This window comes from Hymenobacter cellulosivorans (genome assembly GCF_022919135.1).
In the GTDB taxonomy this organism is placed as follows: Bacteria; Bacteroidota; Bacteroidia; order Cytophagales; family Hymenobacteraceae; genus Hymenobacter; species Hymenobacter cellulosivorans.
Genome location: NZ_CP095049.1, coordinates 114,053 through 171,723, shown reverse-complemented (window position 1 = coordinate 171,723; position 57,671 = coordinate 114,053). Strand labels below are relative to the sequence as shown.

General features: G+C 59.2%; 45 protein-coding genes (2 of these 45 running past the window's edge). 34 read left to right on the top strand and 11 right to left on the bottom strand.

Annotated elements, in window-relative coordinates:
* Positions 1-1,726, bottom strand: partial view of an alpha-amylase family glycosyl hydrolase gene (locus MUN80_RS00765; protein ID WP_244718375.1) — the 5' portion only. 653 nt of this gene lie to the left of the window's left edge; the window shows 1,726 of its 2,379 coding nt (coding positions 1-1,726); the start codon lies at positions 1,724-1,726; its stop codon lies beyond the left edge, outside the window.
* A gap of 485 nt (positions 1,727-2,211) precedes the next feature.
* Between MUN80_RS00765 and MUN80_RS00760 the strand changes: the two genes are divergently transcribed.
* The 4 genes from MUN80_RS00760 to MUN80_RS00745 all read left to right on the top strand — a co-directional run bounded on the left by MUN80_RS00760 (position 2,212) and on the right by MUN80_RS00745 (position 6,087).
* Positions 2,212-2,754, top strand: coding sequence for a YbhB/YbcL family Raf kinase inhibitor-like protein (locus MUN80_RS00760; protein ID WP_244718372.1), 543 nt, complete (start codon positions 2,212-2,214; stop codon positions 2,752-2,754).
* Positions 2,755-3,102: 348 nt separating this feature from the next.
* Complete coding sequence (locus MUN80_RS00755) at positions 3,103-3,975, top strand: SMP-30/gluconolactonase/LRE family protein (RefSeq protein ID WP_244718370.1); 873 nt, start codon at positions 3,103-3,105, stop codon at positions 3,973-3,975.
* A 143-nt stretch (positions 3,976-4,118) separates the two neighbouring features.
* Entirely contained in the window at positions 4,119-4,958 is an 840-nt protein-coding gene (locus MUN80_RS00750; protein WP_244718368.1) for a helix-turn-helix domain-containing protein, read from the top strand.
* 310 nt (positions 4,959-5,268) lie between these two features.
* Entirely contained in the window at positions 5,269-6,087 is an 819-nt protein-coding gene (locus MUN80_RS00745; protein WP_244718366.1) for a murein L,D-transpeptidase catalytic domain family protein, read from the top strand.
* A gap of 77 nt (positions 6,088-6,164) precedes the next feature.
* Here the strand turns inward: MUN80_RS00745 and MUN80_RS00740 are convergent, their stop codons facing one another.
* From MUN80_RS00740 to MUN80_RS00730, 3 genes are all read right to left on the bottom strand, one after another.
* Complete coding sequence (locus MUN80_RS00740; protein ID WP_244718364.1) at positions 6,165-7,232, bottom strand: Ldh family oxidoreductase; 1,068 nt, start codon at positions 7,230-7,232, stop codon at positions 6,165-6,167.
* An 87-nt stretch (positions 7,233-7,319) separates the two neighbouring features.
* Complete coding sequence (locus MUN80_RS00735) at positions 7,320-8,264, bottom strand: Ppx/GppA phosphatase family protein (RefSeq protein WP_244718362.1); 945 nt, start codon at positions 8,262-8,264, stop codon at positions 7,320-7,322.
* 115 nt (positions 8,265-8,379) lie between these two features.
* Positions 8,380-9,261 (bottom strand): class I SAM-dependent methyltransferase, encoded by an 882-nt coding sequence (locus MUN80_RS00730; RefSeq protein ID WP_244718360.1) that lies wholly within the window; start codon positions 9,259-9,261, stop codon positions 8,380-8,382.
* Between the two features lie 135 nt (positions 9,262-9,396).
* Here MUN80_RS00730 and MUN80_RS00725 point away from each other — a divergent pair, with 135 nt between their 5' ends.
* The 14 genes from MUN80_RS00725 (at position 9,397) to MUN80_RS00660 (ending at position 26,420) form a co-directional block, all read left to right on the top strand.
* Positions 9,397-9,888 (top strand): DinB family protein, encoded by a 492-nt coding sequence (locus tag MUN80_RS00725; protein WP_244718358.1) that lies wholly within the window; start codon positions 9,397-9,399, stop codon positions 9,886-9,888.
* Positions 9,889-9,948: 60 nt separating this feature from the next.
* On the top strand, positions 9,949-10,752 hold the full coding sequence (dapF, locus tag MUN80_RS00720) for a diaminopimelate epimerase (RefSeq protein ID WP_244718356.1): 804 nt from the start codon (positions 9,949-9,951) through the stop codon (positions 10,750-10,752).
* A 75-nt stretch (positions 10,753-10,827) separates the two neighbouring features.
* Positions 10,828-11,364 carry a GNAT family N-acetyltransferase gene (locus MUN80_RS00715; protein ID WP_244718353.1) on the top strand — a complete coding sequence of 179 codons (537 nt, stop codon included), beginning with the start codon at positions 10,828-10,830 and terminating at the stop codon, positions 11,362-11,364.
* Between the two features lie 184 nt (positions 11,365-11,548).
* Positions 11,549-12,778: a glycosyltransferase family 1 protein gene (locus MUN80_RS00710; protein ID WP_244718350.1), complete on the top strand. Its 1,230-nt coding sequence runs from the start codon at positions 11,549-11,551 to the stop codon at positions 12,776-12,778.
* 91 nt (positions 12,779-12,869) lie between these two features.
* A complete protein-coding gene (gene glf, locus MUN80_RS00705; RefSeq protein WP_244718347.1) occupies positions 12,870-14,042 on the top strand; it encodes a UDP-galactopyranose mutase in 1,173 nt (390 codons plus the stop codon).
* Between the two features lie 200 nt (positions 14,043-14,242).
* Positions 14,243-15,553 (top strand): family 1 glycosylhydrolase, encoded by a 1,311-nt coding sequence (locus tag MUN80_RS00700; protein WP_244718345.1) that lies wholly within the window; start codon positions 14,243-14,245, stop codon positions 15,551-15,553.
* A gap of 3 nt (positions 15,554-15,556) precedes the next feature.
* A complete protein-coding gene (locus tag MUN80_RS00695; RefSeq protein ID WP_244718343.1) occupies positions 15,557-16,489 on the top strand; it encodes an SDR family oxidoreductase in 933 nt (310 codons plus the stop codon).
* A 205-nt stretch (positions 16,490-16,694) separates the two neighbouring features.
* Positions 16,695-20,096, top strand: coding sequence for a preprotein translocase subunit SecA (gene secA, locus MUN80_RS00690; protein WP_244718341.1), 3,402 nt, complete (start codon positions 16,695-16,697; stop codon positions 20,094-20,096).
* A 445-nt stretch (positions 20,097-20,541) separates the two neighbouring features.
* The gene (deoC, locus tag MUN80_RS00685) at positions 20,542-21,222 is read left to right on the top strand and encodes a deoxyribose-phosphate aldolase (RefSeq protein ID WP_244718339.1); all 681 of its coding nucleotides are present in this window, start codon (positions 20,542-20,544) and stop codon (positions 21,220-21,222) included.
* The gene (locus MUN80_RS00680) at positions 21,203-21,754 is read left to right on the top strand and encodes a sporulation protein (protein ID WP_244718337.1); all 552 of its coding nucleotides are present in this window, start codon (positions 21,203-21,205) and stop codon (positions 21,752-21,754) included. The genes deoC and MUN80_RS00680 overlap by 20 nt, the downstream gene beginning before the upstream one ends.
* 192 nt (positions 21,755-21,946) lie before the next feature.
* Complete coding sequence (locus tag MUN80_RS00675) at positions 21,947-23,146, top strand: M20 metallopeptidase family protein (RefSeq protein WP_244718335.1); 1,200 nt, start codon at positions 21,947-21,949, stop codon at positions 23,144-23,146.
* A 46-nt stretch (positions 23,147-23,192) separates the two neighbouring features.
* Positions 23,193-24,017, top strand: coding sequence for a hypothetical protein (locus MUN80_RS00670; RefSeq protein ID WP_244718333.1), 825 nt, complete (start codon positions 23,193-23,195; stop codon positions 24,015-24,017).
* A 256-nt stretch (positions 24,018-24,273) separates the two neighbouring features.
* A complete protein-coding gene (locus MUN80_RS00665) occupies positions 24,274-24,717 on the top strand; it encodes an Hsp20/alpha crystallin family protein (protein WP_244718331.1) in 444 nt (147 codons plus the stop codon).
* A 200-nt stretch (positions 24,718-24,917) separates the two neighbouring features.
* Positions 24,918-26,420 carry a Do family serine endopeptidase gene (locus tag MUN80_RS00660; RefSeq protein WP_244718328.1) on the top strand — a complete coding sequence of 501 codons (1,503 nt, stop codon included), beginning with the start codon at positions 24,918-24,920 and terminating at the stop codon, positions 26,418-26,420.
* Between the two features lie 65 nt (positions 26,421-26,485).
* Here MUN80_RS00660 and MUN80_RS00655 read toward each other — a convergent pair whose 3' ends face one another.
* Positions 26,486-26,926 (bottom strand): hypothetical protein, encoded by a 441-nt coding sequence (locus tag MUN80_RS00655; RefSeq protein ID WP_244718326.1) that lies wholly within the window; start codon positions 26,924-26,926, stop codon positions 26,486-26,488.
* A gap of 203 nt (positions 26,927-27,129) precedes the next feature.
* Between MUN80_RS00655 and MUN80_RS00650 the strand changes: the two genes are divergently transcribed.
* Positions 27,130-27,825, top strand: coding sequence for a hypothetical protein (locus MUN80_RS00650; protein WP_244718324.1), 696 nt, complete (start codon positions 27,130-27,132; stop codon positions 27,823-27,825).
* A 251-nt stretch (positions 27,826-28,076) separates the two neighbouring features.
* Here MUN80_RS00650 and MUN80_RS00645 read toward each other — a convergent pair whose 3' ends face one another.
* The gene (locus tag MUN80_RS00645; RefSeq protein WP_244718321.1) at positions 28,077-29,549 is read right to left on the bottom strand and encodes a T9SS type A sorting domain-containing protein; all 1,473 of its coding nucleotides are present in this window, start codon (positions 29,547-29,549) and stop codon (positions 28,077-28,079) included.
* Between the two features lie 208 nt (positions 29,550-29,757).
* Between MUN80_RS00645 and amaB the strand changes: the two genes are divergently transcribed.
* Positions 29,758-31,353 (top strand): L-piperidine-6-carboxylate dehydrogenase, encoded by a 1,596-nt coding sequence (gene amaB, locus MUN80_RS00640; protein WP_244718318.1) that lies wholly within the window; start codon positions 29,758-29,760, stop codon positions 31,351-31,353.
* A gap of 94 nt (positions 31,354-31,447) precedes the next feature.
* On the opposite strand, the gene MUN80_RS00635 is transcribed toward amaB, so the two are convergent.
* Positions 31,448-32,302, bottom strand: a complete 855-nt coding sequence (locus MUN80_RS00635) for a ThuA domain-containing protein (RefSeq protein ID WP_244718315.1) — start codon at positions 32,300-32,302, stop codon at positions 31,448-31,450.
* A 28-nt stretch (positions 32,303-32,330) separates the two neighbouring features.
* Positions 32,331-33,428 carry a glycoside hydrolase family 16 protein gene (locus MUN80_RS00630; RefSeq protein ID WP_244718312.1) on the bottom strand — a complete coding sequence of 366 codons (1,098 nt, stop codon included), beginning with the start codon at positions 33,426-33,428 and terminating at the stop codon, positions 32,331-32,333.
* Positions 33,429-33,718: 290 nt separating this feature from the next.
* Between MUN80_RS00630 and MUN80_RS00625 the strand changes: the two genes are divergently transcribed.
* The 8 genes from MUN80_RS00625 to MUN80_RS00590 all read left to right on the top strand — a co-directional run bounded on the left by MUN80_RS00625 (position 33,719) and on the right by MUN80_RS00590 (position 45,204).
* Positions 33,719-34,282 (top strand): RNA polymerase sigma factor, encoded by a 564-nt coding sequence (locus MUN80_RS00625; protein ID WP_244718309.1) that lies wholly within the window; start codon positions 33,719-33,721, stop codon positions 34,280-34,282.
* Between the two features lie 101 nt (positions 34,283-34,383).
* Positions 34,384-35,136, top strand: a complete 753-nt coding sequence (locus MUN80_RS00620) for a hypothetical protein (RefSeq protein ID WP_244718306.1) — start codon at positions 34,384-34,386, stop codon at positions 35,134-35,136.
* Positions 35,133-36,392, top strand: a complete 1,260-nt coding sequence (locus MUN80_RS00615) for a hypothetical protein (RefSeq protein ID WP_244718304.1) — start codon at positions 35,133-35,135, stop codon at positions 36,390-36,392. The genes MUN80_RS00620 and MUN80_RS00615 overlap by 4 nt, the downstream gene beginning before the upstream one ends.
* Before the next feature lie 130 nt (positions 36,393-36,522).
* Positions 36,523-37,080: a PPC domain-containing DNA-binding protein gene (locus tag MUN80_RS00610; RefSeq protein ID WP_244718301.1), complete on the top strand. Its 558-nt coding sequence runs from the start codon at positions 36,523-36,525 to the stop codon at positions 37,078-37,080.
* 140 nt (positions 37,081-37,220) lie between these two features.
* The gene (locus MUN80_RS00605) at positions 37,221-40,529 is read left to right on the top strand and encodes a tetratricopeptide repeat protein (protein WP_244718298.1); all 3,309 of its coding nucleotides are present in this window, start codon (positions 37,221-37,223) and stop codon (positions 40,527-40,529) included.
* A complete protein-coding gene (locus tag MUN80_RS00600) occupies positions 40,516-42,471 on the top strand; it encodes a DUF3857 domain-containing protein (RefSeq protein WP_244718295.1) in 1,956 nt (651 codons plus the stop codon). The genes MUN80_RS00605 and MUN80_RS00600 overlap by 14 nt, the downstream gene beginning before the upstream one ends.
* An 81-nt stretch (positions 42,472-42,552) precedes the next feature.
* Positions 42,553-44,541 (top strand): DUF3857 domain-containing protein, encoded by a 1,989-nt coding sequence (locus tag MUN80_RS00595; RefSeq protein WP_244718292.1) that lies wholly within the window; start codon positions 42,553-42,555, stop codon positions 44,539-44,541.
* Positions 44,542-44,685: 144 nt separating this feature from the next.
* Positions 44,686-45,204, top strand: a complete 519-nt coding sequence (locus MUN80_RS00590; RefSeq protein WP_244718290.1) for a DUF4442 domain-containing protein — start codon at positions 44,686-44,688, stop codon at positions 45,202-45,204.
* A 222-nt stretch (positions 45,205-45,426) separates the two neighbouring features.
* On the opposite strand, the gene MUN80_RS00585 is transcribed toward MUN80_RS00590, so the two are convergent.
* Positions 45,427-46,980 carry a DNA integrity scanning protein DisA nucleotide-binding domain protein gene (locus MUN80_RS00585; RefSeq protein ID WP_244718287.1) on the bottom strand — a complete coding sequence of 518 codons (1,554 nt, stop codon included), beginning with the start codon at positions 46,978-46,980 and terminating at the stop codon, positions 45,427-45,429.
* Positions 46,981-47,095: 115 nt separating this feature from the next.
* Positions 47,096-47,902, bottom strand: a complete 807-nt coding sequence (locus tag MUN80_RS00580) for an energy transducer TonB (protein WP_244718285.1) — start codon at positions 47,900-47,902, stop codon at positions 47,096-47,098.
* A gap of 107 nt (positions 47,903-48,009) precedes the next feature.
* On the opposite strand from MUN80_RS00580, the gene MUN80_RS00575 reads away from it, so the two are divergent.
* From MUN80_RS00575 to MUN80_RS00550, 6 genes are all read left to right on the top strand, one after another.
* Entirely contained in the window at positions 48,010-48,450 is a 441-nt protein-coding gene (locus MUN80_RS00575; RefSeq protein ID WP_244718283.1) for a RidA family protein, read from the top strand.
* Between the two features lie 49 nt (positions 48,451-48,499).
* Positions 48,500-50,707, top strand: coding sequence for a TonB-dependent receptor (locus MUN80_RS00570; protein WP_244718280.1), 2,208 nt, complete (start codon positions 48,500-48,502; stop codon positions 50,705-50,707).
* A gap of 69 nt (positions 50,708-50,776) precedes the next feature.
* Positions 50,777-52,675, top strand: a complete 1,899-nt coding sequence (locus MUN80_RS00565) for a MutS-related protein (protein ID WP_244718278.1) — start codon at positions 50,777-50,779, stop codon at positions 52,673-52,675.
* 225 nt (positions 52,676-52,900) lie between these two features.
* Positions 52,901-53,812 (top strand): bestrophin family protein, encoded by a 912-nt coding sequence (locus MUN80_RS00560; RefSeq protein WP_244718275.1) that lies wholly within the window; start codon positions 52,901-52,903, stop codon positions 53,810-53,812.
* 413 nt (positions 53,813-54,225) lie between these two features.
* On the top strand, positions 54,226-54,609 hold the full coding sequence (locus MUN80_RS00555; RefSeq protein WP_244718273.1) for an STAS domain-containing protein: 384 nt from the start codon (positions 54,226-54,228) through the stop codon (positions 54,607-54,609).
* A 201-nt stretch (positions 54,610-54,810) separates the two neighbouring features.
* Complete coding sequence (locus MUN80_RS00550; protein WP_244718270.1) at positions 54,811-56,949, top strand: FUSC family membrane protein; 2,139 nt, start codon at positions 54,811-54,813, stop codon at positions 56,947-56,949.
* Between the two features lie 503 nt (positions 56,950-57,452).
* On the opposite strand, the gene MUN80_RS00545 is transcribed toward MUN80_RS00550, so the two are convergent.
* Positions 57,453-57,671, bottom strand: the final stretch of a protein-coding gene (locus tag MUN80_RS00545) for a response regulator (RefSeq protein ID WP_244718267.1). The gene runs 432 nt beyond the window's last position; 219 of the gene's 651 nt are visible here — the last part of the coding sequence; its start codon lies off the right edge, out of view; its stop codon occupies positions 57,453-57,455.

Below are 57,671 nucleotides of genomic sequence, written 5' to 3'. Positions count from 1 at the left end.
CGTCGGCCAGTTCCCACTCCTGGGTGGTCGCCATGGCCGCGCGTACGTAGTTGGTTCCAATATTTACCGGGGCCCACACCGAGTAGCCGCGGCGGCCCCCAGCTGCCGTGCCGTTGCAGGGCGGCGTGTTGATGGCTACCGTCTGCGAGCCGCTCACCGTTACCGTCGCCGTACCGTTGGCCCCGGAGTAATCCTTGAGCACGGTGCCAGGCGCGAAATCACACGACACAGTGCTGTTCTGCCAGGCCGAGAAGTTGTCGTTGATGCCGATAATGGCCTTGGTGCTGCGCTCAATCACGAGGTGGTCGGCAGCCTGCCAGCGCACTTTGTAAGCTCCATCCTTGAAACGCAGGTTCTGGTGGCACCAAATCAGGTTTTCCAGGTCGGCTCGCACGGGCAGGTCTACGGCGCTTTTCGGGCTGTGCGAGTAGCGCTTACCGGTATTGCCCACGTTAAACAGGTCCTCGAAGAAAATCTGGGGCGAGCCATCCACGGCCATAGCGGCGGCGTAGGCGGCCGACAAGCGCGGGTCAAACGGGTCAATGTGGGGGGCCAGCTCCGAGCCAGTGTTCCAGCCGGTGTAGTTGCCGCCGGCATCGGTTTGGGGCCGAAAGGTGTCGTGGTTGTTCACAAACGGCACGGTGCGGTGCACGTACTGCCCGTTGATGAGCACCACCCGGGTGCCTTGCTGGTAGCCCGGCAGCGTGCCCATGTCGAAGTTGCCGCCCCCGCTGACGATGTTGTAAATACCGTTGCGCAGCGAAAAGTCGAAGGTGCCGGCCCGGTTCTGCACGTTGCTTACCCAGCTGTCCATCTGGGTGCTGGAGCCTACCCATTCGCCCACGGCGTACATGGTGGCGCCGCCGTTGGCCCAGCCGGCGCTGCTCTGTAGATTATACAGAAAATCCTCCATGGCAAAGTCGGGAAAGTGCTTCACCGCGTCGAGGCGTACCCCGTCGAAGCCTACCTGCTTTTTGTACCACACCAGCCAGTTGCGGGTGTTGTTGCGCATGTAGTCGGCACCCTGGGCGGGGTTGAAGGTGGCGTTGGAGCTCGTGCCATAGGAGCCGTTGTAGTAGCTCACATCAGGCCCGAAGTACACCGCGTTCCAGTCGCCGGAGGTGGAGTTGTTGCCGGGGTTGGGGTTAAAGTTCTGCCAGTTTTTGGAGAATCGGCCGTTGCGGGCCAGGTAGTTGGCGGCCGTTTCGTCGGTGGCGGGCTTGGTATAGCTCACGTACCGGAAGTTCTTGTACTTACCCGTCGTGTAGTCGTCCCAGGCTGCCGGGTCCTGTCCGCCCTGCCCGGAGGCCGAGCCGGCATTATCGACGTGGTTGAGCACAATGTCCTGCACGACCTCAATGCCGTTGGCGTGCAGAATAGCTACGCCGCGCAGCAGCTCGTCCTTGGTGCCGAGGCGGGTCGGCAAAAAGCCTTTCTGGTATTTATCCCCGAGGTCGTAATTGTCGAAAGGGGAGTAGCCGTTGCCCTGGTTGCCATTCTTGATAGAAGGCGGCATCCAGACGGCGTCGATGCCCATGGCCTTAAGGCGCGGGGCCAGATCGGCAATGTAGTTGGCCCAGCCATTGGGGTAGTTAGAGTTCCAGTAATCCCACCAGAAGCCTTGCAGGACGACTTTCTGAGCGCGCACCGGGCTGCCGGTCAGAAACAGAAATAGGGATAGGGCGACCAGCAGCCAACGGCTGGGTCGGAGGGTAGAGTTGAGCATTGGTACTGTGGGAATTGGTTGGAAAAAGGAGCGGGTGAAAAGAATTACTTGCGTAATATTTTTCGATAGTAAGGTAAGAGGTTGTAGAATTAAAACAATATGCAGCCTTGCTTAAAAGATTATGGCCTTCATAGGATTGTATAAAAAGCCATAGAGAATAACGCAACTAACTGCCTAGGATAAGTAGCAACTGTGAAGCAAAACCAGTGTGGATACTGGATGGCACGACTGATCCAGAAATGTGGTGTATCGGTAAGCATACAAGGAGGTTCATGTGCCTGAACAGGAACCTTGGGATCTACGCAAACACGATCTGAGATTAGCAGATTTCTCAGATAACTATTTCCTCCAGAACATGCAGTAGACCGGCAGGAAACAATGGACTTCCTGCGATAGTATTTGGCTTTTTTGCGACAATTTAGCTTGCCAGTGCCCGGTAATTTTGTGCTGTTCTTACTTCTGTTCAACCGCACAAAAACCTACGTATGAAAAATGTTGCAGCCACTTTGGCTACTTCAGCCCTGCTGAGCACTAGTGCTTTTGCCCAAACATTCACCTTGAAAAGCCCCGAACTAGGTGGGCAACTAACCAACAAGCAGTTTTTAAACGGGATGGGCTTTACGGGCGAAAATCAGTCGCCGGCCCTGACCTGGGAGCATGCTCCGGCGGGTACGCAGAGCTTTGCCGTCACCATCTTCGACCTGGATGCGCCTACGGGCAGTGGATTCTGGCACTGGGTTATCTTCAACATCCCCGCTACGGTGACGGAACTGAAGTCGGGAGCCGGCGACCCGAGCAAAAACCTGACCCCGGCGGGTGCTATCCAGAGCAACACCGACTTCGGCCAGCCCGGCTACGTGGGGGCCGCTCCTACGCCCGGCCCGGCTCATCGCTACCTGATTACGGTGCTCGCGTTAAGCAAAAAGTTGGAGTTAGATAAGAATGCTACCCCGGCCTACGTCGCCTTCAACTGTAACAGCATCACCCTGGGCAAGGCCTCGTTGCTGCTGTACGGGCAGCGGAAATAACCACCAGCTAAGGCCACCCAAGAAAGTGTTTGCTTCCTATAGGAAAGCTACATCTACGCGTGGCGAAATAGCCAGGTAGCGTACCCACGGCTGCTTTCTCCTTCTAAAAAAGCAGCCGTGGTTTTTACTTCCTGGGGCGCAAAAGGCTCAGCCAATTTTCTAGCGCCCCAACTTCTAACTTCTTTCTTTTTGAGATTTCTCATGCGCTTCAATCTTCTTCCTGCTCACTTTACGTCTCGGCTGGTTCGCCGTTCCTTCGCCGGTATTCTGCTCGGAGCTTATGGAATCTGTCTGGCTTCCTGTTCCAAGGAGGAGAAGAAGGGTGATCCGGCCCCTTTGCTGCCAGCCATGCTCACCTTTACAGCTCCTGGCCTCTTTCCGGAAGGGGTGCAGTACGATGCAACCAACCAGGCCTTTCTGGTAAGCTCCCTTACTACAGGCAACGTCGGCCGGGTAAAGGACGATAACACCTATAGCCTTCTGGCTGCCGGCCAGGCTACCGGTATTGCCTCTGCCGTCGGCCTGCATCTGGATGAGGCCCGCACCCGGGTCTTGGTAGCCTCTGCCAATGCCGTAACGGGTAACGTAGCCAAGCTCGTGAGCCTTGACCGCGACAAGGGCACCGTTACCTTTACGGCGGATCTGGGAGCCTTACGCCCTAGTGCTTCCGGGCACTTTGCCAACGACATTGCGGTAGATGAGCAAGGCAACGCCTATGTGACCGACAGTTTCGCGCCCGTTATTTATAAGGTAACTGCGCAGGGCGTCGCCTCGGTTTTCCTGGACGACGCTCGTTTGGCAGCTGGTCCAGGAGCCTTTGGGTTGAATGGCCTAGTATTTCGCGCCGATGCGACAGGCGGCTATTTGCTCGTTGCCAAAACCGATGAAGGAGTCCTCTTCAAGGTACCTCTAAGCAACCCAGCGAATTTTACGCTCATTACGGTCCCGGGCGTCGATCTGCGCGGTGCCGATGGCCTATTGCTGCAGAACGATAACACACTGCAAGTCGTGGCTGGCACCCAGAACAAGGTGTATCGGTTGACTACCAGCACCAACTGGGTATCGGCGACGCTATCGGGCACCTTCGCGACGTCGGGTGATGGCCCAACCACGCTGGCCCGGCGCAACGGTGCGGATAGCTACGTATTGTACGCCAACCTCTCGGCTATAATGACTACCCCTCCACCGACGACATATTCGGTGGGTAAAGTATCCTTTTAAGCTTGAGCTTACCCAGCTAAGATCTTTTTAGGAGTATGCCGGCGTAAGTAGGAGCAATAAAAGATAAGCGGCATAAATTGCTCTCTCGCCTGCTGGATTCTAATTCTTCCCCTATGCAACAGGTTTTGCTACCCGATGATATTATGCCCCGTTCTACCGGGGCCCTCCCAGCAACGTATCTGGTTCCCTACACCACGGCGTTGAGCAGCGTGCGAACGAAAGTTACGATGCGCTATCACCTGTTCAGCTTTCTACTGGAAGGAGAGAAGGTAGTAACCTATCCGACGGCTACGAAACGCATAACGCCCGGACAGTTTCTGCTCTTGCCGGCTGGCAATTGCCTGACCAGTGAAAAGCTTAGCGGCCCAGATGATACCTATAGAAGTGTGCTGCTGTTTTTCTCCGACGAGGCCCTCACTGACTTTTTTCATAAGTATCCGGACTTGAGGCCAGGGGAAGGAACCCCGCCGGTAACCCACCCGTTTCAGGTGTTCGAGCCAGACGACTTTTTGACCAACTTTGTCCAGTCGTTAACCCTGTTGCTTAGCGCTGGCCCGGAACTGAGCCTTGGCTTTCAGCACCTCAAGCTCGAAGAGTTACTGCTGTATGTGAGCCGACAGCAGCCCGCCGCCTTGCACCTGCTCCGGGCCAGCATGCGCGAAATAGCCGAAACCCAACGGATACGCGCCGTGGTAGAAGCCGACCTGCCTGTGCCTATCACGGTGGAGGAACTTGCTTTTTTATGCCACATGAGCCTATCGACCTTCAAGCGGCATTTCGCGCGGCTCTACGGTACTCCACCCAATAAGTGGTTAACCCAGCAACGACTGGCCGTGGCGGCGCAGCTGTTGCGGCAGGGTACGCACAAAGCCAGTGACGTGTATGACCAAGCTGGTTACGAGAGTATGTCGAGCTTCATTCATTCTTTCAAGCAGGTGTACGGGCTTACGCCCAAGAAATTTCAAATGCAGCACGCTTCTTAGCCAGAAGTAGTCCATTAGGTCAGCCCCGAGCAGTGGCAATTCCTACCCAAAAGGAGCTAAGAGTTGCCATACTGTACCACCTGAAGGAATCCTCCCAGAGGTATTTCTCGCTCTTAGGCATGTGTCGTCCTCTTTGAGCTTCTACAATCGGTGGCAAAATCAGCTGGGGAATTAATTGAATATGGTTATTGTTTTATATGCTGTCGGCCGGTGTTTACATCGGTGGCTGATATTTAACGTATAGCCTATTGTTCGGGGCCTCGGCCAAGAGTAAGACTATATTCTGACAACTGAAATCAACTACGTATCCATGGAAAAGCCCAGTGTAACCCAGCGTAAGCGACTCAAAATCCGGGCCCGCCGCCTGACACGTCGGGTGCTGCCGTTTGTGGCTTCGCTATTTATGGCTACTCCGCTGGCCTCGCCAGTGGCCCGCACGTCGGCAGCCCGTATGGAAACCAAGCTGCCGACTCCCGAGGCTATGCAGGCCGCCTTCTTCGACCAGCGCCTGCACGACCTCTACCGCGACCTGCAGGTAGAAGAGCAGGGTCTGCGCTACGAAGTATTCCAGAAAGCCGTAACGGGCTACTTCAACCTCAAAAATGATGGTAAGCTCAATGACAAGCAGCTACTGACCGTCGTTGACTTTGACCTGCCTTCTACTGCCAAGCGCCTGTGGGTGTTGGATCTGGCTAGCAAGCAGATAGTGTTCAATACGCTGGTGGCCCACGGGCACAACTCGGGTGAAAACATGGCGACCAACTTCTCCAATGAGAACGAATCGAACATGAGCAGCCTGGGTTTCTACGTGACGCAGGCCGAGTACGTGGGTAAGCACGGCCGCTCGCTCAAGCTCAACGGCGTCGATGAAGGCTACAATGACAACGCCCTGATGCGCTCCGTGGTCATGCACGGCGCCGACTACGTGAGTGAAGAGTTCATTCGCCAAAACGGCCGCCTGGGCCGCAGCCTCGGCTGTCCTGCTTTGCCTATGGACCAGTATGCCCAGATAATTGACACCGTAGGCAACGGTACCTGCCTGTTTCTGAACGGCAACGATACCACCTACTCCTCGAAGTATTTGAACCAGGACGTGGCTATAAATGCACTGATTGGCAGCAATAGCTAAGCACTGACAGTTTTATAGATGAAAAAAGGCCACTCGTGCAGACGGGTGGCCTTTTTTTTATGACGTTGAGTTTTACTCTACAGCGTAACGCCGAACTTCTTGCCGACGCTTTCTAGGTCTTTTACCACGGGTTCCAGCAGCGGAATACCGTCGAGCAGGCGGTGCTGGGCCATAATTCGCTCCGGGTCGCCCGGAATAATGACCTGCTTGCCTTCCACGGCCTGGGCGTTGCGGAAAGTGCTGATCCAGTTATCCATATGGGCTTTGAATTCGGCGGCGGGCCGGAAGGCATCCACGCGCATAGCGCCCAGGAAGTGCCCGATGCCCTGGCCTACCGGGTCGGCGGGCGGCTGCAAGAAGGCTACGAACGGTGGTACCCAGGGCCCGTAGTTAGCCCCCGACAATACCGCTGAGAAGATATCCACGATGCTGCCCAGGCAGTAGCCCTTGTGGGAGCCGGTGTCGCCGCCGAGCGGGAGCAGGGCACCGCCGTTTTTCACGGCGTTGGCATCGGTCGAGCCACTGCCGTCGGCGTTCTGTACCCAGCCTTCGGGCACCGGAATCTGTTTGCGCTGGGCAATTTCGAGCTTACCATTGGCGGCGGTAGTGGTAGCGAAGTCGGCCACGAAGTCGGGCTGCTCTCCGGCCGGAATGGCTACGGCAATAGGGTTGGTGCCCAGCAGCCGGTCCAGGGAATAGGTAGGGGCCACGAGCGGGCTGGCGTTGGTCATGGCCATGCCTATCATGTCGTGGGCCAAGGCCTTCATGGCGTGGTAGCCGGCAATACCGAAGTGGTTGGAGTTTTTCACCGACACCCAGCCCGTGCCGGCCACCCGGGCTTTTTCCAGGGCAATATTCATGGCTTTGGGCGCTACTACGAGGCCCAGGCCCCCGTCGCCATCCACCACGGCGGTGCTGGGCGTTTCGTACACCACGCCCACCCGCGGCGTCGCGTTGATGCGACCCGCTTCCCAGAGCCGCACGTAGCCAATAAGTCGGGCCACCCCGTGCGAGTCGATACCACGCAAGTCAGCTGAAAGCAGGGTTTCCGTGGCTAGCGTAGCATCTTCCGGCGGGCAGCCAATGCTCAGAAAGATGGACTCGGTGAAGCTGAAAAGCTGGGTGTAAGAAAAGGTATGGGTCATAGAGGAAAAGGCGAAAACAGAACGTCCTGTCGACCATTCTGCGCATCAAGCGGAGAGAAGATGCCTCACGCTACTTGCAGTACTGAATTACTGCGTCAGCATTTCCTGCAGCAAGCCTTCCTTGAGAGCGTAGGCCGAGGCGCGGATGTGCAAGAAGTCGTAGGTTTTGAGCACGAAATCAATGAGCACGCAGGCTACCACAATCATGTCGGCGCGCATGGGCGTCATGCCGGGCATGGCAACGCGCTGGTCGTGGGTGCTGTGCAGAATCTGGTGGTAGCTCTGGTAGAAGCTGTCCAGCGAAATCGGGGTTTCCGGGGGCGGATTGGGGCCACGTTCCTGTCCGTCGCGGGCTGCCTGCAGGTCGCCGAGCGTATCGAAGGTACCGGAGGCGCCGACCAGAGCCGAGGGGCGGAAGTGCTGCACGGCAGCCGTAAGGGCGGCCAGCTTCTGGGCCAGGTACTGCTGGAGCTCGTGCAAATCGTCCGTAGTGAGCGGGTCGTGCTTGTAGAATCGGTCGAGCAGGCGTTGGGCCCCGATTTCGAAGCTCTGCTTCCAGAATATCGTTTCCTGATTGGCTACAATAAACTCCACGCTGCCTCCACCGATATCCATAATCAGGTGGGGCTCTAGGCCCAGTGGCACAGCCTGGCGCACACCCTGACAAATCAGCTCCGCCTCCCGGGCCCCGGGGATGATTTCAACCCGAATACCGGTCTGCTCGAAAATGTCACGCGCCAGGGCCGGACCATTGCTGGCGTTGCGCACCGCGCTGGTGGCCGTGGCCCGTACTTCCGTAACCTGGTGCAGCTCGATTTCCTCCTGAAAGGCGGCTAGCGTGTGCAAAGCCCGGGCGTAGGCTTCCGGTGAGATTTCGCCCTTGCTGATGCCGTCTTCGCCGAGACGCACGCCCACTTTGGTACGCAGCAATACCACCGGCTCGGGGTGGCGGGCTTCGGGCAACTCTACGATCATCAGGTGAAACGTATTGGTGCCCATATCAATCAGGGCCAAGCGGCGGTGACGAATCATTGGTGTTGGGGTAGTGGTTCTTGGTTTTCGTCGGGGGCAGCTACGGCCGCGTGTCGGTTCTGGTCGAGGTAATCAGCAGAAACAAACAACCCAAAACAACAACTAAAAACTAAGCTCAGGTGGCAAAGCGGCAAAACGTGCCCAGCGGCAACTTACGCTGCCCCCGGTCGTGCAGATAGATTTCCCCGATTTCACGCGTTTTGTGCGTCTTGGGGAAGATTTCCGTTACCAGATTATCCAGAATCAGGGCCGAGAAGCCCAACGAGTACAGGTTGATGAGGAAGAAATGGTCCTGCGGGTCGAGCAGCTGCTGGCAAAGCTTGAGCATCTCGTTGAGTTCATCTTCCAGCTGCCACTTCTCGCCGTTTGGGCCGCGGCCGTAAGCGGGTGGGTCTAAGATCAGGCCCTGGTACTTGTTGCCGCGCTTTACTTCGCGCTGCACATACTTCATAGCGTCTTCCACGAGCCAGCGCACCCCGTCGAGGTTGGAGGCTTCCATATTGTCGCGGGCCCAGAAGTTGACCTGCTTCACCGAGTCGAGGTGGGTCACGTCGGCGCCGGCGGCCCGGGCGGCCAGCGTGGCGGCCCCGGTGTAGGCAAACAGGTTCAGAACCCGGGGCACGGCGGCCTGGCGCTGCTTGGTTTGCTGGTAAATGAACTGCCAGTTGGGGTCTTGCTCGGGAAACAGGCCTACGTGCTTAAACGAGGACATGCCTAGTCGGAACCGCAGCTTGAGCCCGTCCTGCCCGTAGTTGATAATCCATTGCTCGGGCGTGCCGGGCTTGATTTTCCACTGGCCTTTTTCCTGGCTGCCTTTTTCGCGGGTAAAGGTGGCGTTGGCACGCTGCCATTCGCTGGCGGGCAGGTGCGGATCCCAGATGGCCTGGGGCTCGGGGCGGGCCAGCACGTGCTTGCCAAAACGCTCAAGCTTTTCGAAGTTGCCCGAGTCGATGAGCTCGTAGTCAGGCCAGTTGCCGGTGGTCAGAAAAGAATACATACGGGTGCGCTAAAGTGCCGCGCTGCGGCCCCTCAAAGGTAGGGCATCCGAGTTGAACGGTGGTAGTTGCCCATAAAGCTCCTATCTTCCACACCCGACGAGAATCTGTCTTAACCCTTCCTTTTTGACTGCCCCATGACGGAAGCTGACCGTATTACCGACCAGTTGCAACGCGCCTTCGACGGGGCCGCGTGGTCGGGCCCGCCACTGCTGATTACCCTGCACCACCTCACGGCCAGCCAAGCCGCAGCCCATCCTATTGCGCAAGCCCACAGCATCTGGGAAATTGTACTTCACCTCACGGCCTGGATTCGCACCGTGCAGCAGCGCGTGGAAACCCGCCGGGTAACTCCACTAACCCATGACCAGGATTGGCCTGCTCAGCCCTCGGCGCTGAATGAGGAACTCTGGGAAAACAGTCTGCATCACCTGCGCACGGCCCACCAGCAGCTGCTCGGCACTGTAGCGGTGCTAACGGATGCCGACCTGAATGCCGCAGTAGGGGAGGAGCCCGGCGTCGAACCGGGCACCGCGCATTCGGTTTATGTGTTGCTGCACGGAGTTGCCCAACATAACCTTTACCACGCCGGCCAGATTGCCCTGCTCCGCAAAGCCCTGGGCCTGTAACATTCCGTCCTGAATCCCGCTTCGCAACCCGTCCTTATTCCTGCCATCTTTGCACCTATTATGACCATGACCACGCTGACTTTCCACAAATACCAGGGCACCGGCAACGACTTCGTGATGCTCGACGACCGCGCCCAGCAGTTTGATGAGCACGACAACCGCCTCGTGCGCCACCTCTGCGACCGGCGCCTGGGCATTGGCGCCGACGGCTTAATCCTGCTACGCAACCACGCCGACTACGACTTCGAAATGGTGTATTTCAATGCCGATGGCTTTGTGGGCTCGATGTGCGGGAACGGGGGGCGCTGCACCGTGGCATTTGCCAAGCATCTGGGCGTTATTCAGGAAAAAACCCGCTTTCTAGCTGCTGATGGACCCCACGAGGCCCACGTCGATGAGCAGAATCTAGTGCACTTGCGCATGCAGGACGTGCATGGGCAGCAGGAAGTGGAAGGCCAGGGCATTTTCCTTGATACCGGCTCGCCCCACCTTATCCGGTTTATGCCCACCAGCTCCCTGGTCGATTTGAATGTGTTTGCCGAAGGTCGCGCCATCCGCTACAGTGAGCAGTTTCGGGAAAAGGGCACCAATGTCAACTTTGTGGAAACGCCTGTGGCCGCCGACCAGCCCTGGCAGGTGCGCACCTACGAGCGGGGTGTGGAAGACGAAACCATGTCGTGCGGCACGGGCGTGACGGCCGTGGCCCTGGCGGCTTCCCGGCGCGGGGCCAGCAGTCCGGTACACCTGCGCACCCGCGGCGGCGACCTGCACGTAGCTTTTGAGGCCAAGCCCGACGGCTCGTTTTCCAACGTGTACCTCAGCGGCCCGGCTCAGCGCGTGTTCGGCGGCACGATAGAGGTGTAACGGTTTGAGTAGAAGTTTGGCTCCTGACCAACCCAGCAGCAGGCGGTGCTTGGTCAGGAGCCGCTGTATATGCTAATGATGCCGCAAGCCGCAAACGTGACGCTCCGGGCCCTGGAAGAGTCGGATCTGGACTTTCTCTACGCCCTGGAAAACGACCCCAGCATCTGGGGCGTGTCGGATACGCTGACTCCCGTGTCACGCTTTGCCCTGCGCCAGTATTTGCAGCATGCCACCGCCGATTTTTATGAGGTACGGCAGCTCCGACTCATCATCTGTGCGGCAGGCGAGGCCGTCGGAACGTTGGACTTATTCAACTTCGAACCCTTGCATCAGCGGGCCGGGGTTGGGATTACGATACTAGCTGCTGCCCGCCGCCAAGGCTATGCTCGGGCTGCTTTAGAACTTTTGCTGGGCTATGCCCGCCAAACATTACGCTTGCACCAATTGTACTGTACTGTGGCCGCCGACAATACGGCTAGTCTGCAGTTGTTTCAGCAGGCGGGTTTTCGCCGGATTGGGGTACGAAAAGAGTGGTTACGCAAAGATTTTTCTTGGCAGGATGCCGTGGAACTGCAATATATTCTTCAGGTAAAATATTCTGATAACGAATAAGTTAGCTTGTAACCGGGAAACGAGGGGCCTGATACAGTTGAGCTTGTATTTTTTGGTGATTAAACCGAGGTTAAAGAATTTGTATCTTTTTCGGAGGGGCTTACGTAAAGAGTAATGCCGCGGGGATTGGGACTGTGTTGGACACGTCTTTCCGCGTCACATCTACCTTTCCAGCTTCTTTGATATGCCGCTATCTACTCCGGCGGATGCACCACCACGTGCTTCCTCAACCCCTTCTGTCAACCCTACTTCTGCTGCTAGCGTAGCTTCTACTACCGCTGATTTTGCCTATACGCTGCCCGATTTTGTGTGCTTTGCGCATCTGCACTGGGATTTTGTATGGCAGCGGCCCCAGCACCTATTGTCGCGCTTTGCCCAGTATGGCCGCGTATTTTACGTAGAGGAGCCCTTTTTTCACCACGACCAAACGGCGGCTGAGTTTGCACATTTCGAAGTAAAAGAGCGGCAAAACGGTGTAAAGGTGCTGGTAGCTCATTTGCCAGTTGGCTTTTCGGAAGATGAAAATGACCAACTCCAAGCCAAGTTGCTAACTCAGTACTTTTCTGAGAATAATATAAACAAGTACGTATTCTGGTACTATACCCCGATGGCGCTCAGTAAATCGCGCCATTTGCAGCCCGTCCTTACCGTATACGACTGTATGGACGAACTGGCGGCCTTCAAATTCGCCCCGCCCAAATTGCGGGAGCTGGAGCAGGAGCTCTTCAAAAAAGCCGATCTAGTTTATACCGGCGGCCAGAGCCTCTACGAAGCCAAGAGCCTGCAGCACGCTGATGCCCATTCCTTCCCGAGCAGCATCGATAAAGATCATTTTGCTCAGGCTCGTCAGAATCTGCCCGAGCCCCAAGATCAGGCTGGCATTGCCCACCCCCGCATTGGCTTCTTTGGGGTCGTTGATGAGCGACTGGACATCGAATTATTGGGTCAATTGGCAGAAGCCCACCCCGAGTGGCAATTCGTTATTATTGGCCCTGTAGTAAAGATTGACGCGGCTACGCTGCCCCGTTTTGCCAATATTCATTACCTCGGCGGTAAAGAGTACAAGGAACTCCCAACATATTTATGTGGTTGGGATGTAGCCACGCTGCTTTTCGCCGATAACGAAAGCACGAAGTTTATCTCACCCACCAAGACGCCCGAATACCTCGCGGCCGGTAAACCAGTGGTGAGTACTCCCATCCGTGACGTAGTACGCCCCTACGGTGACCTGAATTTGGTTCAGATTGCCTCCACGGCCGACGAATTCGGCCAAGCCATTGCCAAAGCTCTGGTGCAAACCAAAGACGCCGACTGGCGCAAACGCACCGACGACTACCTGGCCACCATCTCCTGGGACCTGACCTGGCAGCGCATGGTAGAGCTCATGCAGGACAAGCTGAAACACAAACAGTAAGCTCGACCGAACAGAGACCCCGCATCATCCGTATTGCCTTCAGCTATCCTTTTCGTAACTGCACATTTCAGCCACCAAGACACCCAGCACTATGTTTGACTATCTCATCGTTGGAGCCGGATTTGCCGGCAGCGTGCTAGCCGAGCGGCTGGCCACTCGCTCAAATAAGAAAGTGCTTATCTTGGATAAGCGCAACCACATTGCCGGTAACGCCTACGACCATTACAACGAAGAAGGCATTCTGGTCCATAAATATGGTCCGCACATCTTCCACACCAACTCTAAGGACGTATTCGAATACCTCTCCAATTTCACCGATTGGCGTCCGTATGAGCACCGTGTTCTGGCTTCTGTAGATGGTCAGATGGTGCCCATGCCTATCAATCTGGATACCATCAACAAACTGTATGGCCTCTCGCTGAACAGCTTCGAAGTCGAGCAGTTCCTGGAGTCCTTGGCCGAGCAGATTCCCGTTATTAAAACGTCGGAAGACGTAGTAGTAAGCAAAGTAGGCCGCGAGCTGTACGAGAAGTTCTTCCGCAACTACACCCGCAAGCAGTGGGGTATGGATCCTTCGGAGTTGGATAAGTCGGTGACGAGCCGCGTGCCCACCCGCACCAACCGCGACGACCGGTACTTCACCGACACCTACCAGGCCATGCCGCTGCACGGCTATACCCGGATGTTTGAGCGCATGCTCGACCACCCCAACATCAGCATCATGCTGAACACCGACTACCACGACGTAGTGGACTTCATTCCTTTCAAGGAAATCATCTTTACCGGCCCAGTAGACGAATACTTCGACTTCAAGTTTGGCAAGCTGCCGTACCGCTCCTTGGAATTCAAGCACGAAACGCTGAACACCGAGAAGTTCCTGGCCGCGCCGGTAGTAAACTACCCCAACGAGCACCTGTATACCCGCATTACGGAGTTTAAGGCCCTGACCGGCCAGCAACACCCCAAAACCAGCGTGGTGTACGAATATCCTAAAGCTGAAGGGGATCCTTACTACCCAATTCCGCGCCTCGAAAATGCCGAGCTGTACAACCAGTACAAGAAGCTGGCCGATGAAACGCCCAACGTGCACTTCGTAGGCCGCTTGGCTACCTACAAGTACTATAACATGGACCAGGTAGTAGCCCAGGCTTTGACGTTGTACAAGAAGCTCACCGATAAAGAAAAAGTGGCCGAGAAGCCCACAATTACCGGCTCGACTTCCATTATGGAGAAACTGGTGCCCCGCGACCCAGCCAAAGAATAGTCAATAGCTAAACCGACGTAAGTCGGCCGCAGGTGAACTGTCATCCTGCACGGCAAGCAGTACTCTTTTCTGCCTCCTGAGCTTGGATCAGGGCAAAAAACTGAACTGTAAGGCCGTGCAGGATGACAGTCCTGTTTTCAGCCGGTCTTAACTGAACACTATCAGCAAGACCGGTATACTGCCACGAACCACTAACTCTGATGGAAAATGTAGAAGTATGGGGCGGGGTAGAGTGCACGATTCGACGGGTTGGCAACGGGTATACCGACCAGCTCGTGAGTAGTGGACACCGCACCCGCCTAGAAGATCTGGACCTGTTTGCCGAGCTTGGCATCCGCAAGCTGCGCTACCCGATTCTGTGGGAACAGGTAGCCCCCGAAAGCCTCGACAACCCCGACTGGACCTGGGCCGATGAGCGCATGAACCGCCTGCGGGAGTTGGGTATCGACCCAATCATTACGCTGCTGCACCACGGCAGCGGTCCGCGCTACACGGCGCTCAACAAGAAAAACTTTGTGCCGCTGCTGGCCCGCTTTGCCCGAATGGTAGCCGAGCGTTACCCGTGGATCAAGCACTACACGCCCGTCAACGAGCCCCTGACGACGGCGCGCTTCAGCGGCCTCTACGGCATCTGGTACCCCCACGCCTTGGACGACAAAACGTTCGTCCGTATTCAGCTCAACCACATCAAGGGTACCCGGGCCGCTATGCAGGCCATCCGGGCAGTAACGCCCGACGCACTGCTGGTGCAAACCGAGGACCTGGGCAAAACCCACTGCACGCCCAAGCTAGTCGACCAGGCCGAGTTTGAAAACAACCGCCGCTGGCTCACCTACGATTTACTTTGCGGTAAGCTCGACGAGCAGCACCCCCTGTGGGGCTACCTGCGCCAGCACGGCGCCTCCCAGCGCGAGTTGCTGGACCTGGTCAAAAATCCGCTTCCTCCCGATATTCTGGGCATCAACCACTATGTCACGAGTGAACGGTTCCTGGACGAAAATCACCATTACTTCCCAGCTCATCACCTCTGCCAGAGCGAGGCCCGCGTCGACTATGCCGACGTAGAGGCCGTGCGCGTACGTCTGGTGCAAATGGCCGGCTTCCACGACCTGCTGCTGGAAGCCTGGGACCGGTACCACATTCCGATTGCCATTACGGAGGTGCATCTCGATTGTACCCGCGAAGAGCAGATGCGCTGGGTGCAATACGCCTGGGACGCGGCCAACAAGCTGAAAGAAGAAGGCGTAGATATGCGTGCCATTACCATCTGGTCGTTGCTGGGTGCCTACGACTGGAATACACTGCTCACGCAGGAGGGGGCCTTTTACGAAAGCGGCGTATTTGATATGCGCGGCGGCGTACCCCGCAAAACGGCTTTGTTTAAAATGGTTAAAGGCTTGGCCACCGAAGGCCATTATCACCACCCTCTGCTCCAAGGCAAGGGCTGGTGGGAACGGGATGACCGTTTCCTCTACCACCACCTCAGTCCTACCTCCCAACACACCACCTAAGCTATGAAAATTCTTGATTCAAATGAGTTGAATACCGGCCCTGCTCAGCCACCCATTCAGCCGCTACTCATTACCGGGGCCAATGGCACGCTGGGCCGGGCTTTCCAGCGCATCTGTGCCATCCGGGGCATCGAAACCGTGGCCCTGGGCCGTAAGGAACTGGATATTACCGACCCGCAGTCGGTAGAGCGGGCCCTGACGCAGTACAACCCCTGGGCCGTGGTCAACACCGCAGGTTATGTGAAAGTAGACGAAGCCGAGACGGACTTTGCCCGGTGCTACCGCGAAAACACGACTGGCGCGGCTATCCTGGCCGCCGCCTGCGCCTACCGCGACCTGCATTTCCTGACTTTCTCTTCCGACCTCGTCTTTGACGGCAACAAGTCGGCCGCCTACGTGGAAAGCGACACGCCGCGGCCCCTGAACGTGTATGGTAACAGCAAGCGTTTGGCCGAGCGCGACGTGCTGCAGTGCATGTCGAATGCCCTGGTAGTGCGCACCAGCGCCTTCTTCGGGCCCTGGGATGAGTATAACTTCGTGTATAACGCCCTGAAAGCCGGGCAGCAGAAGCAGGCTTTCGAAGCCGCCGACGACGTACTCATCTCGCCCACCTACGTACCCGACTTGGTCAACGTGGCCCTCGACCTGCTCATCGACGAGGAGCGCGGCGTGTGGCACCTGGCCAACCAAGGTGCCTATACCTGGGCCGACCTAGCCCGCCTGGCCGCCGACATGGGCGGTATGGACACCTCCTTTGTAACCCCCCGCTCCATGCAGACGTTTGGTTTGGCCGCCACCCGCCCCGCTTATAGTGTGCTGGGCAGCAGACAGGGCAACCTACTGCCGAGCGTAGAGCACCGCCTGCACGGCTGCGTAAACGAAATCATGCACGTGCTGCGTACTACGCCGGAAGAGCCGATGGCCGTGGCCTCGTAAAGCTCGAACTCCGTCACTTGTAGCAGAAACCGCCCTTCCGACCCCAAAATACCTGACATCTTTTCTTTCGTAGAAACCCCGCACACTCTTTGAGGTGGCGGGGTTTTGTCGTTTAAAGGGTCGGAGCGACGCTATGGCCGGGGAATTCCCAAAAAACGCCGTAAATTTGGAGTACGCCCCGGCGTTTCAGTTAAAAACTAGCAGCATGTTTGATTTTTTTGGGAAGACCGTCGCCAAGATTTTCGGGACCAAATCGGACCGGGACTTGAAGGAGATTATCCCGTACGTGGCACTCGTTAATGCCGAATATGCCAAACTGGCACAGCTATCCGACGATGAGCTCCGCCAGCAGACCGACGACGTGCGCAGCCGCATCGATGCGCACCTCAAAGGAATTGATGACCAGATAGGAGCCCTGCATCAGCGTATTGCCGATGATCCAAACCTGGATATCACGCAGAAGGAGCAGGTTTTCGACCAGATTGATGCCCTGGAAAAGCAGCGCAACAAGGAGCTCGAAGTAGTTTTGTTGCAGGTACTGCCCACGGCCTTTGCTATTGTAAAAGAAACGGCCCGCCGCTACACCCAGAACGGGCAGCTGGTGGTAACTGCTACCGATTTTGACCGCGAAATTGCCTCGCGCAAAAGCAACGTCACCATTCAGGGTGACAAAGCCACTTGGTCGAACAAGTGGACGGCGGCCGGCGCCGAAATCACCTGGGACATGGTGCACTACGATGTGCAGCTCATTGGCGGCGTAGCACTGCACCAAGGCAAGATTTCGGAAATGGCTACCGGGGAAGGTAAAACCCTGGTGTCGACTTTGCCCTCGTTCCTGAACGCCCTGGCCCGCCGTGGTGTGCACGTGGTAACGGTGAACGACTACTTGGCCAAGCGGGACTCGGAGTGGAACGCGCCCTTGTTCGAATTCCACAAAATCACTGTGGACTGCATCGACAAGCACCAGCCCAACACTGATGCCCGCCGCAAGGCCTACGCCGCCGACATCACCTACGGTACCAACAACGAATTCGGCTTCGACTACCTGCGCGACAACATGGCCCGCGAAACCAGCGAGCTGGTGCAGCGCAAGCATCACTACGCCATGGTCGACGAAGTGGACTCGGTGCTGATTGACGACGCCCGGACCCCGCTCATCATCTCGGGCCCCGTGCCCCGTGGCGACGTACACGAGTTCTACCAACTCAAGCCCCGCATCCAGATGCTGGTGGATGCCCAGCGCAAACTGGTGCAGAATTACTTGGTGGAAGCCCGTAAGCTCATTAAAGAAGGCAAAGACGGTGTGAAGGAAGGGGAGGGCGGTTTGTCGCTGTTCCGCGCCTACCGTGGTCTGCCCAAGAGCAAGCCTCTGATTAAGTTCCTGTCGGAAACTGGGGTGCGGGCCGTGCTGCAAAAGGTGGAAAACCACTTCCTGCAGGATAACTCCCGCATGATGCCCGAGGCCGATATGCCGTTGTACTTCACCATCGACGAGAAGAACAACCAGATTGAGCTGACCGAAAAAGGCATTGACCTGATTACGGCCCAGGGCGAGGATCCGCACCTGTTCATCATGCCCGACATCGGGATGGAAATTGCGGCCATCGAGAACAATAAGGCCATCAACAACGAGGACAAGCTGCACCAGAAGGAGCAGCTCATGGCCGACTACAACGAGAAGTCGGAGCGGGTGCACACTGTGAACCAGCTGCTGAAGGCCTACACCCTGTTTGAGCGCGACGACCAGTACATCCTGACCGAGGACGGTAAGGTGAAAATCGTGGATGAGCAGACCGGCCGTGTAATGGAAGGCCGCCGCTACTCCGACGGCTTGCACCAGGCTATTGAGGCTAAGGAAAACGTGCGCGTGGAAGACGCTACGCAGACCTACGCCACTGTTACGCTGCAGAACTACTTCCGCATGTACCACAAGCTTTCGGGCATGACGGGTACGGCCGAAACGGAAGCTGGCGAATTCTGGGAAATCTATAAGCTGGACGTGGTGGTTATTCCCACCAACCGCGGTATTTCCCGCAAAGACGAGCACGACAAAGTCTACAAGACTGTGCGTGAGAAATACAACGCCGTAGCCGAAGAAATCCAGACGCTGGTAAAAGCCGGCCGCCCGGTGCTGGTGGGTACGACGTCGGTAGAAATTTCGGAGCTGGTAAGCCGCATGCTTAAGCTGCGTAGCATTCCTCACCAGGTATTGAACGCCAAGCAAAACCAGCGCGAAGCTGAGATTGTAGCCGCCGCCGGTTACCCCGGCACTGTTACCATTGCCACCAACATGGCTGGCCGTGGTACCGACATCAAGCTGCGCGAAACCTCGAAAGAAGCCGGTGGTCTGGCCATCATCGGTACCGAGCGTCACGAGTCACGCCGCGTTGACCGGCAGTTGCGGGGCCGCGCCGGCCGCCAGGGCGACCCAGGTTCTTCGCAGTTCTTCGTCTCGTTGGAAGACAACCTGATGCGCCTGTTCGGCTCCGACCGGATTGCCAAGCTCATGGACCGCATGGGTCTGGAAGAGGGCGAGGTAATTCAGCACTCCATGATTACGAGCTCCATCGAGCGGGCTCAGAAGAAAGTGGAGGAAAACAACTTCGGTACCCGTAAGCGCCTGCTGGAGTACGACGACGTGATGAACGCCCAGCGCGAGGTAGTTTATAAGCGCCGCCGCAACGCCCTGTTTGGCGAGCGTCTGGAGCTTGACATCTGGAACATGATTTACGATGTCTGCGAGGACATCGTGACGGGCCACAAGATCAGCAACGACTACGAAAGCTTTAAGCTGGCCATCATCCGCGTGTTTGGCTACGATACCTACATCACCCCGCAGGTATTCGGCTCGATGCAGGTTCCGGCCCTGGTGCAGAAGCTCTACGACGAGGCTATGGGCTACTACCACAGCAAGAACGAGCACATTGCTGGCAACACCCTGCCGCTGGTGAACGATTTGCTGAGCAACAACGCCCCCTACGAGAACATTGCCATCCCCTTCACCGACGGCCGCAAACAGGTAACGGCGGTAGCCAACCTGCGCAAGGCCCAGGCCAACGGCGGCCACGAGGCCATCCGCGGCATGGAGAAAGTCGTGGTACTGGCCATCATCGACGAGGCCTGGACCAAGCACCTGCGCGCCATGGACGACCTGAAACAGGTAGTGCAGAACGCCGTGTACGAGCAGAAAGACCCGCTCTTGGTCTACAAGTTCGAGTCGTTTGAGCTCTTCAAGCAGATGATTGGCAAGGTGAACGAGGAAACCGTATCCTTCCTCTTCAAGGCCGACATCCCGATGAACCAGGAGGCTGGCCACACCGACGAGGTAGAGTACTTCGTAGAAGATGAGCTGCCCGCTCCGGCTCCTGCGCCCAAACTGAAGGCCCAGAAGGAAACTTCTTCGGTGTCGCTCGGCGCCGGGCCCGAAGACATGGGTCCCGAAGACCTGCCCGTAGCCGAAAAGCAGGTACCTGTACGCAGCCAGAAAGTTGCCAACCGCAACGATAAGGTGAGCGTGCAGTACATGGACGGCCGCGTGGTGCGCGACGTAAAGTATAAGAGCGTCGAGGACGACCTGCTCAACGAGCGGTGCGTGCTGGTTGACTAAGTAAGTCAGATAGATTACCCTTAAAACGGGCTGCCAATCCAAGATTGGCAGCCCGTTTGGTGTTTATGGTCCGGTGTGCATAAGTAAAAACAAGGGCTGTTATGGCTTTCGTCAGGCCTTACCCTGGCCGAGAACAACTGCACTGGCGGTATTACCCAGAAGCAACTGGGGCTCAAATTCATCAGGGGCAGCCTGCTTGATGGGGCGCAGTCTCGCTGTGTGCTGATGAAGTTCTGTAATCAGGCAGCTACCCATGAGCCAATGTACCAGCTCGACTCTTGGGAGTGCTAGACTAGGGGCGGCACTATCTTTGTGCCGGGCGGTTTGCCCACTAGCCGACCTTCGTCTCCCTTCTCCGGCTCCCCGGAAAACGAGTAGTACTACGTGGCAGATGGCTTTGCAAAAAGTCGTCTGCCACTCTTTGTTTCACCTCCCACCCCGCTCTATGAGTCAAAACTCTACGAATTTAGCTGCCCGCATCGATCATACGTTGCTGCGGCCCGATGCTACGGAAGCCCAGATTGCCCAGCTCTGCCAGGAAGCCGCCCAGGCCCGGTTTGCCTCCGTGTGTGTGCCGCCCTGCTACGTGCGCTTCGCCGCCGAGCGGCTGCAGGGCTCGGGCGTACCGGTCTGTACGGTGGTAGGCTTCCCGCTGGGTTACCAGATTACCAAGGTCAAGTTCTTCGAAACCCACCAGGCCCTAGCCGACGGCGCCACCGAAATCGATATGGTCATCAATGTGGCCGCGTTTAAATCGGGGCGGCTGACGGAGGTGCAGGACGAAATCGGGCAGCTGGCCGAGCTCTGCCACGTGAAGAAGGCCATTCTCAAGGTCATCATCGAAACGGCTCTGCTCACGCCCGAGGAAATTATAACGGCCTGCCAGCTCTGCGAATCGGCCGGGGCCGACTTCGTGAAAACCTCCACCGGCTTTGCCAGTCGGGGCGCGTCGGTGGAAGATATTGCCTTGATGCGTCGCCATCTGCCGGCCCACATGCGTATCAAGGCGGCCGGCGGCATTCGGACCCGTACGGCCGCTCTGGCCCTGGTCATGGCCGGTGCCGACCGGCTGGGTTCTTCGAATAGCCTAGCTTTGCTGGAAGAAAATGATACACCTAGTTCGTAACGTGCTCCTGCTTTCCTCTTTCCTGTCGTTGGCGGCATGTGCGGCTTCCACGCCGGCCCGTTCCGGCGCCGTAGCCGCCCCCGACACTACCCGTAAGCCCACCGCCCAGGCGGCCCCCGACGACCTGAGCCGGTTTCGGCCGGTATTTACGGCGCCCAAAACCACCGGGCTGCCTGCCGCGCCCGTCAACCGTGCTCCAGTCACGCCCACGGCCCACGTCAACCCGCAGATTGAGCAGCGCCTGCGCGACCAGGCCTACACCAACCAGAATGTGAAATACGCCCAGGGTTTCCGCATCCTGGCCTACGTGGGCCTGGAGCGGGAGCAGGCCATGGCCACCCGGCGCGCCATCATCAGCCGCTACCCCGAAGAAACCGACTATATCACCTTCAAGCAGCCCGTGTTCCGCCTCTGGGTCGGGGATTATCTGACCCGTCTGGAAGCCGAGCAGGCCATGCTGCGCATCCGGCCCATTGCCCCCAAAGCTGAATTGCAGCCGGCCCAGGTAGTGCTCAATAAATCGGTCTTCTAAGCCGGCATCCGGCTCCTGCTACTAAGCCCAGCGGCGGACTTCTCTAACGAAGAAGTCCGCCGCTGTCGTCTTGACTTAAGTAGGGCTAATTCTAGAGTATCGTTGCTAACCTGTTTTCAGGGTGTACTTTTGCGGGCTGCCCACCTGATAAGGCAACCCAGTTTCGTACCGTCTTCCTAAGCCGCGCGCCCTATGACTTCCGCCGAATCCGTGCTTCAGAAAATAAAGTCCCTGGCAGCCGATGCTGCCGAGGCTACCAATGCCGTGCGCCAGCACCTGCATGCCCATCCGGAGCTGTCCTTCGCCGAAGTCAATACCGCCGCCTACGTCACGGCGCAGCTGCGGGAGCTAGGGCTGCAGCCTCAGCCGCTGGCTACTACCGGCGTGGTTGCCCTTATTGAAGGCCGCAACCCCGCCGCCCGCACCGTGGCCCTGCGCGCCGACATGGACGCGCTGCCCATTCAAGAGCAGAACGAGGTGCCCTACAAGTCAACCAACCCAGGTGTCATGCACGCCTGCGGCCACGACGTGCACACGGCTTCGCTGCTCGGGGCGGCCCGCATCTTGAGCCAGCTGCGCAACGAGTTTGAGGGCACGGTCAAGCTGATTTTCCAGCCCGGCGAGGAATTGCTGCCCGGTGGTGCCTCGCTCATGATTAAGGAAGGCGTCCTGGAAAACCCCAAGCCGGCCAGCGTGTTGGGTCAGCACGTATTCCCGATGCTGCCCGCCGGCAAGGTCGGTCTGCGGCCCGGCCGCTACATGGCCAGCACCGATGAGCTCTACCTGACCGTGCGTGGCAAGGGCGGCCACGGGGCCATGCCTGAGCAAAACGTGGACCCTGTGCTAGTAGCGGCCCACATCATCGTGGCGGCCCAGCAGATTGTGAGCCGCCGGGCCAGCCCCAAGCTCCCCTCAGTCTTATCATTCGGGAAAGTTATTGCCAACGGGGCTACCAACGTTATTCCCAACGAGGTCTATATTGAGGGCACGTTCCGGACGCTAAACGAGGAGTGGCGCCGCGAAGCCCACGGCCACTTGCGCAAGCTGGTGGAAGGCCTAGCCGAGTCGATGGGAGCCACAGCCGAGCTGGAAATCCGCTATGGCTACCCGTACCTGGAAAACGAGCCGGAGCTCACGGCCCGCACCCGCGCCGCTGCTGAAGCCTACCTGGGAGCCGAAAACGTAGTGGAGCTGGACCAGTGGATGGCCGCCGAAGACTTTGCCTACTACTCGCAGGTGGCTGACGCCTGCTTTTACCGCTTGGGCACCCGCAGCGAAGATGGCCGCAACGCTTCCTCGGTACACACGCCCACTTTCGACATTGACCCCAAAGCTCTGGAAGTGGGCCCCGGCCTGATGGCCTGGCTGACCCTGCAAGAGCTGGCCCAGTAGCTCATATAGTTCGTTTACTCGTTTCCCGCCCCGCTTTTCTCGCCTCATGCGCTACTTTTTCCGCTTTCTGCTGCTCACCGGTTTTCTGGGGACCGCCACGGCCACCCAGGCGCAGCGTCGCGTGAGCTACCACCTGATCTTCGTGCCCGAGGTGCAGGCCGAGCTACTGCTGGGCAACAACTCCCTGTTCCTGGGCTTCAACCGGCTGGCGCTGAATGCTAACAACCGAAATGGCAACACCTTCGTGGGCGGGCAGGTGCGGGCTGACTACGAGCATTTCTGGAACGAGCGGTGGAGCGGTGGCGCGACGCTGCGGGTACTACGGAGCCGCGACGAGGGCCTGGGCGACTTCATCGGGCAGCTGGGCAATGTGACGCCCGGGCTGCTGCTGCGGCACCGCAGTACCTTCGGTAAGTTTACCTTCGGGCAGCGGCTTGGGGCCGAATACGGCATTGCCATCCGGCAATTCGAGGGCGGGAATATCAAGGACCGGGCCCTAGGCCGGCTGCGGCTGGATGTGGAGCGGACCTTTGCCCTCAGCGACAAGCTGAGTCTGCGCCCCCGGCTGGCTTACGAGGCGGCAGCCTACTTACGCCTGCAGCGCGACGATAACGACTTCAAGGAACGAGTGGTGGACTTTAGCAACCTGCGGGCCGAGGTAGGAGTGCGCGTTTCACCTCGGTTCGACCTTACCCCCTGGGTAGCTTCGCAGGTGCAGTTCATTAACAGCCTGGGTCAGTTCGACCCAATGGGCCGGCCCGTGGGTGGTGGCCGCACCAACCTGCGCACCCCGATGCTGGGCCTCGATTTGCGCCTGACTCTTTCTCCTAACGAGTCAGCTGCCCCGCTTCAGCTACCGACCCAACACTAGTACAGCCGGAATGCTTGATACTTCGCTAGTGTCAAAATGGCATTGCTTAATTCTGCCAATTTATACATTCTATAGGCTCTAATCATAATAAATGGCTTTATAGAATCAATATTGGTTAGCTCCTATATCACCTAGATATGACCTTTTGTCATTGATTTGGCTGCTTTTGGCGGTTGGTACAGAATTTATAGAGTAAGAGTGTACCGCAAGTGGTACAATCAACTTCTGACCACAACAACTCTACGTTCTTACTACCATGGCAACTATCCTGTATAACAACCAGCCTGCTTTGCGGCCCGCCCGCGCTTTTAATAAAGTTCTGAACGATTTACTGCGCGACACGCTGCCCACCGCTACCGAGCCCTCGCAGAGCTTCGTACCCCTGGCCGATATTCTAGAGTCGGAATACGGCTTTGAGCTGCATCTGGCGCTGCCCGGTGTGGCGAAAGAAGATGTGAAGATTGACTTTCAGGACGGGAATCTCGTAATTAGCGGGGAGCGCAAAGCCCCGGTCGCCGAGGAAAACGGTCCCAAGTTTCGCCGTATGGAAATGGCCTACGGTGAGTTCACCCGGTCGTTCCGCCTGCCCGAAACGGTTGAGGTTACCGCTATTGAGGCCCAGCTTACCGATGGTGTTCTGCGCGTGAAGCTGCCCTTTGACAGCAAGAAGGTGACGAAACACCACATTGAGATTCAGTAAACGCCCGTAGCGTCTGCAAAAAAGACACCCGGCGTGGTGTCTTTTTTGTTGGCGTTGGTGTTAGTAGATAAAAGGAAGCCTGATGCAACTCCGATACTAGCCTTTGCATCTTCTGCGTTAGGGAGCCCAGTGGTTCATTCGGGCCTCATCTTCTTTCCGTAGATTCAATCGTCTTTTTTAAACCCATCTTTTTATTACCCATGCAAGCAAAACAAATGATGCTCGGCCTGCTCGGTTCTGCCATTCTTGGTGGTGGTGTGGCCGTTGGTGGGTATAAGCTGCTGGAGCCTGAGCGCGATAATGCCAATCAGGTAGTGGCGGCCGACCCCAATGTGCGCTACACCAGTGAGCTGCGCAAAAGTGACTATATCGTGCCCGAAGGACTCAACTTCGTGGCGGCCGCTTCCAGCGTGACGCCGGCCGTCGTGCACGTCATGACCGAGTATGCCCCGAAGGCCAGCAGCGGCGGGGGCCAGCGCATGGACCCTTTCCTGCGCCAGTTCTTCGGGGATGATTACGACCAGTACCGTTCGCCGCAGGCCGGTCCTTCGGTGGGCTCGGGCTCGGGGGTTATTATCGCGGCCAACGGCTATATCGTGACCAATAACCACGTAATTGATAAGGCCGACAAGATTGAAGTCGTGCTCGACGACAAGCGCAAGTACAAGGCCGAGTTGGTGGGCGCTGACCCCACGACCGACCTGGCCTTGCTCAAAGTAGAAGCTGCCAGCCTGCCCTTTATTCGCTACGGCAACTCCGACAACGTGAAAGTAGGGGAGTGGGTACTGGCCGTGGGCAACCCCTTCAACCTGAACTCGACCGTGACGGCCGGCATCATCTCGGCCAAGGGACGCAACATCAACATCCTGCGCCGTGAGGACAACATGGGGATTGAATCGTTCCTGCAGACCGACGCCGTGGTAAACCCCGGCAACTCGGGTGGGGCCCTGGTCAACCTGAACGGGGACCTGATTGGTATCAACTCGGCCATTGCTTCGCGCTCGGGGGCTTTCGAAGGCTACTCGTTTGCCGTGCCCAGCTCTATTGTGAGCAAGGTGGTAGAAGACCTGCTCAAGTACAAAGTGGTGCAGCGCGCCCTGCTCGGCGTCAATATCCGCGAGGTGGACGCTACCCTGGCTTCGGAGAAGAAGCTGGCTACCCTGAACGGCGTGTACGTGATGGGCATGGGTAAGAACAGCGCCGCCGCTGCCGCCGGCATTCAGGAAGGCGACATCATCACCGAAATCAACGGGGTGAAGGTGAATACCTCTTCGCAACTGCAGGAGCAGGTGGCCCGTTTCCGCCCCGGCGACAAAATCAAGGTGAGCCTGCTGCGGGCCAATGACAGCAAGACCGTAACGGCCACGCTGCGCAACTCGACTGGCACCACCGACATCATCCGCGAGGAGGTAGCCAAGGCGATTAAATACGAAGGCGCGACGCTGGCCCCGGTGAGCAAGCAGGAAATGAACAAGCTTGGCATTGAGGGCGGCGCGAAGATCAGCGGCGTGAAGGGTTCCAACTTTAAGGAAACCGGCATCGACGAAGGCTTCATCATTACCCGCATCGACAAGAACAAGGTGACCAAGCCCCAGGACGTGCAGCAGCTGCTCGAAGCTGCCAAGGAAAACCAGGGGGCCCTGGTAGAAGGCGTGTACCCCGATGGCCGCAAGGCCTACTACCCCATTGGGCAAGCCGAGTAAGCTGCCCAGAGGATAGCAAGTAACAAAAAGCCCCGTCAGCTAGCTGACGGGGCTTTTTTGTGGGCTTACGGCTGCTTGGCCTGCAGCAGCCAGTCGGTGGCCGGGCCTTCGTCGATGAACGTTTGCAGGCGGTAAGACTGGGAAGGAGCCTGGGCGGCAGCGCTGGCGGCACGTAGGCTGGTGTCTTGCTGCAACAACTCGGCCCGGGCCGGCGACAACAGGTAGGCTACGTGCAAACTAGCCGGGGCAAGACTGGCCGCGGCTTCGGGCAGGAACTGCTGCGCTACCCAGGCCGAGGATGAGGCATCGAGTTCGGTGCGGCGGCGAATGTCTACCAGCCAGTGGGCGGTCTGCTGCTCTTCGGCCATACTCAGGGCCAGGGTGAAGCCGTGGTGTAGCTCCTCAAACGTGACCGTGCGCAGCCACCGGATGGTAAGAATGCCCAGGTCGGAGCGGAAGGAAAGGTCAAGAAAGTCGGAGGAGGAAAGGAGGGGGGCGGGAGTCATACTCCAGCTATACGGGAGGCCCGCCGCGGCGTTAGGCTGCCCGCTCTGGCTACGGTTGCGCTTATGCGACGAATTCTGCATTTTAACTGCCGCTATTGCAATGCGTTCCTATCCTTGAGTTTATCCGCTTGGCCGCCCGCCGCGCTACACCGCTACCCTGGGTCGCCGCTCATCCGTTTTCTCTATCTTTTATCCTCTTACCTATGTACGCTGAGCGTTACGACAACCATTTTCTCAAGCTCCAGGCCTCCCGCGAGGTGCTGACTGACTTCGCCAAGTTTACCATGGAGGCCCTCCAGAAACCTGGCCTCGACCAACTGCTGACCAGTTTGCAGCCGTCCCTGCAAGCGGCCTTTACCGCCTACAGCAAGGGCGTGAGCGGGCGCACTAGCGGCAGCGGCCAGAGCCAAACGGGCACCCAAGCCGAGGAAACCGCGGCCGCGGCCTTCAGCAAGCACGTTAGAATTACGGACGTGAAGCTACTTCAGCCCTACCTGGTGGAGCATTCCGGCGAGGAGACGACCTTTTACCCCGACAAGCTCGGTGGCCTGACCCAAGCCGCGAAGTCGAAGCGGCTAACGCGCTACGCGGCGTATGTGGAAGCCCTGACCGAGCACGAGGACGAGGCTATCCGGGCGGCGGGGGCCACCGCGCGGCAGCTCCTGAATGCCTACAAGGCTGCTACCACGGCCGGCAACAAGAGCGACAAAGCTCTCAAGGACACCATCGTGGACCTGGGCCCCGGCTACCAGGCCCTGGCCGAGGCGCTGTGGGAGGTGCATTGCGCAGCCCTGTTTGTCCACCGCAAAGCCCCTCAGCAGGCGCGGGCCTACTTCGCCTATGACAAGCTGCCGCCGCGGCGGGTAGCAAAGAAGCCCTCCATAAAGCCGGCACCCTGATAGATGCACCTGCTGGCAGGCAATACAAAGCCGATGGGAGGCATTCCGCACACGTGCAGGATGCCTCCCATCGGCTTTGTCATAGTTCTGCACGTGTGCGGGGTGGCTGCCAAGGCCTTGGTAATAGCTTCGCACGTGTGCGGAACCATTCCCAGGACCTTAATAATGACCCCGCACGCGTGCGGAATGCCTCCCAAGAGCTCGGTAGCTACCCCGCACGCGTGCGGAATACCCTTCAAGCCCGGTACTATCTACTCCAGCACTACCCGGGCGGCGCGGGAGGCTTGGCCGGGCTCCTGCACCGTGAGCAAGTAGAGACCGGGCGAGAGGCCGCGCACGTCGAGCCGGCCAGCTACGGGCCGGGCCTCGCGCACGAGGCGGCCCTGGGCGTCGTGCAGGCGCAGGGTGGCGGTGGGGGCCAGGCCGGGCACGCTCAGGTAGTCGTGGGCGGGGTTGGGGCTGGCCTGGGGCGCGGGCAGGGTGCGGGGCGGGGCGGCGGCCAGCAGCGGGCTCAAGGAGCGGGTAAAGACCAGGCGGTTGGTTTGCGTAGTACCGTCGCCGAGCGCCCCTAGGCCATTGAAGCCCGTGCCATAGATGTCGCCCTTCGAGTCAATGGCCAGGCTGAATTGGTTGCCCATAGCCACTGTGCTCCAGTGGCTGCGTCTGTATTCTTGGATCGGGTTGGTCTGGAAAGTAGTCACCCCTATTCCGAGCTGCCCATGCGAATTGCCCCCCCAGGTCCAGAGCGTGCTATCCGATAGCAAGGCCCCGTAGCAGTCGTCTCCGACCGTAATAGCCATCCAGCGGGCCGAAGCCGGGGCCGTACTGGGTATCGGTATCTGCTTCAAAGGTTCATAAACGTTGGTGCCGCCCCAGGTCCAGAGCGAGCCATCCGAGCGCAGGGCTGCCGTAAGGAAGTTGCCCGCCTTAACGTATGTCCAGGTGGTGCCGGCCGCAGCGGTGGGCGGGTCAGGTACCTGTGTAGGGGGCAAATCTTTAAAAGCGCCTTGGTTCTGATACACTCCCAGGACTCCGTAGTAATTATTGCCCCAACCCCAGAGGGTTCCGTCGGAACGCAAGGCCATGCTGTATTCGTCGCCTGCGCTTATATGCGTCCAGTATGTGCCAGGAGCTGCACTGGCAGGGGTTGGTACCGGCACGGGCACGTTACTATATTGATTAATACCATTAGCCGTATAGGTAGGACCGCCCCAGGTCCACAGCGAGTGGTCGGAGCGCAGGGCCAGCATGTGGCGGGAGCCCGCAGAAAGCTGAGTCCAGACGGTGCCCGGTGCGGCCGTAGAAGGAGGTGATATGAGCCTAGGTAGCGACCCATAGGCCCCGGTAGGACCGTGGCCAAAAATGTCGCCCCAGGCCCATAGTGAGCCATCGGAGCGCAGGGCAAAGACTGCATTAGTGGCTATCGTAAAGTGCGTCCAAACGGTCCCCGGCGTGGCAGTGGCGGGCGTGATAATCTGTTGGGGTGTTGGGTAAGCCCCCAAACCACCGGATGTATTGTAGCCCAGCTGTCCGGCTTGGTTTACGCCCCACGACCAGAGGGTTCCGTCGGCCCGCAAGCCCAGCGAACAGGCATAACGGTCAGGCGATACCGTACCAGCTACCGTAACGTAGGGCGAGGAAGCGGCGGTTTGGGCGCGGCTAGTCCCGGTTTGCAGCGCCAGGCATACAGCCAGGGCGCCGGTTATAAGGTAAGAGTGCTTCATGAAAGAGAATAAAGTAGGAGAAAATAGAAACGTCACTGCTCACTAGCGAACCAAGCGGTAAGATAGAGGGCCGTAGTGAGACTATAGCAAACACCGTGGCTTCGCGGCCCCGCGCTTGGCGCAGCGGTACAAGCCCGCGCCGATTTGCTAGCTTTACACCCGGTACCCTTCCACCCGAAGCAGAACTCCCATCCAACCTTTCTCAGATATGAAACTCGCCATCGAAGAAGCCGCCGCCACCGGCGCCGACGTGCAGGAACACGACCCCCACAACATCCAGCAAGTACTGCGCGAGCTGGGCATCGAGGCCGAAAACGCCGCCTACAGCACCGGTTTGCAGTGGGGCGGGGCCGGCCAGAACCTCAAAACCATCAGCTCACCCACCGATGGCCGCCGCATTGCCGCCGTCGCCATGGCCACCGAAGCCGACTACGACGCGGTGGTGCGCACGGCCCAGGAGGCGTTCAAGACCTGGCGCCTGGTGCCGGCCCCGAAGCGGGGCGAGATTGTGCGCCAGATTGGCAACAAGCTGCGCGAATACAAGGAGCCCCTGGGCAAGCTGGTAAGCTACGAGATGGGCAAGATCCTGCAGGAAGGCCTGGGCGAAGTGCAGGAAATGATTGACATCTGCGACTTTGCCGTGGGCCTCTCGCGCCAGCTCCATGGCCTGACCATGCACTCCGAGCGGCCCGCCCACCGCATGTACGAGCAATACCACCCGCTGGGCATCATCGGCATCATCTCGGCCTTCAACTTCCCGGTGGCCGTGTGGAGCTGGAACGCCATGCTGGCCGCCGTCTGCGGCGACGTGAGCATTTGGAAGCCTTCGGAAAAGACCCCGCTGGTCGCCGTGGCTGTGCAGCACATCATCAAGGACGTACTGACGGAAAACGAACTGCCCGAGGGCATCTTCAACGTCATCATCGGCGGGCCCGAAGTAGGTGCCGCCATGGCCGCCGACACCCGCGTACCGCTGGTATCGGCTACCGGCTCGACCCGCATGGGCAAGAAGGTCGGCGAAGTAGTAGGCGCCCGTCTGGGCCGTGCCTTGCTGGAGTTGGGTGGCAACAACGCCATCATCCTGACCCAGCACGCCGACCTCGACATGGCCATGCGGGCCGTGGTATTCGGGGCCGTGGGCACGGCCGGGCAGCGCTGCACCACCACGCGCCGCCTCATCATCCACGACTCGATTTACGAGGACGTGAAGAGCCGTCTGCTGAGCATTTACCCCAAGCTGCCCATCGGCAACCCCCTGCAGGATGGCAACCTCGTAGGTCCGCTCATCGACAAGCAGGCCGTGGAAGGATTCACCAAGGCCCTGGAAGCTGTGCAGGCCGAAGGCGGCACATTGCTGACCGGTGGCAAAGTGTTGGAAGGCGAGCAGTACGCTACGGGCACCTACGTGCAGCCGGCCCTGGTGGAAGCCAAGAACGAGTACCACACCGTGCAGGAAGAAACCTTCGCGCCCATCCTCTACCTGATTAAATACTCGGGCGGGGTAGATGAGGCCATTGAGCTGCAGAACGGCGTGAAGCAGGGCTTGTCCTCATCTATCTTCACCCTGAACATGCGCGAGGCCGAAGCCTTCCTGGCCGCCACCGGCTCCGACTGCGGCATTGCCAACGTGAACATCGGCACCTCAGGGGCTGAAATTGGCGGGGCCTTCGGGGGCGAGAAAGAAACCGGCGGGGGCCGGGAGTCCGGCTCCGACGCTTGGAAGATCTACATGCGCCGCCAGACCAACACCATCAACTATTCCGACCAGCTCCCGCTGGCCCAGGGCATCAAGTTCGACGTGTAGTAAGAAGGTTGCGTAACGCAAAAGGCCCGTCCGGATGATCCGGGCGGGCCTTTTGCGTTACGGAAGAGGCCGTATGTCGCTAAGCAACGGAGGATCAGCGTGCCTGGGACTTTTTACCGCTACCCAGCCACAACAGCCCGTCGAGGATGAACTGAGTTTGGGCCGCGCTGCCGAAGGTGGCCGACAGCGTCTGGTTGGTACCGCTCTCGTAGTCCATGTCGTTGTGGCCCATGTTCACGTAGAGCATGCGGTACTTGCGGTTGGTCCAGGCCACGGGGTAGTAGCCGCTGCGCCAGATTTCGTGGGGCTTGGGGCCGGTGCCGAGCGGGAAGCTGGTGGAGTCGACGGCCAGCAGAATCTCGATGTCGGGGTTGCGGCGCAAATCGGTGGTCCACTTGTACCACTCGTTCGGGGCCGAGCGGAAGGTAGCGGGCAGGTCCTTGGTTGCAGGATGCTTAGGCGCTTCCACGCGCAGGGTAGCCGCAGTGGGCCGCCAGGTGTTGCTGGCGTACTGGTCGGAACCGAGCAGCTGTTGGTGGTACCAGTCCCAGTTTTGGGGATAAGCCGAGGGGGTAAGGGCAAAGGCGGCGAAGTGAAAGCCCAGCCAAGCCCCGCCCTTTTCCATGTACTGTTGAAAAGCGGCCCGCTGGGCCGGCTTGTCGGGTCGGGTGTCCAGAAACACGACCACCTGGTAACGGGCCAGGAAGGCTGCATTCAGGTTGTCCCAGTTGCTGGTTGTGTCGTAGGCAAAGCCGTGCTGGGCGGCGGCCTGCGGAAACCAGCGGTTAGCTTCCCGCACAAAGCTGATGTGAGCCAAATCGTTCTTGGCCGTGTAGAAAGCAACAACCCGGAAGCGGGGCCGGGGCTGAGGCGGCACGGTGGCCAACGCGGCGCAAGGCAGGCTCAGCAGACTGAAGCTCAAAAGCCAGAGGCGGAATAGCAAAAGCATAGCAGCAGGATAAGGACCACCGGCAAAATTATGGTTGAGCCGGCGTACTCTTCTTCGGAAGGTTTCCCTCAACAACCTGGAAGTCGCGGTTGCGCTTTTCCAGCAGGGGCCACTGTCCTTTCCGGTCAACCTGGTTGGGGCGGTACACCCGGATGTAGTCAATCAGGAAAGGGTCGTTGGGTGGGGGGCAGTGCTGGTCGTTGGGAGTTACCCCATCAGGTAAAAAGGCGCAGTGGTTGTTGCTTTTGCAGTCCCACAGAAAGTGAGTAGAAAGAATCAGGTGCAGCTCGTTGCGGGGAATGCCGGCCCGATTGGCTTTGCGCGCCCAGCGCGAGTTGCGCAGCACTTTGTACAAGTTGCCATCGGCGTACCAGGCCAACAGGTTCTCCGTCCAAACCAGGGTGTAGGTATGATATTGCTGGTCGGGTTGGGAGTCTTTGTCGAAATAGTAGTAGGTGAAATTAGGTTTGTGCCCGATATAGGCATTGGGTTGGAGGGTGCTGAAAAAGTCGCGCCGGCCCTCAATCCTACTGGTTTCGAACCCGTCAATCTCCCAGGTGTCGCGGCCAGAGTCCCAGTTGGGCGTGCGGACGTTGCAGGCCCCTTCCCCGGTATACAGCCAGAAAGCCGCCAGCAGGCCCTCGGTAGATGGCACCTTGCAACGGATTTCGAATACGCCATACTTGAATCCGGTATCCGGGCACAGCGAATCGCCCTGAAACAGGGCGCGAACCATGCCGCTGGTACGGTAAATAACGCCCTTATTGACGTAGCCCGTGCTGGAGACAACCGAATCGAGCGGTGGGTTGTGGTAGGTGTAGTCCAGGGCCAGCACCTGGTCGTTGGCCTCGGCCGAATCGGGGTTCAGATGCATGTCCTGGGGCAGATAGGCGTAGTTGTCGGGCCCTATATTCTCGCAGGGAGCTGTCGGTTTCCACGTGGCGTTGCCCCAGCCGTGCTCCGGCGACCATTTGTTGAGGCCCCGGCCCAGCAGCGAGTCGCGGGAGGAGTACTGGAAATCATCGGCAAATACTAAGTGGTAATCCTTGTCCAGGTTGGGTAAGCGGGAAGGTTGGGCCCACCCTGGCAGGGCGGCCAACAAGAGCAAAAAAACGAACAAACGCATATAACGGTAACGAAAAAGCTAGTACGAAGCATCTAAGGTAAGGCTGCGCAACTCCAAATGGTGCGCTCCCAACGGGAGAGAACCGGTTATGTTGCAGCGCCCGGCCATGATTGAACTCTTGCCTCAGCCCATGAGGTTGGCAAAGTGGATGTTGGCTGAAGCGTGCAACTTTTAGTCCGGCCCACTGTCTTTCATCTGCTTACCCGTCATCACTAGCAGCACAGCCCGGAAAGTTGGATATTTACGGTTCTCCTGATTCTCAACTTCCGCCAACCGAACAGCAACAGCATATGGAGGCATTTGCGTACACCGATATCAACGCCCCTTTGGTGGAGCGCTGCCGCCTGGGCGACCGGCGGGCCCAGGCCGAAATTTATAAGCGGTATGCCAAGGCCATGTTCAATGCCTCGTTGCGCATCACCGGCGACTATGCCGAGGCCGAGGACGTACTGCAGGAGTCGTTTCTGAGCGCCTTCCGGGAGCTGCACAGCTACAAGGGCGACTCTTCGTTCGGCTCTTGGCTCAAGCGCATCGTCATCAACAAGAGCATCAATTGCCTGCGCAACCGGCGCCTGCAGCTGGTGCCCCTGGCCGACCAGCACGACTCGGTGGGCACCGAAACCGAGAGTGGCGAGTACGACACGGAGGAGCTGGGCTGGCGCGCCGACGTGGTGCGGCGCTGCGTGCAGGAGCTGCCCGACGGCTACCGCGTGGTGTTGTCGCTCTACCTGCTGGAAGGCTACGACCACGCCGAAATTGCCGGCATTCTTAACATCACCGAATCGACTTCCAAGTCGCAGTACAGCCGGGCGCGTAAGAAGCTGCTGGAACTGGCCCGACAGCACGGTCTTTAACGAAATAACGTATCAACTACAGTAGCCGCCGCAACCCGCCACCCCAGAGTACGCATCGGGGCGCGGCCGGCCCGGGGAGAAACGTGCGAATAACCACCTGTATGAAAGAGAAAAAAACCGGACTTGAGGACTTTGTCGACCGCCACCGCGGTGACTTCGACGCGTTTGAGCCCCGCCCGGATTTGTGGGATGCCATTGAGGCTGAGCTGAGCGCGGCACCCGTAGCTGCGCCCGAAGCAGCCCCTTTGCGCATTGTGAAGCTGCAACCCGACGAAGAAGTTCTGCTCCCAACGGCCGCGCCGGCCCCGAAGATTACCGCGCCGCGCCGCTACAACTACGGCGTAGCCGCCGCTCTGGCTCTGCTGCTGCTAGCGGGCCTGGGCGCTATCTGGTCAAAGTCGGCCACATCGACGGGAAGCTGGATCAAAGCGGCTTCGGCGCCGCTGGTGCTTAGCCAGCCGGAAGAAACCACCGGCTCGGTACCCGGCTTTGGTGCTTCACCCGTGGGCATCGAAGCCGCTAGCCCACAAAAGCGCCTGGCCGTGGCCGTGCAGCGCATGGAAGAGTACTACGCCACCCAGATTGGCGAGAAAAAAGCCGAAGTCAGTGTCCTGGGCGGCCCATCGGCCACAGCTACGGCCGACTGGCATAAGGAGCTGACCACGCTCGATTCGACTTACAATCAACTGAAAGTAGAATTGTACCGCAACCCCGAGCCCGACGTGGTGCTGGAAGCCATGAACCGTAACATGCAGATCCGGCTCGACATCCTGAACCAGCAGCTGCGTTTGCAGGAGCGGATGAAGGAATACAATGCGGCTACCCCGGCCACGGAAAGTGAGGTCAAACCATGAAGACTAGCCTGAGAAACCCCGGGCGGAGCTGGCGGTATCTGCTGGCCGGCGTGGGTCTGCTGGCCGGTTCGCTGAGCAGTGTGGCCCAGAGTCACGCTGAAGCGGCTGCCCAATACCGCTACCTGGCTAGCCCCGAAACGGAAGCCTTCCTGCACCACTACGACGACCTCGCCGAGCCGGAGCAAACGGGGCAGAATGGCACCCAGGGCCCCCAGCAAGGTCCGCAGGAAGAAGCCAGCAGCACGGTGCCCGCCGTGGAAAAAAGCCGCAAACTGAGCCGGACTTACGCCGCGGCCAACAAGCCCTATAACCTGGAAACCCGCTACGGCCGCGTGCAAATCAACACCTGGAGCCGCAACGAGGTCCGCACCGACGTGGAGATTATTACCCGCGCCGACACCGACGAGAAAGCCCAGCAGCTGCTGGACATGATTCAGGTGCAGATGACCGAGGCCGATGCGGCTACCGGTGGTATTGCCGTTCGTTCCCGGTTCGGGACCATGCCCCGGGAGTGCTGGAGCCGTACCAAGCTCTACGAAGTAAACTACACAGTGTGGCTGCCCAAAAACACGCCGCTGCGCGTGTATAATACCTTCGGCGACATCAGCATCACCAACGACCTGAGCGGCCCGACGGAGCTGGCCGTAGAGTACGGCACGCTACGGGTGGCTCGCCTCGAGGGCCCGCAGAACCTGCTACGCGTGGGCAACGGCCAGGGCGCTATCAGCTACGCCCGCACGGCCAGCATTGATGCTTCCTACTCCAAACTGCGCCTAGACGCGGGTCAGACGGTGGATTTGCGCAACAACTACTCCGACATCGACGTGGGCACCGTGCAGGACCTGACGGTGCACAGCAAGTACGGCGACGTGGCCCTGGGCACGGTGCGCAACCTGCGGGGTACCTCGGGCTACTCCAAGTTCAGCATCGACAAAATCAGTGAGCGGCTGGATATGACTGTGCAGTTCTGCCCCTCGTTTGAGGTGCGCAACACGGGCCGTAATTTCCGCCAGATCAACGTGGATGGGGGCTACAGCACAATTCTGCTCAACTTCCCCGATGGGGCCGGCTTCAACTTCGACGTAAACACCCAGCACGGCAAGCTCCTGCTCGATAAGCGCCTGGTGAAAGTAGAATCGGAAGAGAACAGCCCCTCGTCGAGCGACATGCAGGGGCAGTTCGGAGCTATTTCGGTCCGCAACCCGGCCAACGTCAACATCAAAGTCCGCTACAGCGACGTGCGCTTCAACCGCTAAGCCGTTTTGGCCTGACACTATCGAAAAGAGCCGACCAACGTCGGCTCTTTTTTATTGCGTAATCTTGGGGCGGACTTGGCCCACTAGCTCCGCTTTTTGAGGAGGTGGGCCGGGCTAGCTGTTGCCGGTTATGACACGAATCCTTCTTTCTTTGGGGCTGCTGTGGCTGAGTGCCACGGCCGGCTTTGCCCAACAATCCATGCCTGCTGCCCCCGTTCCGGCTTTTTCTTCTCCCATGCGCACCTACGCGCTGCGCCTGCGCCCCGGCCAGGACCTGCGCCAGCAGCTCACGGCCTTCGTGCAGGAGCACCACCTGCAGGCTGCGGCCATGGTGACCTGCGTGGGCAGCCTGACCACCACCACGCTGCGGCTGGCCAACCAGAGTGGGCCTTCAGTGTACCATGGCCACTTCGAAATCGTGTCGTTGGTGGGCACGCTCTCCGTCAATGGCAGCCACCTGCACCTAGCCGTGTCCGACTCCACCGGGCGCACCATCGGCGGCCACTTGCTCGACGGCAACATCGTGTACACCACGGCCGAGCTGGTGATTGGCGTGCTGGAGGAGCTGGACTTCCGGCGCGAAACCGACCCGGTATCAACTTACCAGGAACTGGCGGTGTACCCACGGGCGGCTGGCAAAAAGAAACCGGTCGGTAAGAGCCCGGAAAAGAAGGGCGGCAAGCAATAATTAGCAGCTAAAAACATTATTTTCCTTAGGGGTGGAGCGGGGCTTTTCAGAGCGCCGCCGAATGAGTATTATTGTAAGATTACCCTGCTTGTGAAGCCGAGCTTTTTGCTCGAATTGCCTTTTCTATTGTCCTTAGCTTAATGCGAATTTCTACCTGCGGCGCGCTTCTGGCGCTTTGCTCGATGACGAGCGTAACGGTAAGCGCCCAGCAGCGCCCCACGTTGGCCAACTCCACCCAAATCCTGAAAGACGCCGTTGAGCTCCACGATAAGGGTAACTACGCCGGGGCTATTGCCCAATACCTGACTGTGCCGGCCAGCGACACGGCCTACGTGCGTATTCAGCACGAACTGGCGTTGTCTTACCTCTACAACAAGCAGTACAAAGAAGCCGTGGCAGCCGGGCAGCGCGCCCTCGATTTGCACCTGCGCGACCCACAGATCTACAATATCGTGGCTACGGCCCAGGAAAAACAGGAGAATGTGCCCGCTGCCCTCAAGCTCTATACCGAAGGGCTGCGCCTGTACCCCTATAACCAGGCGCTGTGGTACAACCAGGCCGTGAGCCAGGTGAAGGCCGGCGACATAAAGGGGGCGGTGGCCAGCTTACAGCGTAGTGCCGAACTGGCACCGCTGCACGCCAATACCCATTATACTATGGGACATTTGGCCTTGCGCCAGGGTCAGACTTCCCACGCCCTGCTTGGCCTGCTGACCTACCTGGCCATTCAGCCCGAGGGGGAAAAAAGCAACTCGGTGCTGGTGATGGCCGAGCAGCTGGCTTCCAACGCCGTGGAAATTGAGGCCAAGGAAAAGCTACCGGCCACGCTGCCCAACAGCGCGTTTCAGGAGCTCGATGAGCTGCTCAACTCCAAGGTGGCCCTGCGTAAGGACTACGCCAGCAAAGTCAAGTTCAACGCCAACGTAGTGAAGCAGCTACAACTGCTGGTAGAGAAATTTCCGGCCGCCGATGCCGACCCCAACGACTTCTGGCTGCGCCTCTACAGCCCGCTGATACAAGTGCTGCGGCAGGAGGACAACCTGACCGCCTTTACCTACCTGACCCTGCTCTCGGCCGGCGACAAACAGGCCGCCCAGTGGTTGAAAAGCAACAAGGGCCGGGTCACCAAAATGGCGGAAGTCGTGGGGGTGGCCCTCAACGAGCTGCGCGCCACCCAGCTCATGCAGCGCGACGGAAAGCTGACGCCGGTAAAAGGCTGGTACAACAGTGACGGTCACTTGGTCGGACTGGGTGCCGGGGAAGGCGACGCGAAGAAAACGACGTTCCGCGGGCCCTGGCTGTTTGTGGACGAAGCCGGCGCGCCCGAGGAAGAAGGCGTTTTCTCGGCGACCGGGCTGCGCCAGGGCACCTGGAAGTCGTACTTCCCCGATGGCAAAGTACGGCTCGTGAAAAACTACGACGAGGCTGGTAAGCTGCACGGCGCCTACCTCGAATACCATGACAACGGCACCGTATCGGTGGAAGGCAGCTACGTACACGGCGACCCTACCGGCGTGGTGAAGCTGCACCGCTATTGTGGGTCGGTGAACGAGGTGCGAACCTACAAAAACGGCGAAATTGACGGAGAAACCACGTATCTGACGCCCGACGGCAAAACTGAGGGCCGCACCCTGTACCGGGCCGGTAAAAAGGACGGTCTGGCCCAAACTTACTACCCCAACGGCGTGCTCGAAGCCGAGTACACTTACGTGGCCGACCAGCGCCAGGGACCTTTCACCGTGTATTACGCCGACAAAGCCCCGGAGCGGAAGGGTGCCTACGACAAAGGCGAGCTGCATGGACCGTATACCGCACATTTCGCCAACGGCAAGCCCTACCAGACCGGCACTTACGACCATGGTAAAAATGTGGGGCTGTGGCGCACCTATTACCGCTCGGGCAAGCTCAGTCTGGAACAGAACTACAACGCCGCCGGTGAGCTGCACGGTACCCTGCGCGACTACGACGCCAACGGGGTGGTTACGGCCGAGCTGGAGTATGAGCAAGGCCGCGTAACGCGGGTAACGGCCCTGGACAAGACCGGCAAGACGCTGGCCAAAGTTGAAGTAAAGAAGGGTAAGACGCCGGTGCAGATTCTGCGGGCCAACGGCCAGCCCCGCTCTACGGGAACCTACCTGAACGGGCAGCCCGACGGTGAGTGGCGCTGGTATTACGGCACCGGAGCCCTCGAAACGGTGCGGCACTACAGCAACGGTGGCAAGCTCAACGGCCTAGTAGAACAGTATTACACCAACGGCCAGGTACATACCCGCCAGAGCTACCTCAACGACGAGGCCGACGGTTACTTCGAGCGGTTCAATGAGGACGGGCAGCTGAATCAAACCGGCTTCTGGCAGCACGACCAGCGCCAGGGCCTCTGGCGCGACTATTACGTAGATGGCCGCCTGAGCGAGGAGTATTACTACCGCAACGACGAGCCCGAGGGCCCTTCGCTCAGCTTTTCGCCCGGTGGCAAGCCTACCGGAGAGCGGCAGTACCTCGACGGCCGGCTGGTGCTGGTCACCAGCCGCGACTCGACCGGCAAGGAAATCAGCCGGCAGCTGATAACGCCCGACACCAAGGAGTACATTCTGCGCTACCCCAACGGCAAAGTTCGGTACCGCATGCCTATGCTCTGCCTGGATGAGCAGGGCACCGGCGGCTGGCTTACCCCGAGCGGTACCCCCGAAGCTACCGTCAGTATGGTACAAGGGCAGCGCGAAGGAGCCTACAAAGCAGTGTGGCACACCGGTAAAACCTCGGTGGAAGGACAGCTGCGGCAGGGCCGCCGCGAAGGCGAGTGGAAAACCTATTATCCCTCCGGGGCCCTGTCGAGCCGCGGCGTTTACTACCACGGCGAGCAGGACGGCGAGTGGACGACCTACTTCGAAAACGGCAAAACCGAGTCGGTGGGGCAGTACCTTGACGGGGAGCTGCATGGCACGTTCCGCAGCTACAACATGCTGGGCGAGTTGCTGGTGGAAAAGCACTACGAGGCCGGCAACCTGGTCGGCTACCGGGCCGGTGGCGCTGATGGGCAGCCCCGCGGTGAAGTCACGGCTTTCGAAACCGGCAACGGTCCGCTGAAAACCCAGTTTGCCAACGGCAAGCCCGCCGTGGAAGAAAGCTACAAGGGTGCCTACGTGGATGGCCCGCGCACACTCTACTACAGCACCGGGCAAGTATACCGCCGCTCTCAGGTGCTTAATGGCGTGCTGACGGGCAAGCTGGAAACTTTCTACCCCGACGGCAAGCCCATGGAGGAAGAATATTACGCCCACGATGAGCTGCACGGCCGGGCCCGTTACTACCGGCCCAACGGTACGCTGGAGCGGGAAGTAACCTACCGCAGCGGCGAAAAAGCGGGTCCCACGGTGTACTACGACGCCCTGGGCAAGCCGGTCAAAACAGAGTTCTACTGGAATAATTTCGTGTATGACAGCAAATAAACGAACCTGGCTCGGGCTGCTAGTCGGTGGCCTGCTGCTGACGCTGCCCGGCCGGGCGCTGGCTCAGCAGCCGCTGCAGGCCCTGCTGGCCGCTCAGAAGCAGTATCCCGACGAGAAGGCCGTCTATCTCGATTACCGGCAGGACGTGACCGTGGAGCTCAAGGGCGACTCGGTGCAGGTGCTGGCCCGCCACCACTACGACATGCTTCACCTGGCTCCGCAGTCGGCCTTGTACGCCCGCGACAAAGTGTACAGCTCCCACTTCAACCGCCTGCAGAAGCTCGAAGCCCGCACCCTGGTACCAGCCGGCAACGACTATAAGGCCCTGCGTATCTCCGATTTCAAGGAGAAATTCGAAGTGCAGGAAGGCATTTTCTTCGACGACACCCGCTACACCACCTGGACCTTTCCGGCCGTGGCCCCCGGCGTGCGTACCGTCGTCGACTATACTGTGCGTCACCCCGATGCCCGGTTTCTGTCGCCGTTTTACTTCGCCAACCACGTACCCACCCGTCACGCGGAAGTCACGCTGACGGCGCCCAAGTCGGTCAAGATTAACTATAAGTTGTTTCACGTCGAAAACACGCCCGTTACCTTCACCAAGCAGGAGAAAGGCTCGTCGGTGGTGTACCGCTGGACCGTAGACAACATGCCCAGCCCCTCGCGCGACGACGACGGGCCGGAAATAGCTTACTACGCGCCCCATCTGGTGTATTACGTCGAGGAAGTGCCCGCCGCTGGGCAGCCGCGCAAGATGCTTTCGGGTGTGCCCGAGCTGTATTCGCTCTACTCCGGCTTCGTGGCTGGCCTCGACAAAAAGGAAAGCCCGGCCCTGCGCCGCGTGGTCGATTCGTTGGCCGTGGGCGCCGCCTCGGAAGAGGAGCGGGTGCGGCGCGTGTATTATTGGGTGCAGGACCACGTGCGCTACGTGGCCTTCGAAAACGGTCTGCGCGGCTTCGTGCCCGCCGATGCCGGCCAGGTATACGCCCGCCGCTACGGCGACTGCAAGGACATGGCTAACCTGACCCACGAAATGCTGCGCATGGCCGGCGTCAAGTCCTACCTAACCTGGATTGGCACCCGCGCCCTGCCGTACCGCTACTCGGAGCTGGCCACGCCCGGCGTCGACAACCACATGATTGCCACCTGGGAGCCCAAACCCGGACAGTACGTGTTTCTCGACGCCACCAGCAAGCACAACCCCTTCAACATGCCCACGTCCATGATTCAGGGCAAAGAAGCGCTGCTGGCCCTCGACGGCAAGAACTGCAAAGTGGTAAGCGTACCGGTGATGGACAAGGAGAAAAGCCACGCCGTGGATGTTTCCACCCTGGCCCTGAGCGGCACCACGCTCAAGGGTAAAGGCCAACTGGCCTTGTCGGGCTACCCCAAAATCACCCAGGCCTACGCCCTGGATGGCATGGACAAAACCGAGGAGACGAAGTACGTGAAGCGGGTGCTGGAGCGCGGCAATAATAAGTTCTTCGTCGACAGCTACGCCGTGCGCAACGTGGCCGCCCGTGAGCAGCCCCTGACCATCGACTACGAGTATCGCCTGCAAGACTATGTGCAGCAGGTCGACGACGAGATTTACCTGAACCTGAACCTGGAGCAGCCCTACGCCAACGACCGGATTGATGCCGACAAGCGCCGCCTGCCCCTGTACAACGAGTATACCCACTCCGACCGGACCCGCACCGAGTTTGAGATTCCGGCCGGCTACGACGTGGAGTACCTGCCAGCCAATGCTTCCACCAAGGAAGACGTGCTGGGCTTCAGCATCCGCTACGAGCGCAAAGGCAACAAAATCGTGCAGGAAAAAGACCTGTACGTGAACTACCTGCTGCTCCAGCCCACCGAGTTTGCCAAGTGGAACACCGTAGTCGACAAGCTGGGCGCGGCCTACCGCGACGTTATCATCCTGAAAAAGAAGAAGGTCTAAGCCTGACTTGCTCCCGCTCTTATCCTAGTGCCTCACGCATTTTATGCTGGCTTTGCCCTGCGGCTAAGTCAATTTTCTGCTATGCTGAAATCCTCTTCCCGCCTTTTCTGGCTGACCCTGGCCCTGGGGTGGCTGACCGTGCTTGATATCTGCGCCCAGGCTGTTCCGGCCGGCCTTACCCACGCCGGATACAGCTGGGACGCCAAACGAAAACGCCTGCCGCTTACTGAGGCCGAAACCCAGCTGCCCGCTCTATTGCTGCTCGACTTCACGGCCCAGGAATACTTCTACGACGAGAAAACCAAGAAGCTGGGCTTGTACTCGACCAGCCACAGCATTGTGCGCGTCAACAGCACCGACGCCATTGAGCGTTTCAACAAGATTTATGTGCCCGTGCAGGACGGCGCCCTGCTCTGGCTCAAGGCCCGCACCATTAGTCCGCGCGGCGAAGTGGTAGAGCTGAATCAGAGCAACATCAAGGAGCTGAAGGACCAGGACGGCGGCCGGGGCTTCAAGATTTTCGCGGTGGAAGGCGTGGAGAAAGGCAGCGAAATTGAGTACGTGTACATGCGCCAGCGTAGCCCCAACTACTTCGGCCGCGAGTACCTGCAGTCCGATTTGCCGGCCCGCTCCGTCACGTTCGAGCTGATTTCGCCCGAGCAGCTCACCTTCGATACCCGCGTTTACCACGGCCCCCAGGCCAGCCGCGACACCGTTATTGGCGGTAAACACATCGTGCGTATGGTCCTCAAAGACGTGGCCCAGACCCGGGAAGAGGCGTTTGCCAACCCCCAGGCCGAGCGGATGCGCATCGAGTATAAGCTGGCCTACAACGCCAGCCGGGGCCGGGAGCGGCTCTTTACCTGGGCCAAAGCCAGCCAGTACATTCACGGCACCCTCTATGGCTACTCCAAGGACGAGCAAAAGGCCCTGGATAAGCTTCTGAAGCAGATGAAAGTGCCCGCTGGTGACGTAGCCGAGCAGGTTCAGTTCGTGGAAAACTACCTCAAGACCAACTTCAATCCCGCCGAAGGCTACGTCGAACCGGAGCTGTCGAGCATCATTAACACCCGCAACGCTACCGATTTGGGCTTTGCCCGTCTGTTTGGCGGCGTGTTTCGCAAGCTGGGCATCGAGCACGAAGTGGTAGTAACCTCCGACCGTAGCGTGTCGCCCTTCGATGAGTCGTTCGACACCTGGAACTACCTGGATAACTACATTTTCTACTTCCCGGCCACCAAGCAGATGCTGGCCCCGGCCCGGTCCGACTACCGCTACGGCATGGTGCCTTCGGAGTGGACTGCCAATCCCGGCCTGTTTATCCGGACCGTAAAGCTAGGCGCTACCGAATCGGCGGTGGGTAAGGTGAAGGACATCCCGACCCTCACGGCCGACCAAAACCCGAGCGACCTGGATATCAAAGTGCAGTTTGCCCCGGCCCTGGATAAGTCGACAGTCAACATCCGCTACATCCTGGGAGGCTACAACGCCCAGGTGATTCAGCCCTTCTATTCCCTGATTCCGGAGGAAAAGCGTACCGAAATAGCCCAGGGATTCATCAAAAGCTGTGTGCCCGACGCCACGTTCAAGAGCCTGAACGTTATCAACGGGGAGCGGGGATTGAGTCCTTTGGCCAAGCCCTTCATCGTGGAGGCCGGCGTAGAGTCGGCGGCGCTGCTGAACCGGGCGGGTCCCAAGTATCTGTTCAAAGTCGGGGAACTGCTCGGGCCGCAGTCGGAGCTCTACCAGGCCGATGCCCGGCAGTTCGACGTGGAAAACGAGTTTAACCGTCGCTACAACCGCGTCATCACCTTTGAATTACCGGCCGGCTACAATGTTCGCAACCTGAAGGACCTGAACTACAACGTGAAGGCCGGCCCCGATGCCGCCGCCCCGCTTTACCTGTTCCAGTCGAGCTACGCCGTAGAAGGGCAGAAAGTCACGGTGACCATCAAGGAGCACTACCAACAGATCCGCTGGCCCAAGAAGGACTTCGAAGCCTTCCGGGAAGTGGTAAACGCCGCTGCCAACTTCAACAAAGTGGTCCTGGTGCTGGAAAAGAAAGGCTAAGCGCACCACTGACAGCCGCAACGCGCCTCACTTTCTTCGGAAGGTGAGGCGTTTTGTTTGGACAGCATCAGCAGAAAACTGCCGGAAGTGTTCGGCATGCCGAATGTTTTTTGTTCTTTGCAGCTCTCACTCAGCCCGTTTGCCATGTCCCAGTCTGCCGCCGTGCCCGCCCCGGTCGATACACCCCAGGCCGCCGCGTTTCGCCGCACCATTTCCAATCCGCTCAAGCTGCGCCTGTTTATGCTGCGCAGCCTGCCCATGGCCTACCTGGCCGGCCTGCGGGTGCGCGAAATCACGCCTGCCCGGGCCACCGTGACGGTGCCGTTTAAGTACCTGACCAAAAATCCGTTTCGCAGCATCTACTTCGCCTGCCTGAGCATGGCGGCCGAAATGGCCAGCGGCGTGCTCTCGATGATGAACACCACCAGCGGCTCCCCGGTCTCAATGCTGGTGGTGGGTATGGAAGCCGAATTCACTAAGAAAGCCGTGGGTTTGATTGCCTTCACCAGCGAAGACGGCCTGCGCATTGCCCAGGCCATAGCCGAAAGCCGCGCCACCGGCGAGGGCCGCACCGTGGTCTGCACCAGCACCGGCACCGACCAAGCCGGCGACACAGTAGCGGTGTTTCGCATTACCTGGTCGTTTCGGGCGAAGAAAAGGTAAGGTACTTAATAATTAATAGGGATGTGCGGAGGTGGTAATGTGTCCTTGCGAGCAAAGCGAAGCAACCCATCCTCTGAAATGTGCCGAGCCTTCTAAATTGAAAAGCCCTTTACTCCACGTGGAATAAAGGGCTTTCTGGTAAAATAACAGGCCGTACTTTGTAGAGGACGGATTGCCGCGCTTCGTTCGCAAGGACAAGAGACTAGCGCCTCGATATAACTGCTACTCCCGCTCCAGCAGGTTGTCTTTGGTGATGACGTCCACGAGACCATCTTCACTCACAACGATGGCCATGCACGGATACGGGCTGCTTTCCACGTAGCGGATGGCCGAATTGTAGCGGGCACCGCGGGTGCTGGTGCCGTGGCCCGAGGCCTTACCGTCCAGGATGACGCCGATAGAGTAGCAGTACGCGTCGGGGTCGACGAGCACGGCCCCGTCGATGGCGGTGACCAGGCGGGTGATGAGGGGCGTGAGTGGCACAGGCTCGATAAGGGTGCACTGGAGCTTAAGGCGGTCGGCTTCGGCCAAGGCCTCGGTGGTGACGACGACCAGCGTGCCGTGCTTTTGGCGGCTGGCTTCAACTACCACGTCCCAGAGGCGCTCTACTTTGTCGGGCGCGGTCAAATCGAAGATGCGGCGCAGGTCTTTGCGGAACTGGGCGCGGTTGAGGCGGGGTCGGGGCAGGCTGGGCTGGCCGTAGTGGCTGCGCATGAGCACCTTGCCATCGTGCTGAAACTCCCAGGCGTAGTGGGTCACGAAGTTAATCATGAACAGATCCTCCCGGCTGGCGTCGTAAGTGCCTACCAGGCGGCCCAAGGCATACACGTTTTCACCGTCGGCCAGCAAACTCACGTCGGGCGTGGTCATTTCCAGCAGCTTGCGCACGGCCCGGTAGTCGGTCAGGGGCGTGGGACAGGTCAGGGCAAATACTTCTTCCAGATTAGGGTGACGGCGGCGGGCCAGCAGCAGCTTGCCGATGCCCTCGGCCCCTTCGTAGCGCAGCGACGAAATCGTGTTGCAGGTGGCAAACAGCTTGGCCGTCGAGGGGTTGATGCCCAGAGCCTGGGCCGGCGTGTCCATCAGCAGCTTGCCGGCGGCCCGTACCAACTCGTCGGTTTCACGGGGGCGGACCAGCATACCAGCACCGGGCTCGGGCTCATTCAAAGCCTTTAGGCACTCTTCCTGGAAGCGCTGCACGGCCGCCAGCACCAGGGAGGGCGCCACAGGCTTTCCATCGGTGTAGTAGCGGTCGGGCCGCAGCGACTGGTGGCTCTTGAGCACCTTCTGGTTGAGCTGCAGCACCGTCACGACGAAGAACTTACCGACCAGAACGGGGAAGCCAGCGAAGAACTGGTTTTTGCTGCCCAAAGCATTCAAAGCCTCCTGCATGGCCATTTTCAGGCCCACACCCTGATAGCGCTTACGAATAGTTTCCTCGGTGAGGTGCTCCCGGTCGGCCAGGCTCCAGGAATACGAGTGCTGCATTTCCTGACCCCGGGCCAGGATGTTGCTGAAATGCTGGAAATCGAGGCCACAGTCGGCCGGCTCCAGGCACACTACCTCGGTGGAGTGGCCCTGCTCGGCGGGAATGCCAATGAGGGTCACTGTCGGGGCCAGATCGTCGTCGAGGACGTTGAAAATACCTTCGGCCATGGCCTGAGCCGCCTGCTGAAACCGCGCTTGGTAGGGCCAGATAGTGAGCGGACCGGAAACCGGCGGCGCGGGAATAGGAGCTACCGGCGGAGCAGATAAGAGGGGTAACGGGGCCAGCATAGGAATAGAAACCAGGTGAAAGGAAAGGGCAGGGGAGCAGGAGCGGAAAGCCGAAAAGGAGCGGTGCTGACTGGGCCGGCCGCACGGAGGCAGACGAGCCGGGCGTCGGAATATTTTACAGAAGCGTGAAGAGCACCGGCAGCACCATTTTCTGCCGCACCGGCTTGCCTTGGTAGGTGGCGGGCTCCCACTTGGGCGCCGCCTTAATCAGGCGCAGGGCTTCCTCATCGAGACCGGCGCCGAGGCGCTTAACGAGTTTGACATCGGTGAGCGAGCCATCGGGCTGCACCATGAATTCAACCAACACCTTGCCCTGAATGTTCTTTTTGCGGGCCAGGGCCGGGTACTTCTGGTTTTTCTGAATCCACTCGAAGAAAGCGTCGGTGCCGCCCACGGGGCGGGCAGGCTGCTCGGGCTTCACCACTTTCGGGCCGTCGGCGGGCTTGTTTTCCGCCGGTGAGTCGTTGGCATCCATCTGAGGCGCGGGGCCGCCGGCCCCCAGAGGCATGCGGAAGCTGACCGGGACCGTAACGCGCTGCCGCACTTTCTGGCCCTTGTTTTCGGCCGGCACCCACTTGGGGCCACCTTTAATCAGGCGCATGGCTTCGGCATCCAGGGCCGGGTCCAGAGCGTTTTTGACGGCAATACTGGAGATGCCGCCCGACTTTTCCACCACGAACGTCACTTCAACGGTGCCTTCCTTGCCATTTTGCAGGGCCGCCGTGGGGTACTGCTGGTTTTGCTCCAGGTAGTCGGCATAGCCCTGCAGGCCGGTGGTAGGCACGGCGGGCTTGGCCACGGCGTCATAAATTTCGTCGGCCTTGGTTTTGGGATACTTCAACTTTTGCTGGGCGTGAGCGGAGGTGAGGGCGGCCGTGCTCAGGGCAAACAGCAGCGCAAAGCGGCGAACAGTGGAGCGCATAGAAGACAAGGTTAGCGGGACGGTGGAGCCAGGAGGCAACAACCGCACCAGCTCAAAAACGGACGATACTCCTACGCATTGCGTCCGAATTCGGTAGTTTTGACGGTATGCAACCTGACGAAACCTCTACCGCGCACAATTCTTCCCGGGCTCCGGAGCCCGTTGGTCTGTATCCGCACGCCCGCCGGGTGGGCAATCTGCTGTTTCTGTCGGGCGTGGGGCCGCGGCAGCGGGGGCAGAAAGCCATTCCCGGGGTAGAGCTGTCGGAAGATAAGCAAATCCTGCGCTACGACTTCGAAAGCCAGTGCCACGCCGTATTCCAGAACGTGCGCTACATCTTGGAGGAAGCCGGCTCGCGCTGGGAAGACCTCGTGGACGTAACCGTGTTCCTGACCAACATGAAGGACGACTTTGCCACCTATAACCGGCTTTACGCCGAGTATTTTCAAACCAACCAGCCTTGCCGCACCACGGTGGAAATCAACTGCCTGCCCACGCCCATTGCCATTGAGCTCAAGTGCATTGCCGTGGTAGCAGAAGGCCGCTGACCCTCCGGTCGTTATGCTTATCTTTGAAGTTAATGCAACTATCAGGTCAATGAAAAAAACGATACCCTTCGTATTTGCCACGTTATTTGGATTTGAAGAGGCCACGGCCCAAACCGCCCGACCCGACACATTGCGGGTCATTAGCCTAAGCGAAGTAGTGGTGTCGGCCAACCGGGTGCAGGAGCGCAAGGCCGACATTCCCCAGCAGATTGACGTACTGCCCGCGGCCCAGATCCGGCTGCAAAACCCGATGAACACGGCCGACGCGTTGGTCAACACCGGGCAGGTGTTTGTGCAGAAGTCGCAATTTGGCGGCGGTAGTCCGGTGCTGCGCGGCTTTGAGGCCAACAAGATTCTGCTGGTGGTAGATGGGGTGCGCATGAACAACGCCATTTACCGGGCCGGCCACCTGCAGAACATTCTCAGCACCGACGCCAACGCCGTGGACCGGATTGAGGTGCTCAGCGGCGCCGGCTCGGTTATTTACGGCACCGACGCGCTGGGCGGCGTCATCAGCATCCTGACCAAGAATCCGCAGCTCGCCGACAGTGCCACGGCTACCCAGCCCCGGGTGCACACCAACAATTTGGTGCGCTACGGCACGGCGGCCCGGGAAAAAACGGTGCACACCGACTTGAGCCTGGGCTGGCAGAAATTCGGCTCCCTGACCAGCATTACCGCCTCCGACTTCGACGACCTGCGCAAGGGCCGCCGCGACTACAAGTCGTTTCCCGGTTTCGGCGAAAACCTGCGCTACGTGGAGCGCCAGGATGGAAAGGACGTGGTGGTGCCCAACGACAACGTGAACATGCAGCGGCAGTCGGGCTACCGGCACCTAAGTGTGCTGCAAAAGCTGCTCTACCGGCCCAGCACCAGCCAGCAGCACAGCCTGAACGTACAGTATTCGACTACTTCCAACGTGCCCCGCTACGACCGGCTCCAAACCTACCGCAACGGCAATTTGCGCTGGGCCGAGTGGAACTACGGCCCGGAAAAGCGGTTTTTGGCCAGCTACCAGTTTCAGTATTCCCGGCCCACGGCGCTGTTCGATTTGCTCCGCTTCACGCCGGCTGTGCAGAAAGTGCAGGAAAGCCGCCTGGTGCGCGAGTTTGGCAAAGACCTGCGCGACGAAAACGTGGAAGACGTGCGGGTGCTGTCGGCCAACCTGGACTTGTTTAAGCAACTCGGTGAGCATGAGTTGCGCTACGGGGCCGAAGTAACCCACAACGATGTGGAAAGCACCGGCACCCGGGTAAACATCGTGAGCGGGGCCACTACCGGCATTGCCACGCGCTACCCCACCGGCTCGACCTACGCCACGACTGGCGTGTACGCCTCCCACCGCTGGGAAATTACGCCCCGCCTGATTCTCTCCGATGGGCTGCGCTTCAGCACTGTCAAGCTCAAGGCTAACTTCAACCCCGAATTTTTCAAGTCCAATCTGCTCAATTCCGACCAAGAGTCCTCGTCGCTCAACGGCAACCTGGGTCTGGTCTGGATGCTGCCGGCCGGCTTCCGGGTGAGCGGCCTGGTTTCGACGGGCTTCCGCAACCCCAACCTCGACGACGTAAGCAAGACCTTTGAGCAAAACAACGGCACGCTCATCATTCCCAACCTGGAGTTGAAGCCCGAGCAGATTTTCTACCGCGAAGCTGAGGTGTCGAATACCATTGAAGGCAAGCTGCAAGTGGCCCTAACCGGCTTCTACAGTACCCTGACCGACGCCATTGTGGTGCGCCCCTACACCGCCCCCGACGGCTCTACCAAAACCGTCTACAACGGACAAACCTTCACGACCGTGGCCAATACCAATACTGGCAAGGCCCGGGTGTATGGCTTTAGTGGCCGCTTCAACGCCGCTTTGGTAAAGCACTGGAGTGCCCAGGCTTCGGTAACCTACACCAAGGGCCGGGACCTGAGCCTGGACGTGCCGCTGGACCACATTCCGCCGGTGTATGGCCGCGGGGCCATTATTTACCAAAATCAAAAGCTCACGGCCGAGGCTTCCGTACTGTTCAACGGCCGCAAAGGCGTGGCCGAATACAGCCCTTCGGGTGAGGACAACCTGATTCAAAACACGCCGGTGGGCGCCTTGGGCTGGCAAACCTTCAACCTGCGCACCACCTACCAGATTACCCGGAGCTGGAGCGTGCAGTCGGGCCTGGAAAACATCCTGGACCAGAGCTACCGGCCCTTTGCCTCGGGCATCAACGCGGCGGGCCGCAACTTCTACCTAACGGTGCGCTTCGAGCGGTAAGCTACTGGCAAGCTGGCCGGAAAGAGGGTGAGAGTGTTACTTTTGACACTCTCACCCTTTTTTGTGCCCGTGCCCGTCGCCTCCTCCGCCTTCCGTCCGCTGACCGTTGCTCCCGCCGAGCTGTTCTCCGAAAACCTGGCCGCGCACACTGCCCAGGAGCAGTATTACGCCGGACGGCACCGGGTGGTGGCCTGGGTGCGGCTGCTGGCTTTTGGGGCCAGCATTGCGGCGGTGTGGTGGCTCTTTTCGCGTGGTCAGCTCGGGGCGGCCTTTGCCGTGGTGGCCGGCGCTTACCTAGTTTTCCTACTGCTGGTGCGCTGGCACAATGCTGTGGGCTACCAGCGGGAGCATTTTCGGCTGCTGGCCCAGCTCAACCAGGAGGAGCTGGCCCGCCTCGAAGGCAAGCTCTCTGGCTTCGACCCCGGCCTGCGCTACCTCGACGCCGCACATCCCTACGCCGCCGACCTCGACGTGTTCGGGAACCACTCGTTGTACCAATTGCTGAACCGCGCTACTTCCCGCCTGGGTCACGACTGGCTGGCCGGCTGGCTGCTGGCCGGTTCGGCTCCGGCTGTAATCGGGCAGCGGCAGCAGGCCGTGGCCGAGCTGGCGCCCAACGTGGCCTGGCAGCAGGAGTGGCAGGCCCGGGCCAAGCACTACCCCAAACAGGATGCCGACCCGCGCACGTTTACCGAGTGGCTCCGGCAGCCCGATTTTTTCCAGGGCAAAGGTTGGCTGAAAGGGCTGATGCTGATTTTGCCGCCGGTGGCTGTGGGCAGCGTGGCACTGTGGCTTACCGGCTACGCCGGGCCGGCAGTACTGAGCGTGGTGCTAGTGCTGGCGGGTCTCAACGCCGTGTTTCGGGTGGCCCGGGCCGAATACTTCTTGCACAGCAGCTCCATGCGCGACGCCCTGCGTGCGTACCGCGACCAGCTGGCCTGGTTTGAGGCCCAAGCCTGGACGTCGGCCCACCTCCAGCAGCTGCACGCCACCCTGCACGCCAGCGCCGAGCATCAGCCCGCTTCCGCCCTGATTGGGCAGCTTTCCCGCATCACCGGTCTGTTCTCGGCCCGGGAAAGTCCGCTGGTAGCTGCTCTTTTCAACAACCTGCTGCTCTGGGACCTGTGGTGCATGTGGGGGCTGGAGCGGTGGAAAAAACGCCTCGGCGGCCAGCTCAACGCCATGCTGGAAGTAGGAGCGGAGCTTGAAGCCTTGGTCAGCTTGGCCGGGTTTCAGGCCGCCAACCCAACCTACGCTGTGCCCGAGCTGAGCACTACGCCGCTGGAAGTCACGGCCACCGGGCTGGGCCACCCGCTGATATTTGCCCGGCAGCGCATCACCAACGACTTCAGCACCAAAGGCGCGGGTCAGACGGGCGTGATTACCGGCTCGAATATGTCGGGCAAAAGCACCTTCCTGCGCACTGTGGGCCTGAATATGGTGCTGGCTCAGGCCGGGGCCGCCGTCTGCGCCCGGCACCTGCGCCTGGCCCCAGCCCAGGTATACACCGCCATGCGCACCCAAGACAACCTGGCCGAAAGTACCTCCTCGTTCTACGCCGAGCTGAAGCGCCTGCGCCTGCTGCTGGAATTGACAGTTACCAAGGAGCAAGCAAGAATTGATAACAGTCTAACAACTGACGACGAGCAACCAGTAACTAAACCTGCCCCCGTTTTCTACCTGCTCGACGAAATTCTGAAGGGTACCAACTCCCTGGACCGGCACCGCGGGGCCCAGGCCCTGATCCGGCAGCTGCATGCCCGTGCGGCCAGCGGCCTGGTTAGCACCCACGACCTGGAATTGTCGGCTATGGCGGAAGAAATGCCCGGGGCCGTGACCAACTACAGCTTCAACAGCACCATCGAGGGCGACGAAATTCGCTTCGATTACCACCTCACGCCCGGTCCCTGCCGCGAATTCAACGCCAGCAAGCTCATGCAGCTCATGGGCATCGAGGTGAAGTTGTGAGGTGATGAAATGGCGTGTTTCTCGTTCTATCGTATACTCAACCAGGCATTTTCAACACTATGCTTGAGCTGTCGTAAGTAGTAACCTGCACCGTAGTGCACCTAACGTGAGACGCCTGGCAGGCCAGAACGAAACTCACTATTTCACCACTTCACCACCTCACCGCTCGTGTACATCCGGGAAAATCTTCGTTGGCGCGTCATTTGGAAATATGCCTGGCGCAGTGTGCTGCTCTTTACACTGTACTCGCTCTTTATCTGCTTCCTGTACGCCGTAGTCGGGCTGCGCTTCTTTGCTATTCCCTGGCAACCGGTGGCCACGCTCGGTATTGCCGTGTCGTTTTACATCGGCTTCAAGAATAACGGTTCCTACGACCGGTTCTGGGAAGGCCGGCAAATCTGGGGCGGCATCGTTAATGCCAGCCGCACCTGGGCCATCAAGGCGCTAGAGTTCGTGACGTCGGTGGTAGATGCGCCCAACGTGCAGGCCCCGGCTGCCAGCGCCTCCGAGCTGAGCCACCGCCACCGCCAGCTCGTGTACCGCCACATTGCCTGGTGCAATGCCCTGCGCATTCAGCTGCGCCGCCAGCCCGAGCTCTGGGACGAGCAAGTAGCGCCTTTCCTGGACCAGGACGAATCGGCGGTGATGCGAACCAAGCAGAACCCGGCGGCTCACCTGGTCCGCAAGCAGGCCGCCGAGCTGCGGATTCTGCGCGAGGAGCGGGGCCTGCTCAACGACTTCCAGCACGTGTCCATGGTCGAGACCTTAGAGCAGCTCTATACCCTGCAGGGCGGCTGTGAGCGAATCAAGAACACGCCGTTTCCGCGGCAGTACGCCTTTTTCAGCTACCTGTTTGTGTGGCTCTTTATTGCGCTGCTGCCCCTGGGCCTGCTAGGCGAGTTTGCCAAGCTTGGCCCTACCCACGTCTGGCTCACGGTGCCGTTTTCGGTGCTGGTGTCCTGGGTGTTTAACACGATAGAAATAGTAGGCCACACCAGCGAGAACCCCTTCGACAACCTGATGAACGACGTGCCGATGACAGCCCTGTGCCGCAGCATCGAAATTGACTTGCGCGAAATGCTGGGCGAAACCGAGTTGCCGTCCCGGCTGGAGCCCATTGAGGATATTCTCTACTAATGAGGAAGCGCCAGCAGCCAGGGTTTTGGTGTAATTAGAAGATTATTAGAACGATACTCGCGCCGGATCGGAGTCGGGAGCCAACGGGTGGAGCAGGCGGTTTTGTGGGTTTACAATCAGCAAGCTCGTTTTCTGGCGGTAGAGCTTGCGGCAACGCAGTGCTGGAATAGTAGTTGGCTGAGAATTGTAATAATCTAATTGGCAATAGGATTAGGAAACTATTAATTTAGTAATGAGCGTCTTACGGCTGAAAATAATATATTCGGGCCGTATACTATTTGTGGTCAGAATCGTATTTGACTACCATCAATGGAGGCGGGCTACCTGCCGCCAGCCCGCGTGCTTTTTCGCTCTGCTTACCGCCCTGAATACCCCGTCTTGCCAAACCCGCCAACCATTCTTGACCATTGCGCATGGAAGTTTATCGTGAGATTCTGCCGGAAAGCTATTTGCTCATTCTGGCCGATGACGTGCCTGTTTCACCCGAAAACGAAGACGATGCCCTGGACCGCGCGCTAAGCCGGGCGGCCCGCAGCGGCAAGTCCAGCGTTTGGGTCGACTGCAGCCACCTGCACCACTTGCCCTCGGATGCGGCCGAACTGCTCACCTATTATTACCACAAGCTCAGCAAGCACGGTATGAGCCTGGTGCTTTGCCACCTCAGCGACGGTATCCGCCTCGAACTGACTGCCCTGGCGCCGTCGCTCAGCATCCCGATAGTGCCCACGCTGCTCGACGCCGAAACCTACTGCCGGCAGCTGGTCAACCAGCGCGACACCCAGACCGACGCGGCCTAAGACCGGTACTCCGCCGTTTTACCAAGCCTTTTCCACACCGGGAAAGGCTTGTTTCGTTTTGAGGACCAGCGTACTTAGCCTGCCCAGTCCCGGGCAGCCCCCGAATTGGCGGCCCGGAGCTGGGCCGTTTTGCCAACAGCCCTTACCTTGCCGCCCGTATAAGGCTCCTGAACCGCCCCGAGCTGGGGCAACCACGCGGCAATGAACGAGCAAACCCGGAAAATCCACTACTTCTTCTTTGGACAGGATTTCTCCGACGGGCTGCGCATCACCTTCGCCATTCTGCTGCCAGCCCTGGTGTGTTCCTGGCTCGGGCAGTTCGAAACCGGCCTGACGCTTTCTACCGGCGCCGTCTGTATCAGCATCACCGATTTGCCCGGCCCTATCGAGCACAAGCGCAACGGCATGCTCTACGGCAACCTGTGCATTTTTCTGGTGGGCTTGCTGACCGGGGCGCTGAACTACTCCAACTGGCTGCTGGGCCTGGAGGTGGCCGTGCTGACTTTCTTCTTTACCATGTTTCTGGTGTACGGCGCCCGGGCCGGGGCCATGGGCTCGGCAGCTCTGCTGGTCATGATTCTGAACATGGACAAACCCCTGACGGCGGCCCAGGTACTACCCCACAGCCTGCTGCTGCTGGCGGGCGGTGTGTGGTACACCGTGCTCAGCCTGCTGCTCCATCAGGTGCGGCCCCACCGCGCTGCCCGCCAGGCCCTGGCCGAGTGTATCCACGCTATTTCCCGGTTTTTGACCATCAAGGCCGACTTTTACACGCTCCATACCAACCTGGACGAAGACTATCGGCGGCTGGTCGCGCAGCAGGTTGTGGTCAGTGAAAAGCAGGATGCCGTGCGGGAAGTGCTGTTCAAGAGCCGGCAGATTGTAAACGAAACCACCAACCGAGGCCGGCGTCTGGTCGTGACCTTCATCGACGTGGTGGACCTCTACGAGCATATCACGGCCACCTACTACGACTACGCGGCCCTACGCGCCCAGTTCGGCCACACCGGCATTCTGGGGGAGGTAGCCGAGCTGATCCGGCACATGGCCGTGGAGCTGGACCATATTGGAGCCGCCATTCAGGCCAACCGGCCCTACGCCACCCGGGCCACGCTCAAAACCCAGCTCGAAACCCTCAAAACCCGCATCGACGCTATTGGCGAGGAAGGCACGTCGGGCAGCAACTTGGTGCTAAAGAAGATCCTGGTAAACCTGCGCAACCTCACCCAGCGCGTCAATGATATCCTGAACTACTTCGACTCGGCCAAAACCGGGCAGACCTACGGGCGGGAGCTGGAGTATTCGCGCTTCGTCTCGCACGACGAAGTCGACCTCAAATCCATCCGCGACAACCTGACCTTCAGCTCCTCGGTATTCCGGCACGCCATCCGCATGACGCTGGCCTGCTCGGTAGGCTTTATTGCCTCCAAGCTGCTGTTTCCGGGCTACCACAGCTACTGGATTCTGATGACGACCACCTATATGCTCAAGCCGGGCTTCAGCCTGACCAAGGAACGCAACTATCAGCGCATCCTGGGCACGTTGGCTGGCGGCGTTATCGGAGGGCTCATTCTGTGGCTCATACCCGACAAAAACGTGCAGTTTGCCCTGATGGTGGTGCTCATGGTTATTTCCTACAGCTTCCAGCGCACCAACTACATCATCACCGTCACCTGCCTCACGCCCTTTATCCTGATCATGTTTAGCCTGCTGGGCGTGGGGTATTTGGGCGTCATTGAGGAGCGGATTACCGACACGTTCATCGGCTGCGCCATTGCCTTTTCGGCCGGCTACCTCCTGTTTCCGAAGTGGGAGGCCGACCAGCTCCAGGTATTCATGCGCGACGTGCTGCAAGCCAACCTCAACTACCTACTCAAGCTGGCCGAAAGCATTTCGGGTGTGGCCTACCGCCAAACCGACTACAAGCTGGTGCGCAAAAATGTGTACGTCAGCTCGGCCAACCTGTCGGCCGCCTTTCAGCGCATGCTGTCCGAGCCCAAAAGCACCCGGCGCAACAGCAGTGAGGTCTACGAATTTGTGGTGCTAAACCATATTCTGGCTTCCAACATTGCCTCCATTACCTCCACCGAGCCCGGACAGCCCCTGGCGCCGGCCACCCGCAAGCCACTGCGGCAGGCGCTGCTGGGGCTGGCTCGCAGCCTGAAAAAGCTGAACGAGGAAGCCCAGGAGCCCGCCACCGACTTCCTGGCCGTGGAGCCCGAGGCGTTTCCTAAACAGGTGCTCACACCCGAAGAAAACCTGCTGCGCGAACAGCTGGAGTTTATCCAGAAAATAAGCAGCGATATCAGCAAGACCACCGACGCTGTTCTGACCAAGTAAGGTTTAACTAGGCAGCTGGGCTGGGGCTTCCGGCAGCTGCGGGCGGGTTTTTACCAAGTAGCGGTAGTAGAGGAAGTCGTATAGCTATATATTGCCCACAGGTAGAGCCTGCGTCTTGTATACCGCTCATCGGTCAGGAAGGCAGAAATCCATAGTGCGACGGGCACACTACCCAGCACCAAATACACGAGCCAGGACCGATGAACGGGAAAAAGCAGCCTGATTACGAGCTGGTAGGCAATAGCGGCAAAGGCGTAGACAAACCAGAAGCGAAACAGCTCCACTAGTGGAAGTAGTAGTAGCATAACTCCGGCCCGCCCAAGCCACCGTAGCCCGGGCTCAGGTGCCAAATCATACCAATCTACCCAGCTAAGGCCCTGAAAGCACATGCGCAACCAGGAAACCACTACGGCACTCAGTAGAATAATTTGCAGCTGCTTCCAAAGTGGCCTCATGGCGAGTTGGGCATAAGTAGGACTTAAAAACCACGAGGCTCGAATGCTTTACAAGCCGTGGTCGAAGGCAAACTGCAGCAGGGCGGCCATATTGGGTAGTTCCAGCTTGTGCATGATGTTGCGGCGGTGGGTGCCCACGGTAAACTCTGACAACGACAGCCGGTCGGCAATATCGCGGGTGGTCAGGCCGGTCCGGATCAGGCCCACAATTTCCCGCTCCCGGCTCGAGAGGCGGTGCAGGCGCAGCAGGGGCTCAGTGGCCTCTCC

What these genes read in the sequence shown, in the direction of transcription:
- MUN80_RS00760 (WP_244718372.1), top strand. Translation starts at nt 2,212, where the DNA reads ATGAAAAATGTTGCAGCCACTTTGGCTACTTCAGCCCTGCTGAGCACT.
- MUN80_RS00755 (WP_244718370.1), top strand. Translation starts at nt 3,103, where the DNA reads ATGCTCACCTTTACAGCTCCTGGCCTCTTTCCGGAAGGGGTGCAGTAC.
- MUN80_RS00750 (WP_244718368.1), top strand. Translation starts at nt 4,119, where the DNA reads ATGCCCCGTTCTACCGGGGCCCTCCCAGCAACGTATCTGGTTCCCTAC.
- MUN80_RS00745 (WP_244718366.1), top strand. Translation starts at nt 5,269, where the DNA reads ATGGAAAAGCCCAGTGTAACCCAGCGTAAGCGACTCAAAATCCGGGCC.
- MUN80_RS00740 (WP_244718364.1), bottom strand. Translation starts at nt 7,232, where the DNA reads ATGACCCATACCTTTTCTTACACCCAGCTTTTCAGCTTCACCGAGTCC.
- MUN80_RS00735 (WP_244718362.1), bottom strand. Translation starts at nt 8,264, where the DNA reads ATGATTCGTCACCGCCGCTTGGCCCTGATTGATATGGGCACCAATACG.
- MUN80_RS00730 (WP_244718360.1), bottom strand. Translation starts at nt 9,261, where the DNA reads ATGTATTCTTTTCTGACCACCGGCAACTGGCCTGACTACGAGCTCATC.
- MUN80_RS00725 (WP_244718358.1), top strand. Translation starts at nt 9,397, where the DNA reads ATGACGGAAGCTGACCGTATTACCGACCAGTTGCAACGCGCCTTCGAC.
- dapF (WP_244718356.1), top strand. Translation starts at nt 9,949, where the DNA reads ATGACCATGACCACGCTGACTTTCCACAAATACCAGGGCACCGGCAAC.
- MUN80_RS00715 (WP_244718353.1), top strand. Translation starts at nt 10,828, where the DNA reads ATGATGCCGCAAGCCGCAAACGTGACGCTCCGGGCCCTGGAAGAGTCG.
- MUN80_RS00710 (WP_244718350.1), top strand. Translation starts at nt 11,549, where the DNA reads ATGCCGCTATCTACTCCGGCGGATGCACCACCACGTGCTTCCTCAACC.
- glf (WP_244718347.1), top strand. Translation starts at nt 12,870, where the DNA reads ATGTTTGACTATCTCATCGTTGGAGCCGGATTTGCCGGCAGCGTGCTA.
- MUN80_RS00700 (WP_244718345.1), top strand. Translation starts at nt 14,243, where the DNA reads ATGGAAAATGTAGAAGTATGGGGCGGGGTAGAGTGCACGATTCGACGG.
- MUN80_RS00695 (WP_244718343.1), top strand. Translation starts at nt 15,557, where the DNA reads ATGAAAATTCTTGATTCAAATGAGTTGAATACCGGCCCTGCTCAGCCA.
- secA (WP_244718341.1), top strand. Translation starts at nt 16,695, where the DNA reads ATGTTTGATTTTTTTGGGAAGACCGTCGCCAAGATTTTCGGGACCAAA.
- deoC (WP_244718339.1), top strand. Translation starts at nt 20,542, where the DNA reads ATGAGTCAAAACTCTACGAATTTAGCTGCCCGCATCGATCATACGTTG.
- MUN80_RS00680 (WP_244718337.1), top strand. Translation starts at nt 21,203, where the DNA reads ATGATACACCTAGTTCGTAACGTGCTCCTGCTTTCCTCTTTCCTGTCG.
- MUN80_RS00675 (WP_244718335.1), top strand. Translation starts at nt 21,947, where the DNA reads ATGACTTCCGCCGAATCCGTGCTTCAGAAAATAAAGTCCCTGGCAGCC.
- MUN80_RS00670 (WP_244718333.1), top strand. Translation starts at nt 23,193, where the DNA reads ATGCGCTACTTTTTCCGCTTTCTGCTGCTCACCGGTTTTCTGGGGACC.
- MUN80_RS00665 (WP_244718331.1), top strand. Translation starts at nt 24,274, where the DNA reads ATGGCAACTATCCTGTATAACAACCAGCCTGCTTTGCGGCCCGCCCGC.
- MUN80_RS00660 (WP_244718328.1), top strand. Translation starts at nt 24,918, where the DNA reads ATGCAAGCAAAACAAATGATGCTCGGCCTGCTCGGTTCTGCCATTCTT.
- MUN80_RS00655 (WP_244718326.1), bottom strand. Translation starts at nt 26,926, where the DNA reads ATGACTCCCGCCCCCCTCCTTTCCTCCTCCGACTTTCTTGACCTTTCC.
- MUN80_RS00650 (WP_244718324.1), top strand. Translation starts at nt 27,130, where the DNA reads ATGTACGCTGAGCGTTACGACAACCATTTTCTCAAGCTCCAGGCCTCC.
- MUN80_RS00645 (WP_244718321.1), bottom strand. Translation starts at nt 29,549, where the DNA reads ATGAAGCACTCTTACCTTATAACCGGCGCCCTGGCTGTATGCCTGGCG.
- amaB (WP_244718318.1), top strand. Translation starts at nt 29,758, where the DNA reads ATGAAACTCGCCATCGAAGAAGCCGCCGCCACCGGCGCCGACGTGCAG.
- MUN80_RS00635 (WP_244718315.1), bottom strand. Translation starts at nt 32,302, where the DNA reads ATGCTTTTGCTATTCCGCCTCTGGCTTTTGAGCTTCAGTCTGCTGAGC.
- MUN80_RS00630 (WP_244718312.1), bottom strand. Translation starts at nt 33,428, where the DNA reads ATGCGTTTGTTCGTTTTTTTGCTCTTGTTGGCCGCCCTGCCAGGGTGG.
- MUN80_RS00625 (WP_244718309.1), top strand. Translation starts at nt 33,719, where the DNA reads ATGGAGGCATTTGCGTACACCGATATCAACGCCCCTTTGGTGGAGCGC.
- MUN80_RS00620 (WP_244718306.1), top strand. Translation starts at nt 34,384, where the DNA reads ATGAAAGAGAAAAAAACCGGACTTGAGGACTTTGTCGACCGCCACCGC.
- MUN80_RS00615 (WP_244718304.1), top strand. Translation starts at nt 35,133, where the DNA reads ATGAAGACTAGCCTGAGAAACCCCGGGCGGAGCTGGCGGTATCTGCTG.
- MUN80_RS00610 (WP_244718301.1), top strand. Translation starts at nt 36,523, where the DNA reads ATGACACGAATCCTTCTTTCTTTGGGGCTGCTGTGGCTGAGTGCCACG.
- MUN80_RS00605 (WP_244718298.1), top strand. Translation starts at nt 37,221, where the DNA reads ATGCGAATTTCTACCTGCGGCGCGCTTCTGGCGCTTTGCTCGATGACG.
- MUN80_RS00600 (WP_244718295.1), top strand. Translation starts at nt 40,516, where the DNA reads ATGACAGCAAATAAACGAACCTGGCTCGGGCTGCTAGTCGGTGGCCTG.
- MUN80_RS00595 (WP_244718292.1), top strand. Translation starts at nt 42,553, where the DNA reads ATGCTGAAATCCTCTTCCCGCCTTTTCTGGCTGACCCTGGCCCTGGGG.
- MUN80_RS00590 (WP_244718290.1), top strand. Translation starts at nt 44,686, where the DNA reads ATGTCCCAGTCTGCCGCCGTGCCCGCCCCGGTCGATACACCCCAGGCC.
- MUN80_RS00585 (WP_244718287.1), bottom strand. Translation starts at nt 46,980, where the DNA reads ATGCTGGCCCCGTTACCCCTCTTATCTGCTCCGCCGGTAGCTCCTATT.
- MUN80_RS00580 (WP_244718285.1), bottom strand. Translation starts at nt 47,902, where the DNA reads ATGCGCTCCACTGTTCGCCGCTTTGCGCTGCTGTTTGCCCTGAGCACG.
- MUN80_RS00575 (WP_244718283.1), top strand. Translation starts at nt 48,010, where the DNA reads ATGCAACCTGACGAAACCTCTACCGCGCACAATTCTTCCCGGGCTCCG.
- MUN80_RS00570 (WP_244718280.1), top strand. Translation starts at nt 48,500, where the DNA reads ATGAAAAAAACGATACCCTTCGTATTTGCCACGTTATTTGGATTTGAA.
- MUN80_RS00555 (WP_244718273.1), top strand. Translation starts at nt 54,226, where the DNA reads ATGGAAGTTTATCGTGAGATTCTGCCGGAAAGCTATTTGCTCATTCTG.
- MUN80_RS00550 (WP_244718270.1), top strand. Translation starts at nt 54,811, where the DNA reads ATGAACGAGCAAACCCGGAAAATCCACTACTTCTTCTTTGGACAGGAT.